This window comes from Halalkalibacter akibai JCM 9157, assembly GCF_000513135.1.
In the GTDB taxonomy this organism is placed as follows: domain Bacteria; phylum Bacillota; class Bacilli; order Bacillales; family Bacillaceae_D; genus Halalkalibacter; species Halalkalibacter akibai.
Window position 1 is genome coordinate 115,343 of the sequence record NZ_BAUV01000005.1, and the last position, 57,671, is coordinate 173,013.

The 57,671-nt window shown below is 35.7% G+C and carries 46 protein-coding genes, 2 tRNA genes, 5 pseudogenes, 2 riboswitches and 1 other annotated feature (1 of these 56 cut by a window edge); of the genes and pseudogenes, 42 read left to right on the plus strand and 11 right to left on the minus strand.

The features are described 5' to 3' along the window. Positions 1-795: the 3' portion of a methyl-accepting chemotaxis protein gene (locus JCM9157_RS04920; RefSeq protein WP_035662763.1), read on the plus strand. 993 nt of this gene lie to the left of the window's left edge; the window shows 795 of its 1,788 coding nt (coding positions 994-1,788); its start codon lies beyond the left edge, outside the window; it ends in the stop codon at positions 793-795. Positions 796-943: 148 nt separating this feature from the next. Continuing rightward, a complete protein-coding gene (gene uvsE / locus JCM9157_RS04925) occupies positions 944-1,897 on the plus strand; it encodes a UV DNA damage repair endonuclease UvsE (protein WP_035662765.1) in 954 nt (317 codons plus the stop codon). Between the two features lie 104 nt (positions 1,898-2,001). On the opposite strand, the gene JCM9157_RS04930 is transcribed toward uvsE, so the two are convergent. Next, positions 2,002-2,073 (minus strand) — tRNA-Gln (locus JCM9157_RS04930). A gap of 167 nt (positions 2,074-2,240) precedes the next feature. Then, positions 2,241-2,355, plus strand: a riboswitch (SAM riboswitch). Between the two features lie 88 nt (positions 2,356-2,443). Here JCM9157_RS04930 and JCM9157_RS04935 point away from each other — a divergent pair. Beyond that, entirely contained in the window at positions 2,444-2,776 is a 333-nt protein-coding gene (locus JCM9157_RS04935; RefSeq protein WP_035662766.1) for a peptide-methionine (S)-S-oxide reductase, read from the plus strand. 99 nt (positions 2,777-2,875) lie between these two features. Here the strand turns inward: JCM9157_RS04935 and JCM9157_RS04940 are convergent, their stop codons facing one another. Further along, positions 2,876-3,493 (minus strand): cell wall hydrolase, encoded by a 618-nt coding sequence (locus JCM9157_RS04940; protein WP_035662768.1) that lies wholly within the window; start codon positions 3,491-3,493, stop codon positions 2,876-2,878. A 457-nt stretch (positions 3,494-3,950) separates the two neighbouring features. Here JCM9157_RS04940 and JCM9157_RS04945 point away from each other — a divergent pair. Beyond that, a pseudogene (locus JCM9157_RS04945) lies at positions 3,951-5,212 on the plus strand (MFS transporter). A 63-nt stretch (positions 5,213-5,275) separates the two neighbouring features. Then, the gene (gene fabG, locus JCM9157_RS04950; RefSeq protein ID WP_035662769.1) at positions 5,276-6,010 is read left to right on the plus strand and encodes a 3-oxoacyl-ACP reductase FabG; all 735 of its coding nucleotides are present in this window, start codon (positions 5,276-5,278) and stop codon (positions 6,008-6,010) included. 313 nt (positions 6,011-6,323) lie between these two features. Here fabG and JCM9157_RS04955 read toward each other — a convergent pair. Then, a pseudogene (locus JCM9157_RS04955) lies at positions 6,324-7,854 on the minus strand (BCCT family transporter). A 318-nt stretch (positions 7,855-8,172) separates the two neighbouring features. On the opposite strand from JCM9157_RS04955, the gene JCM9157_RS23840 reads away from it, so the two are divergent. The 3 genes from JCM9157_RS23840 (at position 8,173) to JCM9157_RS04965 (ending at position 11,250) form a co-directional block, all read left to right on the plus strand. After that, on the plus strand, positions 8,173-8,289 hold the full coding sequence (locus JCM9157_RS23840) for a YjcZ family sporulation protein (RefSeq protein ID WP_081734046.1): 117 nt from the start codon (positions 8,173-8,175) through the stop codon (positions 8,287-8,289). Between the two features lie 287 nt (positions 8,290-8,576). Then, positions 8,577-9,962, plus strand: a complete 1,386-nt coding sequence (locus JCM9157_RS04960; RefSeq protein ID WP_035662771.1) for a YjiH family protein — start codon at positions 8,577-8,579, stop codon at positions 9,960-9,962. Between the two features lie 109 nt (positions 9,963-10,071). Continuing rightward, complete coding sequence (locus tag JCM9157_RS04965) at positions 10,072-11,250, plus strand: aminotransferase-like domain-containing protein (protein WP_035662773.1); 1,179 nt, start codon at positions 10,072-10,074, stop codon at positions 11,248-11,250. Positions 11,251-11,415: 165 nt separating this feature from the next. On the opposite strand, the gene JCM9157_RS04970 is transcribed toward JCM9157_RS04965, so the two are convergent. Next, positions 11,416-11,487 (minus strand) — tRNA-Gln (locus JCM9157_RS04970). A gap of 192 nt (positions 11,488-11,679) precedes the next feature. On the opposite strand from JCM9157_RS04970, the gene JCM9157_RS04975 reads away from it, so the two are divergent. The 6 genes from JCM9157_RS04975 to JCM9157_RS05000 all read left to right on the plus strand — a co-directional run bounded on the left by JCM9157_RS04975 (position 11,680) and on the right by JCM9157_RS05000 (position 18,094). After that, complete coding sequence (locus tag JCM9157_RS04975) at positions 11,680-12,198, plus strand: DUF6773 family protein (RefSeq protein ID WP_035662774.1); 519 nt, start codon at positions 11,680-11,682, stop codon at positions 12,196-12,198. A 1-nt stretch (position 12,199) separates the two neighbouring features. Next, entirely contained in the window at positions 12,200-12,400 is a 201-nt protein-coding gene (locus JCM9157_RS04980; protein WP_035662776.1) for a helix-turn-helix transcriptional regulator, read from the plus strand. A gap of 439 nt (positions 12,401-12,839) precedes the next feature. Further along, a complete protein-coding gene (locus tag JCM9157_RS04985; protein WP_035662777.1) occupies positions 12,840-14,438 on the plus strand; it encodes a xylulokinase in 1,599 nt (532 codons plus the stop codon). A 342-nt stretch (positions 14,439-14,780) separates the two neighbouring features. Continuing rightward, positions 14,781-16,019: a serine/threonine transporter SstT gene (gene sstT, locus JCM9157_RS04990; RefSeq protein WP_035662778.1), complete on the plus strand. Its 1,239-nt coding sequence runs from the start codon at positions 14,781-14,783 to the stop codon at positions 16,017-16,019. A 484-nt stretch (positions 16,020-16,503) separates the two neighbouring features. Continuing rightward, positions 16,504-16,890, plus strand: a complete 387-nt coding sequence (locus JCM9157_RS04995) for a sporulation protein (RefSeq protein ID WP_035662780.1) — start codon at positions 16,504-16,506, stop codon at positions 16,888-16,890. A 247-nt stretch (positions 16,891-17,137) separates the two neighbouring features. Next, the gene (locus JCM9157_RS05000; RefSeq protein WP_035662782.1) at positions 17,138-18,094 is read left to right on the plus strand and encodes a calcium/sodium antiporter; all 957 of its coding nucleotides are present in this window, start codon (positions 17,138-17,140) and stop codon (positions 18,092-18,094) included. A 161-nt stretch (positions 18,095-18,255) separates the two neighbouring features. Here JCM9157_RS05000 and JCM9157_RS05005 read toward each other — a convergent pair whose 3' ends face one another. After that, complete coding sequence (locus tag JCM9157_RS05005) at positions 18,256-18,969, minus strand: serine/threonine protein kinase (protein WP_158318612.1); 714 nt, start codon at positions 18,967-18,969, stop codon at positions 18,256-18,258. A gap of 871 nt (positions 18,970-19,840) precedes the next feature. After that, positions 19,841-21,409: a BCCT family transporter gene (locus tag JCM9157_RS05010; RefSeq protein WP_035662785.1), complete on the minus strand. Its 1,569-nt coding sequence runs from the start codon at positions 21,407-21,409 to the stop codon at positions 19,841-19,843. A gap of 449 nt (positions 21,410-21,858) precedes the next feature. Between JCM9157_RS05010 and JCM9157_RS05015 the strand changes: the two genes are divergently transcribed. The 6 genes and pseudogenes from JCM9157_RS05015 (at position 21,859) to tyrS (ending at position 27,521) form a co-directional block, all read left to right on the plus strand. Further along, on the plus strand, positions 21,859-22,059 hold the full coding sequence (locus JCM9157_RS05015) for a cold-shock protein (RefSeq protein ID WP_035662787.1): 201 nt from the start codon (positions 21,859-21,861) through the stop codon (positions 22,057-22,059). A gap of 394 nt (positions 22,060-22,453) precedes the next feature. Then, entirely contained in the window at positions 22,454-22,822 is a 369-nt protein-coding gene (locus tag JCM9157_RS05020; RefSeq protein ID WP_035662789.1) for a nucleotide excision repair endonuclease, read from the plus strand. A 159-nt stretch (positions 22,823-22,981) separates the two neighbouring features. Beyond that, positions 22,982-23,689, plus strand: a complete 708-nt coding sequence (locus JCM9157_RS05025; protein ID WP_035662790.1) for an HAD family hydrolase — start codon at positions 22,982-22,984, stop codon at positions 23,687-23,689. Between the two features lie 180 nt (positions 23,690-23,869). Beyond that, the gene (locus JCM9157_RS05030; protein WP_035662792.1) at positions 23,870-25,030 is read left to right on the plus strand and encodes a serine hydrolase domain-containing protein; all 1,161 of its coding nucleotides are present in this window, start codon (positions 23,870-23,872) and stop codon (positions 25,028-25,030) included. Between the two features lie 494 nt (positions 25,031-25,524). Continuing rightward, positions 25,525-25,968 (plus strand): MarR family transcriptional regulator, encoded by a 444-nt coding sequence (locus tag JCM9157_RS05035; RefSeq protein WP_081734051.1) that lies wholly within the window; start codon positions 25,525-25,527, stop codon positions 25,966-25,968. A gap of 20 nt (positions 25,969-25,988) precedes the next feature. Continuing rightward, positions 25,989-26,200, plus strand: a binding site (T-box leader). A 35-nt stretch (positions 26,201-26,235) separates the two neighbouring features. After that, a pseudogene (tyrS, locus tag JCM9157_RS05045) lies at positions 26,236-27,521 on the plus strand (tyrosine--tRNA ligase). Between the two features lie 214 nt (positions 27,522-27,735). On the opposite strand, the pseudogene JCM9157_RS05050 reads toward tyrS, so the two are convergent. After that, positions 27,736-28,072, minus strand: a pseudogene (locus JCM9157_RS05050) (DUF6198 family protein); the annotation flags it as partial. Positions 28,073-28,195: 123 nt separating this feature from the next. Here JCM9157_RS05050 and JCM9157_RS05055 point away from each other — a divergent pair. Genes JCM9157_RS05055 through JCM9157_RS05065 form a run of 3 tightly spaced genes read left to right on the plus strand, consistent with a single transcriptional unit; the run spans position 28,196 to position 29,826 of the window. Beyond that, positions 28,196-28,648, plus strand: a complete 453-nt coding sequence (locus tag JCM9157_RS05055) for a MarR family winged helix-turn-helix transcriptional regulator (protein WP_034748300.1) — start codon at positions 28,196-28,198, stop codon at positions 28,646-28,648. Positions 28,649-28,672: 24 nt separating this feature from the next. Then, positions 28,673-29,191 carry a spermidine/spermine N(1)-acetyltransferase gene (gene paiA, locus JCM9157_RS05060; RefSeq protein ID WP_035662797.1) on the plus strand — a complete coding sequence of 173 codons (519 nt, stop codon included), beginning with the start codon at positions 28,673-28,675 and terminating at the stop codon, positions 29,189-29,191. A gap of 23 nt (positions 29,192-29,214) precedes the next feature. Further along, positions 29,215-29,826 (plus strand): FMN-binding negative transcriptional regulator, encoded by a 612-nt coding sequence (locus JCM9157_RS05065; RefSeq protein ID WP_035662799.1) that lies wholly within the window; start codon positions 29,215-29,217, stop codon positions 29,824-29,826. Positions 29,827-30,119: 293 nt separating this feature from the next. Here the strand turns inward: JCM9157_RS05065 and JCM9157_RS26190 are convergent. The 3 genes and pseudogenes from JCM9157_RS26190 to JCM9157_RS05080 all read right to left on the minus strand — a co-directional run bounded on the left by JCM9157_RS26190 (position 30,120) and on the right by JCM9157_RS05080 (position 33,837). Then, positions 30,120-31,057: pseudogene (locus JCM9157_RS26190) on the minus strand (YndJ family transporter). Between the two features lie 171 nt (positions 31,058-31,228). Beyond that, positions 31,229-31,783, minus strand: coding sequence for a hypothetical protein (locus JCM9157_RS05075; RefSeq protein ID WP_035662801.1), 555 nt, complete (start codon positions 31,781-31,783; stop codon positions 31,229-31,231). Positions 31,784-32,238: 455 nt separating this feature from the next. Then, complete coding sequence (locus tag JCM9157_RS05080) at positions 32,239-33,837, minus strand: glutathione ABC transporter substrate-binding protein (protein ID WP_035662803.1); 1,599 nt, start codon at positions 33,835-33,837, stop codon at positions 32,239-32,241. A 338-nt stretch (positions 33,838-34,175) separates the two neighbouring features. Between JCM9157_RS05080 and JCM9157_RS05085 the strand changes: the two genes are divergently transcribed. The 18 genes from JCM9157_RS05085 (at position 34,176) to JCM9157_RS05165 (ending at position 54,811) form a co-directional block, all read left to right on the plus strand. Then, positions 34,176-34,685 (plus strand): hypothetical protein, encoded by a 510-nt coding sequence (locus JCM9157_RS05085; RefSeq protein WP_035662805.1) that lies wholly within the window; start codon positions 34,176-34,178, stop codon positions 34,683-34,685. A 437-nt stretch (positions 34,686-35,122) separates the two neighbouring features. Beyond that, a riboswitch (cyclic di-GMP riboswitch) is annotated at positions 35,123-35,209 on the plus strand. A gap of 122 nt (positions 35,210-35,331) precedes the next feature. Continuing rightward, positions 35,332-36,177, plus strand: a complete 846-nt coding sequence (locus JCM9157_RS05090; protein WP_035662807.1) for a hypothetical protein — start codon at positions 35,332-35,334, stop codon at positions 36,175-36,177. Position 36,178: 1 nt separating this feature from the next. Continuing rightward, positions 36,179-37,684: a hypothetical protein gene (locus tag JCM9157_RS05095; protein WP_035662808.1), complete on the plus strand. Its 1,506-nt coding sequence runs from the start codon at positions 36,179-36,181 to the stop codon at positions 37,682-37,684. A gap of 62 nt (positions 37,685-37,746) precedes the next feature. Continuing rightward, entirely contained in the window at positions 37,747-38,079 is a 333-nt protein-coding gene (locus JCM9157_RS05100) for a hypothetical protein (protein ID WP_035662809.1), read from the plus strand. 287 nt (positions 38,080-38,366) lie between these two features. Beyond that, entirely contained in the window at positions 38,367-39,917 is a 1,551-nt protein-coding gene (locus tag JCM9157_RS05105) for a hypothetical protein (protein ID WP_035662810.1), read from the plus strand. Further along, the gene (locus JCM9157_RS05110; protein ID WP_035662811.1) at positions 39,914-41,215 is read left to right on the plus strand and encodes a hypothetical protein; all 1,302 of its coding nucleotides are present in this window, start codon (positions 39,914-39,916) and stop codon (positions 41,213-41,215) included. The genes JCM9157_RS05105 and JCM9157_RS05110 overlap by 4 nt, the downstream gene beginning before the upstream one ends. 56 nt (positions 41,216-41,271) lie before the next feature. After that, positions 41,272-42,705, plus strand: a complete 1,434-nt coding sequence (locus tag JCM9157_RS05115; RefSeq protein WP_035662812.1) for an NYN domain-containing protein — start codon at positions 41,272-41,274, stop codon at positions 42,703-42,705. Between the two features lie 16 nt (positions 42,706-42,721). Continuing rightward, complete coding sequence (locus JCM9157_RS05120) at positions 42,722-44,620, plus strand: MotA/TolQ/ExbB proton channel family protein (RefSeq protein WP_035662813.1); 1,899 nt, start codon at positions 42,722-42,724, stop codon at positions 44,618-44,620. Beyond that, positions 44,604-45,323: an OmpA family protein gene (locus JCM9157_RS05125; RefSeq protein WP_035662814.1), complete on the plus strand. Its 720-nt coding sequence runs from the start codon at positions 44,604-44,606 to the stop codon at positions 45,321-45,323. Before JCM9157_RS05120 ends, JCM9157_RS05125 begins: the two co-directional genes overlap by 17 nt. A gap of 129 nt (positions 45,324-45,452) precedes the next feature. Beyond that, positions 45,453-47,378 (plus strand): 3'-5' exonuclease, encoded by a 1,926-nt coding sequence (locus JCM9157_RS05130; protein ID WP_035662815.1) that lies wholly within the window; start codon positions 45,453-45,455, stop codon positions 47,376-47,378. A gap of 25 nt (positions 47,379-47,403) precedes the next feature. After that, positions 47,404-47,709, plus strand: a complete 306-nt coding sequence (locus tag JCM9157_RS25200) for a hypothetical protein (protein WP_035662816.1) — start codon at positions 47,404-47,406, stop codon at positions 47,707-47,709. Positions 47,710-47,947: 238 nt separating this feature from the next. After that, positions 47,948-48,106, plus strand: a complete 159-nt coding sequence (locus JCM9157_RS24565) for a hypothetical protein (RefSeq protein ID WP_156321471.1) — start codon at positions 47,948-47,950, stop codon at positions 48,104-48,106. Between the two features lie 57 nt (positions 48,107-48,163). Beyond that, on the plus strand, positions 48,164-49,021 hold the full coding sequence (locus JCM9157_RS05145; protein ID WP_035662818.1) for a hypothetical protein: 858 nt from the start codon (positions 48,164-48,166) through the stop codon (positions 49,019-49,021). Between the two features lie 141 nt (positions 49,022-49,162). Continuing rightward, entirely contained in the window at positions 49,163-49,354 is a 192-nt protein-coding gene (locus JCM9157_RS24335; protein WP_148296809.1) for a hypothetical protein, read from the plus strand. Next, the gene (locus JCM9157_RS23250) at positions 49,294-49,854 is read left to right on the plus strand and encodes a hypothetical protein (RefSeq protein ID WP_148296810.1); all 561 of its coding nucleotides are present in this window, start codon (positions 49,294-49,296) and stop codon (positions 49,852-49,854) included. Before JCM9157_RS24335 ends, JCM9157_RS23250 begins: the two co-directional genes overlap by 61 nt. Positions 49,855-50,205: 351 nt before the next feature. Beyond that, positions 50,206-53,358, plus strand: coding sequence for a DEAD/DEAH box helicase (locus tag JCM9157_RS05155; protein ID WP_035662819.1), 3,153 nt, complete (start codon positions 50,206-50,208; stop codon positions 53,356-53,358). Positions 53,359-53,476: 118 nt separating this feature from the next. Beyond that, positions 53,477-53,800 carry a nucleoside triphosphate pyrophosphohydrolase gene (locus JCM9157_RS05160; protein ID WP_035662820.1) on the plus strand — a complete coding sequence of 108 codons (324 nt, stop codon included), beginning with the start codon at positions 53,477-53,479 and terminating at the stop codon, positions 53,798-53,800. A 24-nt stretch (positions 53,801-53,824) separates the two neighbouring features. After that, a complete protein-coding gene (locus JCM9157_RS05165; protein ID WP_035662821.1) occupies positions 53,825-54,811 on the plus strand; it encodes an HNH endonuclease in 987 nt (328 codons plus the stop codon). Positions 54,812-54,948: 137 nt separating this feature from the next. Here the strand turns inward: JCM9157_RS05165 and JCM9157_RS05170 are convergent, their stop codons facing one another. Then, positions 54,949-56,262 (minus strand): HRDC domain-containing protein, encoded by a 1,314-nt coding sequence (locus JCM9157_RS05170; protein ID WP_035662823.1) that lies wholly within the window; start codon positions 56,260-56,262, stop codon positions 54,949-54,951. A 516-nt stretch (positions 56,263-56,778) separates the two neighbouring features. Here JCM9157_RS05170 and JCM9157_RS23845 point away from each other — a divergent pair. Then, positions 56,779-57,111: a class I SAM-dependent methyltransferase gene (locus tag JCM9157_RS23845; protein ID WP_369384696.1), complete on the plus strand. Its 333-nt coding sequence runs from the start codon at positions 56,779-56,781 to the stop codon at positions 57,109-57,111. The last annotated feature ends 560 nt before the right edge of the window (positions 57,112-57,671 follow it).

Consider the following 57,671-nt stretch of genomic DNA (forward strand, 5'->3'; position numbering starts at 1 on the left):
GGCCTTAATGAGGTAGCGGGTGGTTTAACGAAATTAAATCAAAACTATTCGGTCGCGTTTTCCGCATTAAATGATACTATTAATAAAATTCCAACTGCCACAGTGTCTGAAGAAGACATTCAGCAACTGTATGCAAGTGGAGCGAACCAAGAAACAATTGCTCGTTTAGTTGAAGTGTATGCGGCGGCACAAACGGCCAAAGGAACGTATGACAATGTTAAAGAAGCGTTTATGGCGGTAAGTGCAACGTTAGAAGGAACAAGCGATGCGGTCACAGAGATCAGCGGCCAATTAAGTTCAATGGCTAGTGGAATCTCTACCGCAATGGAAAATATGGACGGATTAGACGCATTAGCAGAGCTAGAAGCGGGAATAGGTCAACTAGCCAAAAACTATGGTCAGTTTCATAGTGGACTCATTTCGTACACAGATGGTGTTGGCCAGCTTGCAAACTCCTACGGTGAAATTGCCTCAGGGTTTGGAGAAGTCGCAAAAGGCACATCTGAGTTACGTAGCGGTGTTGGAGAGCTTAGGGATGGCACAGCCGAATTAGCTGATGCTACAAACGATTTACCAGAAAAAATGCAAGAAGAAATAGATGCCATGATGAACGAATTCGACAAATCCGATTTTGAACCTGTATCCTTTGTTTCCGCAAAAAATACGAATATCTCTTCTGTTCAATTTATTCTCAAAACAGACTCGATTGAAGTCGAAGAAGAGGAAGAACAGGTTTTAGTTGAAGAAGAAGGCGAAATCAGTTTCTGGGAACGTCTCAAGAACTTGTTTCTATAAAAGCTAAATAGAGTTAAACATGCAGTACCTGAATAGTATTTTCAGGTGCTGCTTTTTTGATATATGAAAAGCTAGACACCGCATTTGAATGAAGTGATCTGAAAAGACACAAACTACAGGCATCTATACTCACAGGTTGGAGGACACGATGAAACTCAGGTTTGGATACGTCTCAACAGCACTTTCTTTATGGGAAGCTTCGCCTTCTAGGACGTTAACGTTTACGAATTGGAAGAAACAAGATAAGGATAGTCGAAAGGAAAAGTTATACTACCTTACAGAACAAAATCTACAAAATACCATTCGCATCCTACACTACAATATTGCTCATGGTATTGATGTTTATCGAATGTCTTCATCACTTGTACCACTTGCTACACATCCAGAGGCTAAATGGGATTATGTAACTCCTTTTAAACATCTATTTAAAGAAATTGGAGAGATGGTTCGAAAACACCATTTACGAGTAAGCTTCCACCCAAACCAATATACATTGTTCACAAGTCCGCAGGATCACATAACAGATAATGCGATCATTGATATGACCTATCACTATGACATGTTTAGGGCAATGGATTTACATAAAAATGGATCCATGAATATCCATGTAGGTGGTGCTTACGGAAATAAGGAAGAGGCTATACGTAGGTTTAACCAAAATTTCCCGAAGCTTGATGAGGATATTCGCAGGCAAACGACACTTGAAAATGATGATAAAACTTACACAGCAGAAGAAACATTACGAGTGTGCGAACAGCACAATCTTGCCTTCGTTTTCGATTATCATCACCACTGGGCCAACCCTGGAAATGAAACTGTTGAGGAGCTACTACCTCGAATTTTCGCCACTTGGGAAAGGACTGGGAAGCCACCAAAATTCCACTTGTCCTCTCCTAAATCAGAGAAATTACATCGAGCCCATGCTGATTATGTTGAATTGGAGTTTGCCATGCCGTTTATCAAAACATTAAAAGCATACGGGAAATCAGCAGATATCATGGTCGAAGCGAAAGCGAAAGATAAAGCATCATTGAAATTAGTTGAAGAGCTAAGCAAAGTACGAGGATTTAAACGAATAACTGGTGGGGGGATAGAGTTGTAAGTGGAGTGAATGAGGTTAGGGTAAACAAATGAAAACAAATGAAAATAGAAATCAAAAAAGATCCTTGTCCTAAGCTAAATAGGAAAAGGATCTTTTCATGTAAACTGGGCTAGCTGGATTCGAACCAACGCATGACGGAATCAAAATCCGTTGCCTTACCGCTTGGCGATAGCCCAACAATATTTTTATTATGGTTAACTGTTAGATTAATTATGCATTGAGATTTCTTTAGTTAAAATACACGTGAAAAATGAATATTTTGAAAAAATAGCTTGAAATTAAGTTGTGCACTTGTTACTATAAGAACCAATAAAGAAAAAATAAAAAATGAATAGCGATAAACTTCTTATCCAGAGTGGTAGAGGGACAGGCCCGATGAAACCCGGCAACCATCAAGTCAAACGTTGACTTGAACGGTGCTAATTCCTGCAAAGGTGTTTACCTTTGAAAGATGAGAGCGACGTATGTCATATACAAACCTCTCTTTAAACAAAGAGAGGTTTTTTAAATTGGATAGAAGGCTTATCGCTCAAAGGAGCGATTGAAATGGAAAGAGCAGTGTTTGGGGCAAGTGGATTTTTTAGTCAAGAAGCGTTTATTACCGGATTTCGTGGAATTGATCATGTTCAAGTAAGGCAAGTAAAAAGAACAAATATTGAGATCGTTGAAATTTTGTTTGACCCTTGGAAGGTCTCTTATCAGCAGTTAGTAGATCTGTTTTTCGATCTTCATGATCCAACAACTACAGAAGGCCAGTCTCTTATATTCTTTTCAAATCTTCGTCAATTAACAGTTGCTAAGCAGAAAAAAGTGAATTTGAGGCTTCAGGTAGGTAACGTTATGACTGATATTATCCCAGTGGGTCAGCTATCCTCATAGCTAGAATTTAGTGCAACAAAGACTAGTTCATATAAAAAGAGTGAACTAGTCCTTGTTCTTTTTGTAAATGCCGTCAATTGTTGAAAAAAAATATAATGATTAATTCTTAAACTCATGTTGTCCAATTACCATCACGGTTTCTCTTGTATCCAACCAACGATTAGTAGCTATGTCCGGATTATAAAAAAACAAAGCATCTTCCGTGATATTTCTCATGTCTGACAATGCAGCTTCTACTGCTTTAATAGACTCTTCGTCAGCAGGTTTATTGACTTGTCCATTCGCAACAGGTTCAAATTGTCTCGGTTCATAAATGACTTCTTTTACCGTATCAGGAAATTGAGGGCTTTCTATTCTATTCAAGACAACATCTGCTACAGCGACTTTTCCTTCGAAAGGTTCTGTTTGCGCCTCGGCTCGTACAATTCTAGCCAATAGGTCAATTTCATGATCAGTGAGATTTAGATCACTAGAACTTTTTACAACAGATTTTGGTGCAGGGGATTGATCATTTTTATGTATATGAATTTTCTGACCGACAATTATCAGATCAAGATTTGTAATTTGTGGGTTAGCTCTTGCCAATTCTGCTAATGTTAAGCCATTCGCTTTTGCGATCTTTGTCATTGTGTCTCCTTCTTGAACAGTATGAGCAAAAACAGGTGCTCCAAGAAATAGTGCTACTAGTAATGTTAGAATGAAGATTAGTTTTTTCATTATGTAGTCCTCCTAGTAAAATCGTTTTGATAGCTTTTTTTAACTCTATGAGAAGTTAATAGAGAATATGATTACGGTTAGATTACAAAGAGATTACAAGATTAAATTGAGAGATTATGGAAAAAGACTTTGCTAACTACATAAGGGAGGATAGTTGCTAATAAGAAAACACCTTTTAAAAACAATTGAATGATTACTCATTCATGGTTTATAATGGCAGAAGGTTATACTTTTTAAAGATTCTAACTATTTAAAGTGAGGAATCCTTTAATTGAAAAAATAGAAGGAGGTTACGTATTTATGTAAGCGCATACAAACTAAAGGAGGAACTTGAATGTCATTAGAAATTAAAAAACAAGATGGTTACTTTGGGGGAGCTCAACAGCAGGTAAGACCTGGTCATAACGAGATGTTGTTTTATGGAATGGGCTTTTTCGGTATTATTTTAATATGGACGATGGTAGGGACTTTCTTAACCTTTTATTACACGGATATTGCGGGGATTCCTGCTGCAATTGTTGGGACGCTAATGCTTGTTGCCCGCCTTTTAGACGGTGTGACGGATATTGGGATGGGAGCTATTGTTGATCGGACGAAAACAAAGTACGGAAAAGCTCGTCCGTGGATTCTATGGTTGGCTATTCCTTTCGCTATATCCGGAGTTTTGTTATTTTCTGTTCCTGATCTTTCAATGACTGGTAAAATTGTCTATGCCTATGTTACGTATTTTCTCCTTATCTTGACGTACACGGCTATATCTATACCGTATAAAACTCTCCTTGGGTTAATGACACAAGATCAAAAAGGTCGCACATTAGTAAACATATACACAGGTGTCTTTACGATGTTAAGTACGATTTTGGTCATGACTTTAGCGCAACCAATAGCAAGTAGTATTGGTGGACAATTAGGATGGACAGTTGTTTCTATAGCAATTGCATTAATTATAATCGTTACATGTTTAACTGCTTTCTTGAAAACGAAAGAAAGGGTAGATATTGAAACGATTGCTCAAGCGAAGAAAAAGATTGCCTTTACAACAGAATTCAAAGGACTTCTGACTAATAAATATTGGATCATCATTACAATCTATTGTGTAATCGCTTACACACTTAATGCCCTTTTGTCGGGGGCAGGTATTTTCTATGCTACATATATTTTAGGAAATACAGGTTACTTTTCTTTAATTGCTCTGACTTTATTTTTACCGACCATTATCGGCTTCTTCTTTGTTGGGAAGTTAGTACAGAAGTACGGGAAACGAAACATAGCTTTAGTGGTGTCGCTCGCAGCGATATTAGGTTCTGTTGTTAAACTAATAGACCCAACTAACCTCACTGTCTTTTTAATAGGGAATGTCATTCAAGCTTGGCCTTATTACCTATTGTTACTTTTTTATATGCGATGATTAATGATACGACAGAATATGGAGAGTGGAAATCTGGATTTAGAACTGCAGGGTTAGTGAATAGTGCTGCTAGTTTTGGAATGAAAGTTGGAGCAGGTATTGGGGGAGCTCTTATTGGTTGGTTGTTGGCTTATGGTGGTTATGTCGGGGCGTTGGCTGAACAAACAGCTGCAGCAAATAATATGATCATCGTACTAAACCTTCACCTGCCTCTCATTCTAACAATCTTACAAGTTATTCTTTTATGGTTGTATAAATTAGATAAATTGTATCCAACGATCTTAGCTGAAATTAATCAGAGAAAAGGCTAGCCTAAAGTTACCTTTTTTTGACAAGAAAATAAATTAAATAATAATTACAAAAGGATGAGGCAAATGAGATTAGAAGGTAAAACAGCCATCATTACTGGTGGGGCAAATGGAATTGGTTTAGAAGCGGTTAAATTATTTACTAAAGAAGGAGCAAATGTAGCACTAGTAGACTTTAATGAAGAAGCTGGGAGGTTACGTGAGCAAGAACTTCAATTAGATCAGGTAACATTTTTCCAAGCCGATGTCTCAAACAGAGAAAGTGTCGATGCTATGGTTCAAAGTGTTGTAGCTGAATTTGGTGGGATTGATATTTTAGTCAATAATGCAGGAATTACAAAAGATGCTACACTAAAAAAAATGAGTGTAGAAGACTTTCAGAAGGTAATAGACGTTAACTTAACAGGGGTTTTTCATAGTACACAAGCTGCTTTGCCTTTCATGCTTGAAAAAGGGAAGGGGAAAATCATTAACACATCTTCGGTAGCTGGGGTTGGGGGAAATATTGGACAATCGAACTATTCAGCTGCTAAAGCGGGTGTGATCGGCTTAACCAAAACATGGGCAAAAGAGTTAGGGAAAAAAGGGATTAATGTAAATGCAGTTGCTCCTGGATATATTGAAACCGACATGGTGAATACGATACCTGATATGTTACTCATGCAAATTAAGATGATTACTTCAAGCCCAAGACTTGGAAAACCATCTGATATTGCTAACGCCTATCTATTTCTAGCATCAGATGAATCCGATTTTATTAACGGACACGTATTAAATGTTGATGGGGGAATGATGAAATAAGAGGAAGAATGGGGACGGTTCTCGTGCTTCTTTAACAGCGAATTTTAATAGGTAATTTAGTAACTTGTTTTGTTTTCAATAGTATAAGGATCAAAATACTTCAATGAAAAGGGCTCCTCCCTAGTTCATTAGGAATATAGGGAGGAGTTTTTTGTATATTGAACTGGCTAGCAGGATTCGAACCTGTGCATGATGGAGTCGAAGTTGGTTACCTTGCCGATTAAAGCGAATAAGGAAGCAAAAGAACGATCCCTTTGCAGCCTACCGACATAAAAAACCACCCTTAGCAAAATAAAGGATGGTTTTTTTATGTTTAACCTATCTTATCAACTTGTTCTTTCTTCCAACTTGATTTATTCGGTTTTCCACTACTAATTTCATGTTTGGCAGCTTTATAAAATGAGGCTCCCATTAATAACATGACAATCGAAAATGGTAGGGCAGCAATAATCAACATATTTTGTAGTCCTTGTGTACCACCAAAATAAACAATGATGGCAGCCATAGCTGACATAGCAAGACCCCAAACGACTTTAATAGAATTAGCAGGATTAATCGACCCTCTTGTACTTAACATACCAAGACAAATGTTGCCGATCTGCCGACGTAATGAAAAAGATCGCAATAACCACGATGGTTAAAAGTGATAATAATCCACCTAATGGATAATTCTGCAGGACCCCAAACGTAGTTGTTTCCAAAGAGTAATTAGAAATAACAGCCAAACCGTTTTGTTCTAGATTTAGTGCAGAAACACCAAATACAGTAAAAAAGATAAAGCAGACGAATGCTGGGACAAAAAGGACTCCTAACATAAATTCTTTAATCGTACGCCCCCTAGAAATTCTAGCAATAAAGATCCCTACAAATGGAGCCCAAGAGATCCACCAAGCCCAGTAGAAAATCGTCCAATTATCAATCCAGGTCCGGCCTGTTTCATTTAGTGGCGAAATCCGAAAACTCATATCAAAAAAGTTCGTAATATAACTCCCAAGTGTCGCTACATACATGTTCAAAATGTATAATGTAGGACCAACAATGAAGAGTAAAATCATAAGGGCTATTCCAAGTCCCATATTGATGTTACTAAGATATTTAATGCCCTTTCCAATACCAGACCAAGCTGAGAAGATAAATAGAGCCGTAGCAATTGCTAAAATAAGTAACTGCATGCCAAATGTGTTCGGTGTATCAAAAAGAAAAGATAATCCCCCGTTAATCTGTGCAGATCCAAATCCAAGAGTGGAGGCAACACCTACTACAGTGGCAAAAACAGCAAGTGTGTCAATTAATTTACCGGCCAGTCCTTGCATATGCTTTTTACCAAAAATTGGAATTAGCGTAGCGCTAATTAAGCCAGGTAGACCTTTGCGAAATTTAAAATAAGCTAAAGCTAGCGCTACAAGTCCGTAAACGGCCCAAGCGTGAATTCCCCAATGAAAAAATGAGTACTGCAGTGACTGCCTAATCGCTTCATTGGAACCTGCCTCAGCTGTTGGAGGGTTAATAAATGCATGAGAAATTGGCTCAGCAGTCGTCCAAAAAACCAATCCCATCCCCATTCCCGCACTAAACAACATAGCAAACCACGAAGGCAAACTAAATTCGGGATGGTCACTTTCTTTACCTAATTTAATTTTTCCAAAGCGGGAAAAAATAAGGTAGATACAGAAAGACAAAAACAACATAATAATCAATAAGTAGTACCAACCAAATGCTTCAGAAATATACGATGTTACATTTGAAGATACGGCCTGTAAGTGACCAGGAGCAATGGCACCCCAAAAGACAAATACGGCACAGATAGAAAGTGAATACCAAAAAACGGCACTTTCATTCTTCACACTCTCACCTCAATTCATGAATTTAAGAACTAGGTTATTATCTCTTAACTTATGAAATTAATCAAATAGACTGGTTGTAAGTGGGCGTTTTCGTTAACTTGACGGGGGATGCAAAGGGACGGTTATAGTGCTTTCTCTAACAGTTAGAAGAAACGAGAGACTGCAGCTAGTAGAAGCACTCTTCGATACAAGTACAAGCCTGAATACTCTAATCTTTTGCTGAATTTATAAAAATACCCGAACAAATTAATTCTCTACACATACGATGTCTTGTGGAGTGAAGTTAAGACTTCAACAATAAATAAAGGAGTTGTTACAATGACTGGAGTTGCAGGAGCAGGATATGGTGGAGGATTTGCATTATTAGTTGTGCTATTTATCCTACTTGTTATTATTGGTGCAAGTTGGGGTGGAGCAGGATACGGCGCTTACTAAATAAGAAAAGAGCGCAATGGGTTGGTTCGTTCAGCCGAACGTTAGCGTAAAAGAAGGCACAATTAGCGGATTTTATCTGCTTGTTGTGCCTTCAATTGGTTCTATACATCAAACATCCTTGCATCTTTTTTTGCCGAGGGAAATGAATTTACAATTCTTTGAACCTGGTAACATATTTTGTTAAAAATAATTGATTGCATAATTATACATAAAAATGATATATTGTTTCTTGTTCAAAAAAAGCATTAAATATTATTGTGAAATAGAAGAATTGGGAGAGAGACATCATGGAAGTTGAAAAACTACAAACATTAGATATTAAAAAAGATAAAGAATACACAGCAAAACAATATATGAAGTTTTGGTTACCGTCATTAATAGGAGTTTTGCTATTTCTAGTGCCAATATCAATAAATGACAAGGTAACGATTGGTCTCGGGGTGTTAGCAGATGCGCTGCAAGGGGCGATTGCGGATTATATTCCTTTCATTATGACAGTTATTCTATGTTTATCTGCCATTGGTAGTATAGTAGTTACACTAACTAAACCTGAAGCTGTCAAACAGAGTCCATTTTTAAATAGTTTATTTAACATTACGCCATTTTGGTTGGTGCTTAGAATCATTGGTGCGGTTTTTGCTATTTTAATTCTTAACGAGGTAGGTCCTGAATTCATCTGGTCAGCTTATACGGGTGGGGTTGTGCTCTATGATTTAATTCCAGTATTAATGGTTTGGTTCTTATTTGCTTGTTTATTTATGCCACTATTGCTTCAGTTTGGGTTAATGGATTTTATCGGCACATTGGTACGTAAAATTATGTATCCTTTATTTAAACTTCCTGGACGTTCGTCTGTTGATGCATTGGCATCTTGGATGGGAAGTGGAACAGTTGGTGTATTATTAACGACGCAGCAATATGAATCTGGTTATTATACAAAACGAGAAGCTGCTGTTGTGGCAACGAATTTTTCCATTGCGTCCATTGCGTTTAGTCTTGTGATTGCAAAGTTTCTAAACATTGATCATATGTTTATACAATTTTATTTTACGGTAATTGTAACAGGGATTATTGCCGCAATTATTTGCCCGAGAATTCCGCCGCTTTCATTAAAAAAGGATGCATATTATGAGCCTGTAGGTAAACAAATTGATGAAGTGGTTCCAGAAGGAGTATCAAGTTTCCGTTGGGGAGTTGAACAAGCTGTAGAAAGAGCGAGTCAAGTGAAGAGTTACCGTAATGTAATAAAAAGTGGAATTCAAAATGTCATTGATATTTGGTTTGCCTTAATTCCATTAGTGATGGCGCTAGGAACGATTGCTCTAATCATAGCCGAATTCACACCAATTTTTACTTACTTATCTTATCCTTTTGTCCCGTTCCTACAGTTACTACAAATTCCTGAGGCACAAGCTGCCGCTCCGGCCATGATTGTTGGGTTTGCTGACATGTTTTTACCTGCGGTTATTGGGAGTGGAATTGAGTCAGAACTTACACGTTTCGTGATTGGAGTTATGTCTTTAACACAGTTGGTTTACATGTCTGAAATTGGGATTTTGTTGTTAAAGTCGAAAATTCCTATTTCATTTGTTCAATTGTTTATTATCTTTTTACAAAGAACGATCATTACGTTGCCAGTAGCTGCTGCAATGGCACACTTTTTATTCTTCTAAAAATAAGATAAAGTAAGTAATGGCGATTATTATGAAAAAAGCATTGGTGTCTACCAATGCTTTCTATTTGTTTATATACAAGAATGAAATTTGAAAGGTGAATGATAACGTGAATGTTGAATCATTTTTTTCTAAATCAACTAAAGAAGCACTTCAGAATGACCCACCAGGTGAGTGGATGCCAGCTCTTCCAGACGAATGCATACGTCTAAGTTCCGGCTACCCAGCACCACATTTAATGCCTGATAAAGAGATAAAAGCAGCGGTAGCCCGTTTGCTTGAAGAAGAGAAGGATCAGCCACTGCATTATTTAGGTAGTCCGAAAATGGAAAAATTAAAAGAGCAAATATTAGATAGGTTAAGCATACGAGGTATGAATGTCTCAACAGATGAGTTGTTAATTACCGCTGGTGCCTGTCAGGCGATTGATCTTATTGCTCGTGTTCTCATTGATGATGAAACACTTGTAGTAATCGAAGCACCTACCTATATGGAAGCGTTAGAAATTTTTAAGAATTACACGAACCACTTTATTAGTATTCCAGTTGATGAGTATGGATTACAAACCGATCTTTTAGAAGAAGTACTTGTAGAAAGAAAAGAGAAAGGTCTCAGCCTTCCACGTTTTTTATATACGATACCGACGTTTCAAAATCCAACAGGTACGACGATGACAGAAGAACGAAGGAAGCATGTGTTGGAGCTCTCAGCTAAATACAATTTCCTTATTTTAGAGGATGATGCATATGGAGAATTACACTTTGATAAGCATTCCACTCCATTAAAAGCAATGGATACAGACGGCCGTGTTCTTCATGTTGGATCTTTATCTAAAGTAGTAGCCCCCGGAATGAGAATTGGCTGGATTGCGGCAACATCTGAATTTATTACGGCCTTGGCGTGGTTTAAAAAGGATTTGGATCATCCATTTGCTCAAGCCACAATGGCTGTATATTTAGAGAGTATTGATATGCAAGAGAGGGTAGAAACATTAAGAGCCACGTACCAAGCTAATTGTTCCGTCTTACTTTCTGCTCTCGAACAATATTTACCAAAATCCGCTTCCTGGTATGTTCCGAATGGAGGATATTTTGTATGGGTTAAAGTTACAGGTGATACGTCAGAATTATTAGCTCCGGCGTTGGAAGAAGGGGTATCCTTCGTTCCGGGAAAATACTTTTTCTTAGATCAACAAGATGGAACGAAATATCTACGTCTGTCATTTAGTTATGCCGATGAAAAGAGGATTGTTGAAGGGGTTAAAAGACTTGGTAGTGTGCTGAAATAGGAAGCGAGGGAAGAAGCGTGGGGACGGTTCTCGTGCTTCTTTAAAATTTGTAGGTTATTTATTAACATTTATAGAAGAAAAAACCTTGTAATAATATTAAAATACTCTAATAAACAGGCTCCTCCTAAAGTTCATTAAGAACCTAGAGAGGAGCCTTTTGTTTAACTGGGCTAGCAGGATTTGAACCTACGCATGACGGAGTCAAAGTCCGTTGCCTTACCGCTTGGCTATAGCCCAACGCTATTTTTAGTATGGATGGAATTAGATTTAATTATACAAACGAAACGAAAGAAGTAAGGATGAGAACTATCCCTTGCAACTGCGCCTATTTTTGCAATGTATATTTTTCTTTGTGTAACATATATATTGCATTATGAGTACTATATATTGTATGATCTGTTTATACAACAATTTACGGAGGTGTAAAAAATGAGATTTTGGAAAAAGAAACATGTTGATGAACGGGTGCAAAATATTCAAAACAAAATTTATAAAGAAATTTATTTCGGTATAATGTTACTAGCTTCACTCTCGATTGTGATTAAATTTATTACTATCGGGATGTCTTTTCAAGTCGTACTAACGGAATGGCTGATTATTTTATTTTCATCTATTTATTACACGACAAGATCTGTTTATCTTGGTATTTATTCCGATGAGGTAGAGTTACATGATAGTAGGAGTAAAGTGAAGCTAGGTACCAAAAATCTTATTGTTGGTATTGGTTTAGGTTTAGTGCTTGCAATCTCTTTTGCAACGAACAGTGCGATTAATTATGCAGATAATACACAAGAGGCCGTAAACTTCTTTTTTCTTGTTTTTGGTGTCTCACTATTCATTTACGTTCCCATTTTTGCAGGGGTGACCGGACTTTCGTACTTAGTTGCGAAAAAGAAAAGTGAGCAAATAAATCAAAATCAATTAGATGATCATGAAGGCAAGTGGTAGTATGAAAAATAAACGTTTGAAAATGGCTCGAATGGCATATGATTTATCTCAAGAAGACTTAGCAAAAAAAGTAGGAGTCACTAGGCAAACCATTGGTCTAATTGAATTAGGCAAATATAACCCAACTTTAAATTTATGTATTGCCATCTGCAAAGCTTTAGATAAAACGCTGGATGAGTTGTTTTGGGATGAAGAAAAGTGAATATAAACAAATGTGATTGTCAAAGGATAATCTTAAAAAAGAGATACTACTTAATGTATTTAGAGAAAAGTAGTATCCTTTTTTTATAAAAATGAGTTACGATTATATAGAAGAGAAGCTGATGAGTTACGAGTATTTGCGGTTTGATCAAGGCCTATAAGGTAGATTAACTCTTCAGGAAAGAACCAGGACGAGCAGTGCCTATTATATGTATGAAGATAAGGAGTTAGAAATAAGTTGTGATTAAATATATTAATCAATTAACTTATTTATTAATGAGATAGTTTTATATATATGATATAATAAGCTATGAAAGCGATTTAGTAAATCCTTGAAGAATACATTATATCTTCATTAAGTAGTAGAAACGTAGTAGCGTACAATTTTTTTTTTATCAGTTACATAGATCCTATTATTTATATATTGGAGGAAAAATAACATGACTCTTGATGTGAAAAAATCCATTCAAAGTGGCAAAACAGTACTTGGTATCGAACTTGGTTCAACACGGATTAAAGCAGTGTTAATTGGAGAAGATCATCTACCGATTGCGTCTGGTAGTCACGATTGGGAAAATAAGTATGAAAACAACATTTGGACTTATAGTGTAGACGACATTTGGAAAGGCATACAAAACAGCTATCAACAGATGATTGCAGATGTAAAGCAACAATATGATGTGACTTTACAAACAGTAGGAGCTATTGGTTTTAGTGCAATGATGCATGGTTATATGGCTTTTGATAAAGACGGAGAGCTTCTAGTTCCTTTTCGGACATGGCGAAACAATATGACTGAACAAGCTTCGAATTCGTTGACGGAGCTATTTAACTATCAAATTCCTCAAAGATGGAGTATTGCTCATCTTTATCAAGCAATTTTGAACCAAGAAGAACATATTTCAGACATTCGTTTCCAAACTACTTTAGCTGGGTATGTACATTGGAAATTAACAGGTCAAAAAGTTCTAGGAGTTGGAGAAGCATCTGGTGTATTTCCAATTGATCTGGAGACGAAGAAATACAATCAGAAAATGATCGATCAATTCAATGAATTGACTGCACCTAATAACTTACCGTGGAAACTTGAAGAGATTTTACCTGAGGTTTTAGTGGCAGGTGAGAGTGCTGGAGTTTTGACAGAAGAGGGAGCAAGACTATTGGATGTTAGCGGAGAGCTTAAAGCCGGAATTCCTCTTTGTCCGCCTGAAGGTGATGCTGGAACGGGTATGGTTGCGACTAATAGTGTGGCGGTGCGAACAGGTAATGTTTCGGCTGGAACTTCTGTTTTTGCAATGGTGGTGCTTGAAAAAGAATTATCCAAAGTTTATTCAGAGATCGACCTTGTTACAACACCTACTGGTAACCTAGTAGCTATGGCACATTCCAACAACTGTTCTTCTGATTTAAATGCATGGGTTGGATTGTTTGATGAATTTACAAAAGTACTAGGCTTGGAAATCGACCCTAATCAATTATATGGAACTTTATATAATAAAGCACTTGAAGGAGATCCGGATGCTGGTGGCTTACTCGCTTATGGCTACCTTTCGGGTGAACACATTACTCATTTTGAAGAAGGGCGGCCGTTGTTTGTTCGTTCTTCAGATAGCCATTTCAACCTGGCTAATTTCATGAGAGTCCATTTATTTTCAGCACTGGGTGCCCTTAAGATTGGAATGGATATTCTTCTTAAACAAGAGGAAGTAAAACTAGATGAGATGTTAGGTCATGGTGGATTGTTCAAGACAAAAGACGTTGGACAAAGTATTATGGCTGCAGCACTCAATGTTCCTGTATCTGTAATGGAAACGGCTGGAGAAGGAGGAGCATGGGGGATTGCTCAGCTTGCTTCGTATATGATTAACAAAGCGGAAAACGAGACGTTAGAGGAATATTTGAATGAGAAGGTATTTTCAGGTCAAACAGGAATTACGATTTCACCAGATCCTAAGGATGTAGAAGGATTCGAGCAATTTATGAAACGTTATAAAAGCGGCCTTGCCATTGAAAGAGCTGCGGTAGAGTACCTTAAATAAAATACTAATATGCTAACGCACTGGGAGGTCTTTCTCTAGTGCGTTTTTATGTGCTCGTACAATGTAATAGTGCAGTCGTTTTCCAATTCTTGTTTTTTAGTATCGTGTCATTAAAATTATTCCAAAAAAACAATATAAGGCTCAGGGTAATCTAGGATTATAGTAATTTTAATTCATTATTAGATTATTCAAACAATTATGATTTTAAAAAAATATTGCAATATATAGTTAGTGGCATTATAATACTTTTATCAAAGAGACATTTGTCTTCCTGGAGTGGATTATTATAGTCTAAGACTTTCTTAGGTAGATATTCAAATGTCAAATAGAGGAGAATTATAAATGAAAAATGTTATTGGAAAATGGAACCAGTTAAGTCTGGTAAAGCAAATCATGATCGGTTTGCTCATAGGAATAATCCTTGCTTTAACAATTCCTGAAATAGCAAGTCCTATTGTTATTTTTGGTTCATTGTTTGTTGGTGCGTTGAAAGCAATTGCACCTGTATTAGTTCTATTCTTGGTGATGTCTGCGATCACTCAGCATAAAAAAGGTCATCAGACTAATATGAAATCTATTATTTCTTTTTATCTACTAGGAACTTTTTTAGCTAGTTTATTAGCAGTTATCGTAAGTTTTCTTTTTCCAGTAAGCTTGACACTTGTTGAGGGTGCTGAGGGATTATCGGCTCCAGGAGGAGTTGTTGAGGTTCTACAAACATTGCTTTTAAACATTGTTGCTAACCCTGTTCATGCAGTTATGAATGCTAATTACATTGGCATCTTAGCTTGGGCTATCCTGTTAGGCTTAGCTTTAAGAAATGCGGCTGATACAACAAAAACAGTGGTTTCAAATGTATCTGAAGCTATTTCGAAAATTGTTGGATGGGTGATTCGTTTTGCTCCGTTGGGTATTATGGGATTAGTCTTCGAATCTATCAGTACAAATGGTCTAGAATCGCTACTAAGCTACGGGAAACTTCTAGCTGTACTAATTGGTTGTATGGTTTTTGTTGCTTTAGTCGTTAATCCAATTATTGTGTTTAGTGCATTGAGACAAAATCCGTATCCACTTGTTTTCAAGTGTGTAAGAGAAAGTGGGATGACGGCTTTCTTCACTCGTAGTTCAGCTGCCAATATTCCTGTAAATATGAGATTGTGTGAAGAGTTAGGGTTAAATAAGGATCGTTACTCAGTATCGATTCCTTTAGGGGCAACAATTAATATGGCTGGAGCTGCTGTAACCATTTCAGTGTTAACTCTAGCAGCAGTTCATACACTAGGAATTCAAGTCGACTTGCCAACAGCCATTATTCTTAGTGTCTTAGCGGCTGTGAGTGCATGCGGTGCTTCGGGTGTTGCAGGAGGTTCTTTGTTATTGATTCCTCTAGCTTGTAACTTGTTTGGAATTCCAGCTGATATAGCCATGCAAGTAGTTGGGGTAGGTTTTATCATTGGAGTCTTGCAAGATTCTTTCGAAACGGCCCTTAACTCATCAACAGATGTTCTTTTCACAGCAACTGCCGAATTTAAAGAGTGGAAGCAAGAGGGGAAAGAAGTCACTCTTAATAAGGTGGGCTAAGAGGAAGCGTTTGGACGGAAGCGTGGGGACGGTTCTCTTGCTTCCTTCTTTTGTTCCATTTCACTTTTCTATTTTTCAATTTCAATCCAAGAGCCCTGCTTTATAACAGAAAGTAGGGCTTTTGGATAATTTGTCGGTAAAGTGTTTCCGAAATTAACTATTATTCGTCTAGCAATTCTAATGTAGTAAAAAGTAAAGATTGACAAAAAAAGTGCCAGACCTTATGATCAAAATAATTAAATAATATTCCTAAAGGGGAGTAGCTTTTACAACACAGTCGTCATTACAGAGTTTCATACTCTCGGCTATGTTGGCAACTAACATTGTTAGCAAGACCTTTACTGTTATGGTAAAGGTCCTTATATTTTAAAACCTTTGCCGTTTTCGGTGAAGGTTTTTTTTAGTTTTCTAATAAATTAAACTGCGGCGTTACTTAGCATTAATGCTAAAAAGACTGTGATGATTCGAACAAGGAGGATTACAATTGATATTAAGAAAATACACATCACTTTTAGGGATAGGTTCAGCGCAAGTTGATTTAATATTGCCTAAGGAAACATTTAATCGCGAGGAAGAAATTGTTGGTTATTTTTTGATAAAAGGTGGGATCATTGAACAACAAATTAAGCAAATTGATTGTGACTTAATTCGCATTGAGCACACAGATAATTCGGAAACCATTCTTCATTCTACGAGTATGACTGTGGAAAAACAAATTAATCAAGATATGATAGAGAAATTATCATTTACCTTTATACTAGCTCCGGATATTCCTGTTTCAACCTCTAAAAACTCTTATTGTTTTAGAACGAAGCTTACTTTCGATGCAGGAGTTGTCAGCACCGACTTGGATTATATAAAAATTATATAAGGCATGGAGTTTAAGAACTTTTGGTGAAACTATTAGCGAATAGATTCAAAAAAGAGCGAAAGACTAAAGGGTGAACTGAATGAGACAAAAGAACAATTGATGAAAAAATTGGACAGTGTTTACAGTTGGGAAACAGAATAAAAAAATCTCCTTTCGGACCACAGATTCTAGGGTTGAATGAGATCATGATGACATAGTAATTATTAGTATTTTAGCAGATATAGATTTTTGAAAAGAGGAGCTTACCATGACTTATTTATTATTACTTATCGGCTTTGTTCTATTAATTAAAGGGGCTGACTACTTTGTGAAAGGTGCTTCAAGCATTGCGACTGCTTTGCGAATTTCGCCTTTACTCATTGGTTTAACTATCGTAGCGTTTGGAACAAGTTCACCTGAAGCAACTGTTAGTATGGTAGCTGCGTTTGAAGGGAATGCTGGTGTGGCAATTGGGAATGTGATTGGAAGTAATATTTTTAATATTACCTTTGTTGTTGGTTTGACTGCTTTCTTGTATCCACTAAGAGTCGAGAATGAAACGATAAGAAAGGAAATACCATTCACGTTATTAGCAGGTGTTGCCTTACTAATTGTAATAAGTGATGTATTTCTCCAATCCATAAGCGGGAACTTTATTACAAGAAGTGACGGGTTTATTCTATTACTATTCTTTGCAGTCTTTTTATACTATATATTCGAAGTGGCTAGACGAGACAGGAAAAAAAATACGAGTGACACTTCCAAACCAGAAGCTTCCTCATGGGGGAAGAATTTAGCATTTACGGTCGGAGGCCTTGCGGCGATAATCTTTGGTGGAGATCTTGTAGTAGATGGTGCAACTAAGATCGCTATTTCACTTGGAATGAGTGAAACCTTAGTTGGTTTAACAATCGTAGCAATTGGTACGTCTTTACCCGAATTAATTACATCGGTTACAGCTGCTATTAAAAGAGAAAGTGAAATTGCACTAGGAAATATAGTTGGAAGTAACATTTTCAATATTTTCTTTGTACTTGGAGGAGCTTCTGTCATTTCTCCTCTAGCGGTTGATAGTAAAATATTTGTGGATATCTTTTTCATGCTTTTACTAACAGTAGTATTACTTGTATTCTCGAGAACCAATTTCAAAATTGGTAAGTTTGAGGGAATCATTCTTGCCGCCTCGTATATTCTATACATGGTGTACATCATTATCAGAAACTAATATGTTTTCTAGAGGGATTAGAAGTGAGATGATAGAAACACTAGGATTGCATTTCGTTTCAAATTTGGGTGTTCGTTAAAAATTTAATGACCAATAAAATAGGAAAAAGCTTAAGGAATATTGAATTTCTTAAGCTTTTTAGTAAGTCATGGCAATAAGTTTCAAAGCTTTTCGATTAAAGCTTCAACGTCATGAAGAACTTCATCAATGGAATGATATTGTCCTTTTATCCTCAACAATTTTCTAATGATATTCTTCGTTTCGGTCGTAATTGTTAGTTCCTCTTCCCAACTTTGCTCTTTTTGAGAAGTGGGTTGAAAGCGAGAATACAGTAAGAAAAGAAGGAAGTGTCCTAATGCGTAGAAATCACTCTTAAATGATTGCTCCCTGAACAATGTCTTTTCGGGATTTATGTTAGCTGTTTGCGATAAATCATCGATTTCACCAAAAACAGCAAGTCCAAAATCAATTACAAACAATTGACCTTCCTTGTTAATAATGTTTGGCAGTCGTAAGTCACGATGAATCAGCTGGTTTTCGTGTAAATACTTAACCACAATTAAGACTTTTACTAAGATTTGTAGACTTTCCTTTTCTCCGTATGTTTGACTGCCATTTAAAATTAAATCCTCAAAATTACTGCCGTCAATATAATCCATTACTAAAAACCATTTTTGATTTTCTTGAAATAAATCAATATATTTAGGAATAGAAGGGTGGTTAAGCTTTGAAAGAGTAATGGCTTCCTTTTTAAGCATTTCTTTGCTCTTTTTATCCTTTCTTTCTCGATGTTGTTTAACTACAACTGTTTGTTTTTTATCTTGGTCAAAAGCAAGATACACTTGCCCATAACTACCTTTACCGATATAACGCAAAATTTGAAAACGGCCCCTTAGAAAAGTACCAATCTTAAGGGGCCTTTCAAAAAGGTGTTCAAAACATCTAAGCATGGCGATTAGCTACTACTATATGATCTGAAAAAGCCACTTGATCTATGTTTTTTCTTATAATACTTGTGTCCATAATTAGAAGGACGGTGACTGTAATGTTTTCTTTTATAGTCACTACTTGAGTAATGCTTGTACTTTGACTTGTTGTTAAGCAAACTTTTTAAGATTTTTTTTAACATGATTGTATCCCCATTTCCTTTAATATATAAAAAAACACTCTACCATATATTGGTAAAGTGTTTGCGTTCAGAAAGGCCTTTACCAATATTGGCAAAGGTCTCGCTAACAACGTATGTTGCCAAATTAAGCCGAGGAAGAACTCCCGTAATGACGACTTAATCGTAAAAGCTACTCCCCTTTGGAGTATTAATTTATATATTTATTTTATCAGTTCACGGCCGTTTAATCAATTGAATTAAAAGTGGGATTCCTTAATGCAGTCTAGCGCCAACGATTCCTTGAATCAAGAGGCTGGAAGATTGATCGAATTTGGAGTCGGAATTGGTGGAAGAATGCAGTAATTGAGATAGAAAGAATTGATCGGCGGATTAAAGAGTTGTTGAAGGACGAGGAGATAAAAGAAAAAATTTAGGTGATATTACAAGGGATAAGTAAAAGCCATCATTTTATTTGATGGCTTTTACTAATCTTCAAAGGAGAAAATTTATGATGGATGTCTATAAGTATTTTTACCCTCTAAATCTTCCTTGTACCTTGTTCTAGTTAGTTTGCAGGGTACAGTTTATTTTTCTTAAATTTATAATGTTATTCTAGTACATGTTCGTCAAAAAATTTATTACTTTGCTACTTTTACCTTCGCTTCTTTGGTAGATTCAATAGAAGGTACTAAATTTTGTTCTATAGCCATCTGCTTTACAATTTTGGGTGCACTCCATAGTGGTGGAAGTAGTAATATAGATACAGGTACTGCTGTGACAACAATAAAGTTTTGTAATGCCTGTATACTTCCTTCACCAATTGATAGTAGTACTACGGATAATAGTCCGAATAAAACGACCCAAAAGACTCTCATCCATTTTTGTGGATGATCTGTACCTTGTAAAGTGACTGCTACTGTATATGAAATGGAGTCAACTGTTGTTGATACAAACACAATACTAACAAGTAAGAACCCAATAGCCAACCATAATCCCATTGGTAATTGGTCCATGACGGCCATTACGGTCGCGGGCATCCCACCATCACCTAATGGACCTGAAATGGAGCCAGGATTATTTAGCTCATGAGATAATCCAGTGCCACCAACAACTGTAAACCAGAAATTACTAACTAACGGAGCAATAATAGAGACGGCTATAATAAGCTCTCTGATTGTGCGACCTCGCGATATCTTACTAATAAAAATAGCCACCATTGGTGCATAACCTAGGAACCAGCCCCAGAAAAATACAGTCCAATACCCAAGCCAAGCATGGTCTGCACGATATAAATTCATTTCGAAAAAATGCTGTAATTGAAAAGCTTGAGCGCCAATAAAAGAATCTATTAAAAACATAGTTGGGCCAATAATGAGAATGATTGCTGCTAATAATACAACAAATACCACATTTAAACGACTTAAGAATTGAATTCCTTTGTCGACCCCACTTGCTACAGATATAGCAGCAATGAGAATTAACGCTCCAACAATGATCATATTCGTAGCTATCGTATTTGGAATATCAAATAAAAAATGAAGACCATATCCAATTTGCAAACCTAAAAATCCAATTGGTCCCATTGTGCCTGCAGCAACGGCAATAATGGAAACGATATCGGCCGTGGAACCAATGATACTCTTATTAAATATCCTTTCACCGAAAATAGGATATAAAATGGCACGTGGTTTAAGGGGATAGCCTTTATGATAATGGGCATACATGAGGACAATGGTTGTTAAAGTACCTAAACACGCCCAAGCTAGAAAGCCCCAGTGAACAAAGCTTTGAGTTAAAGCCGGTATGATAGCCTCTTGCGGTGTCATCCCATCATTTGCAAACAACGGTGGAGTTGTTACAAAATGATAGATCGGCTCTGATGCAGCCCAAAATACACCACCACTAGCTAGAAGAATACATAGAATCATGGAAATCCAACGAAAATAACCATTCTCAGGTTTCTCCATTTTTCCTAACTTCAAATTTCCATATTTTGAAAAAGCTAATATGATTCCAATCACAAAATTTCCTAGTAATAATAATTGCCAATAAGCACCAAAAAATGTGACTGACCAATTGAAGGAATCTGTTACCCAACCTTCAACCATATTAATATCAATTAGTGAAAAAATAACAAAGAGGAGTAAAAAACCTCCACTCACAGCAAATGTAGTCCAATCCGTTTTCAAATTCTTTATTGTATCCATTCTTTCCTCCCATAATTATAACGAAGCGAGAACGTTATTTTAATCAACCGGTGATTTATCTTGAGGGAAAGTTTACGGAACGGAAGGCCCACTTGCTTTTTTTCTAAACTGTATACACCTATAATAGTCGTCTAAGATAATTTCACCTACCTTTCTATTTGTTTGTTGATTAACTTCTAAAAAGCCTCATAGTCGAAAGCAACAGTGTACTATTATAGTAATAAAACATTCCTCAGTCAAACCATGTTATCTTCTAAGGGTATTTATGAGCTTTCGTATCATTTTAAATGGAACACAATTTGCCTTTTGGAAACTTATCTGTTACTCTTAAGAAGAATTATTTTTGTTCGATCTTTAGGAATGAATAAGTGGTTAAACTTTTCGCCTTTGATAACTGAACATCTATAGTAATAAATGGTGGACGAAATCCACCGCAGGAGGAAACAAACATGCAAGAAGGTACAGTAAAATGGTTTAACGCAGAAAAAGGATTCGGTTTCATCGAAGTTGAAGGTGGAGATGATGTATTCGTACATTTCTCAGCTATCCAAGGCGAAGGATTTAAATCTTTAGATGAAGGCCAAAAAGTTACATTTGAAACTGAGCAAGGTCAACGTGGACCTCAAGCTGTTAATGTAAACAAGGCATAATGGAAAAAGGACTCTAGATTAGAGTCCTTTTTTTATGCAAACAAAACATACAAAAAAAGGCTGACTATGAAATGCCTCCCCGTTAACAAGTCCGATATATACACCATAAGGTAAAATTATATCTCGAGTTAACGGATGTTGGCATTTTACTTTTAGTCAGCCTCGGGGCAAACATGATACAAGTGGTAAAATGGTTAGATGAAGCATAACACACAAAGCCTAGAATACCTAATTATAATTCATTTAGAAAGCTGACAACCTGTTTTAAGGCTGATTTTAACTTTTTTGTTAAGGTTGTTATGTTGTTGAATGGGCATAGTGAAATAATAAGATACTAAGACATATCGCTTTATGTATTGGTTATGGCAATTATTTAAGAAGGAAGTGAACTTTCGTGATAAACATAACGATTCCAACACCGAATGTTACGATTACCAAACAGGATAATCCAGAGCTAAGTAATATCTATGGTTTTACTGATTTTCATCTGATCCCTAGAGATAAGGGTGGTATTTTCATGTTTTACAATGACAAGAAAGAGTTATTGTTCGTTGGTAAAGCAAGGAAGTTAAGACAAAGAATTAAAAAACATTTTGAGGATACTGTATCGCCAATCAAAATGCATAGAAATGAAGTTACTAAAATTGATGTTTGTGTGGTCGAAGGTCCTGTACATAGAGAAATTTATGAGACGTTTATTATTAATGAACTCAAGGCGAAGTACAATGTTGACAAAGTGTTTTTTAAGATGAAATCTGAATAAAGAAAAGCAATAGGTATAGCCTAGTAGGCTATACCTATTGCTTTTTTCTGAGTACAAATATAAATTAGTTTGCTTAGAAGGAGTGAGTATTGAGTTAACTCTCAGTTTTCTCTAATTTATAAATAGTGATATCATCAAAGTATAAGGAGGGCTATGAGAATGGATACGATAATTTTTGATGTTGATGATACACTATATGATCAAGCGCAATCTTTTCACAAAACGGTAAGGAAGCTTTTTCAAAAGCCATTTTCAGACGAAGAAATCGACCAATTATATAAAGCTAGTCGTAAGTATAGCGAGATTTTATTTGATCAAAGTGAAGCAGGTGAAATATCCCAATTCGAATGGCAAACCGGACGCATTATGGCTGCCTGTAGGGATTTCAACATCCCTATCGATACGGAAAAAGCGACTATTTTTCATGAAACGTATGTGATCGAACAAAAAAACATCACCTTGTTTCCAGAAGTGGAAGAACTACTAAATGTACTATACAAAGAAAGGAAACAGCTTGGAATTCTGACAAATGGGGAAGAAAAACATCAAGCAATGAAAATAAAGCAGCTCAGTCTTAGTAGATGGATTCCGGCAGAAATGACGTTTATTTCTGGTACGATTGGTCATGCAAAACCGAAAAGAGAAGTGTTTGATTTTATTGAACAGAAAATGGACCTTGATCAAACTAAAACCGTGTATATCGGGGATAATTTTGAAAAAGATATAATCGGAGCAAAACAAGCAGGCTGGCAAGCGATCTGGATGAATCATCGTAAGAAAGATTTACCTACTAATGCTACCTATAAACCTGATAAAGAAGTACATAGTGCCAAAGAGTTATTGGAATTATTTGTGAAAAAAGCTTAGGTCATTATGGTAGGAACCAGCGATTGTTATCCTGGTTCCTATTTAGTTTTCATTGACAACTTCTCATGTTTCTGAACCTATTTTACGCATGGATGGCTAACTTTTATAAAGTAGGAAAGGATTTTCACAAGTAAATAGAGAATCTTACTAGTGTATTGAAGATTCAAGGAGTGAGGGAAAATGAATCATTTACAAGGAAAGCTACAGCCTCTTTTAAGAAGCTTTGTCGAAAAAGGTCCTGCTGGATGTGCATTAGCAGTTCATCGTGAAGGAGAAAGGCTGTTTGAGGATTATGTCGGATATGCAGATCTTGAAACGAAAAGGGAAATAACGTCCGATACGATTTACCGTATTTATTCGATGACAAAGGTTGTTACCTGTACAGCAGCACTTATTTTATATGAGAAAGGATTATTTTTACTCAATGATCCATTAGAAGAATATTTGCCTGAATTCAAAAATCCACTTGTGTATCGGGAAACGGAGTCAGGGGAAATTTACACGACTAAAGCATTAAGGTCAATAACAGTCAAAGATTTATTTACAATGACTTCAGGATTAACGTATCCTGGGGAAGGGAACGAAACCGAACGTCATGTGGCAAGAGTTCTAAAGGAAATAGACCAAAGAGGGGAAAAAAGGACAACTCGTGAATTCTCTCAGGCTTTAGCTAGTATCCCTTTAGCTTTTGATCCAGGAACGAGATGGCATTATGGATTAAGTCATGATGTGCTAGGAGCGTTAATTGAGGTGCTAACCGGTAAAAGCTTTGGGGAATTTTTACAGAAAGAGATTTTTGATCCTTTGAAGATGGAGGATACCTTTTTCCGCATTCCAGAATCAAAAAAGGATCGTCTTTGCTCCTACTATAATCCTGATGATCAAGGAAATTTTATAAAGAACACAACAATGGATAGTAATATTCAAGCCGATGCGAAATTTGAGAGTGGCGGTGGTGGGTTACTGTCTACCCTCCATGATTACAGTCGCTTTGCTCAAATGCTGGCTAATGGCGGGACACTTGATGGTGAGCGAATCATAGGAAGGAAGACAATCAAATTAATGGCAACGGATCATCTTCGTCCAGAAAACCGTGAAAACTATAATTGGGATTATCTCTCGGGATACGGGTATGGCTTAGGTGTGAGGGTCATGGTTGATCAGGCATTAGGCGGGGCGAATAGTACACTTGGAGAATTTGGTTGGTCAGGTTTGTTAGGTACATGGGTGTCGATTGACCCAAAAGAAAAAGTGTCAGCTGTCTATATGCAGCAAATGTTCCCTAACCTAGAAGGCTATCACCAACCGAGATTGCGATCTGTTATCTATGGTGCACTTTAATATTTTTTTAATGAAACTAATTAGCGTTTTTGGGGACAACATTGACTTCATATTGTAGATAATACCTCTTTTGGTCGGAGATAGAGACACCCCCTGGAAAACTGTTAACAAAGTGATACATGATGGGGGCACCTTTTCCTTTGGAAAGTTGTTTTAGATTCTTTTTATAAATAATAGTATCAAATTACGAGAGACGACCACGTTTTAAAGTAGTGGTGGTCTCTTTGTCGTATTTGACGGATACTGTGCAGCAATTATCTTCAATTTGTGGTTACTTTATAAAAGAAAATTAAGATGAGTTAGCGGAAAAAGAAAACTATAATAGAGTTTAGCATTATTTACCTAGTTGCATCTATTTATCTTTTTTGGTAATATCGTTTCATAGCTAACGATTATGAAAATTGTTTTAAAAGGCGGTGGTTAGTGTTTATTCCTTTAATAAAGATGGAGAACTTCTCCAAGAAGAGAAAGATACGATTAATCAATTGTCAAAAATGCCGTTGGATTCACTTAATTTAGATGCAGTTTCTGTTGTTACGAACATCTATCGAGTCGCACAAGGATTGAGAAACAAAATGGAAAGAGAAGTTCTATCGAAACATGGGCTTTCGTGGACTTCATTTTCAATCTTATATGATTTATGGATTTGGAAATCAGTCGAAACGAAGAAGTTAGCAGAGTTGACTGCTGTTTCAAAAGCTACAATAAGTAATATTACAAAGACGTTAGAAAAGAAAGACTTTGTGTTTAGAAGAACAGATACAAGGGACAGAAGAATCACTTATGTAACATTGACGGATAATGGAAAAAAGGTAATGGAAGAGCTATATCCGCAATTTCACAAAGGAGAAGTAGAGATTGTCTCTAGCTTATCGGTTAATGAACAAAAAGACGTTTCTGAATTATTAAGGCGAGTAATAAAAGAAAATCAATTTTAGTAAGAAAATGATAAATAGCAAAAAAAGTGATGATAGGAAAACCAGTAGGAATTACCTCCCTGTTCAAGAGAGTCGATGGTTGCTGTGAATCGATACAAAGGTAATCTGAATTACATTCCTAGAGCTTCCTTGTATTTATTTATTAATACAAAGACGGACGAGCCGTTATTCGTTGAGTGGAAGACCATATTCTTCAAAAAGGGTGGAACCGCGTGGAAATCACGTCCCTTTAGAAAAGAATATGGTTTTACTTATTATTAGGAGGTTATGAAGGTGAAAAACGTGAAAAACGTGAAAAACGTGAAAAACGTGAAAAACGTGTTGGAACAACTGAATGCAGAACAATTAGCCGAAGTCAAAAGACAAATGACAATATACACACAAGGTGTACAAGAAATTATCCCTACTGAGGAATTAAAGTTAAAGGTTGCAAAGTCTATTCTGGAAAACAGACCACTTAAAATTAAATTGGGATTAGACCCATCTGCTCCAGATGTTCATCTTGGGCATACAGTCGTATTAAAGAAAATGAGACAGTTTCAAGAGAACGGACATATAATTCAATTGCTTATAGGGGATTTCACAGGTAAGATTGGCGACCCAACAGGTAAGTCGGTAGCGAGAAAACCTTTAACAGATGAGGAAGTAAAGCATAATGCAAGAACTTACTTCGAGCAATTTGGAAAAGTGATGGATATGGAAAAAATTGAACTTCATTACAATTCGAAGTGGCTATCACAATTAAACTTTGAAGATGTCATTCAATTAGCAGGAAAAATAACGGTAGCAAGGTTAATGGAAAGAGACGATTTTGAAGAAAGAATAGCTCTTGGAAAGCCTATATCACTCCATGAATTTTTCTACCCATTAATGCAAGGTTACGATTCAGTTGTATTAGATTGTGATATTGAACTGGGGGAACCGATCAACACTTTAATATTTTAATGGGAAGACATTTCCAAGAGAAGTTTGGAAAAGAAAAGCAAGTAGCAATGCTGATGCCGTTGTTGGAGGGACTTGATGGCGTTGAAAAAATGTCAAAATCAAAGAAAAACTACATCGGCATTGATGAGAGTCCGCAAGAAATGTACGGGAAAGCGATGTCGATTCCGGATGAATTAATGAATAAATACTTCGAATTAATTACAGACTTCTCGCCTGAACAAGTAGCAAAACTAAAAGCTGATCTAGATTCAGGCGAGCTACATCCTAGAGATGCAAAAATGCTTTTAGGGAAAACAATCGTTAGAATGTACCATGGAACAGAAGCAGCAGAAAAAGCAGAGCAACAATTTATTTCAGTTTTTCAAAAAGGGACAATGCCTGATGAGATACCAGTAGTTGAATGGAAAGGGAATCTGGAAGTACCAATTCTAGATTTTCTAGTAGATCTAAAGTTATTGGGTTCGAAAAGTGAAGCGCGCAGAATGATTGAGAACAATGGAGTAAAAATAAACGGAGAAAAGGTTGAAGATACAAGGCTACGAGTTCCTATTACCGAAGGGTTAGTTGTACAAGTTGGGAAACGGAAGTTTGTAAAGATAAAAATGTAATATATTCTTAAAAGGTGTAACTTTGAGTTGCACCTTTTAATTTTTCCATTCAACCAAACAACTTTAAAACAAGAGCTGTCATTTATTACATGATTTTTACTCCGCAGTACAAAACTACTTGTATTTAAATGATCTTGCAAGGTGATCACTACTTTTAGGGTGGTCTTTTTTCGTATTAGACTAGAAACTGTGCAGCAGCTATCCTATATTGAATGGTTTCAACTAAGCCGACTCCAAAAAACACAAATTTGCTATATAAGAGTTCAGGTGCATTCCAATATTGTAATACAAAAAGCCAAAAATCAATACCTATACCCATTATAAATGAGTTATCAGCCCCAAAACTTCTGGTCTTTTCCGACTTATAAGTGAATTGCAACATATTAAAATGATAGCAATTATGATTTCCCAGCTTCCTACAGTTAGCCCCACATTTTTCGACAGTCCTACCAATAGTGCAACGAAAGGTGAATTCCAAGGTCTGCTAGTATCGTTAAAGAAATACCAAGGGTTAATATTAAGATTCCTAATATATAAAAAACATATCTCATTTTCACTGTACTCGCCCTCTTTTTTTATAGTTTTTTTGTTGCGAATACAACAAAGTTACGTTAAATTAAATATATGTTACTTTTATTGCAATTACAACAAAACTTACACTGGGGAGGGTCATAATGACTGAAATACTTCGTGAAATAGGAATGATAGCTAGGGCATTGGACTCTATAAGTAATATCGAATTTAAAGAATATGACCTGACAAAAGGACAGTATTTGTACCTTGTGCGAATATGTGAAAACGCAGGAATCATTCAAGAAAAGTTAGCAGAAATGATTAAAGTAGACCGAACAACAGCAGCTCGTGCGATAAAGAAACTTGAAATTCATGGCTTTATTGAAAAAAGAGATGATCCCCATAACCAAAAAATAAGAAAACTCTATCCTACTGATAAGGGGAAAACGATTTATCCTTTTATAAAAAGAGAGAATGATTATTCAAATAGTGTCGCATTAGAGGGATTTTCCGAAAGAGAAGCAGATAGCCTTTTCTATCTTCTTCAAAAGGTAAGAAAAAATGTAGAAAAGGACTGGGAATATGTAAAAAGGGGAAACAAGCGAAATTATTAATTGATTAAGGAGCGTGAGTAGTACATGACTGTAAAAATAAAAAAGTGCAACCGTGAAGATTTAAAAATTCTCCAAAAAATAAGTATTGAAACATTCAATGACACATTTAAAGACCAGAATTCACCTGAAAATATGAAAGCCTATTTGGAAAAAGCATTTAACTTAATCCAATTGGATAAGGAATTGTCCAATATCTCATCAGAATTCTTCTTTGTTTATGTTCGTAATGAAGTAGCTGGATATTTAAAGGTCAATATCAATGATGCTCAGTCTGAAGAGATGGGTGATGAAACTCTAGAAATTGAGAGGATTTATATAAAAAACCAATTTCAAAAACATGGCCTTGGTAAATATATGCTAAATCATGCTATGGAAATAGCGAGGGAACGAAATAAAAAGAAAATCTGGCTAGGTGTATGGGAAAAAAATGAAAATGCTATTGCTTTTTATAAGAAAATGGGGTTTGTGCAAACTGCAGCTCATGCCTTTTATATGGGTGATGAAAAACAAACGGATTTTATCATGATGAAAACACTCCTTTAACTATTATTGAAAGGTGGATGATTATGTATATACCAAAACAATTCAAAAATACAGATGAAGCAATGCATTACGAAATTATGAAAGAACACAGTTTTGCGATTCTTTTTTCTGGGCATAATAAAGCGCCATTTGCCACTCATTTGCCGTTAATTTTAAACAAGGAAAATACATATTTATATGGACACTTTGCTCGTCCTAATCCTCAGTGGAAAGATATCGAAAACCAAACTGTTCTAGCTGTTTTCCATGGACCTCACTGTTATATCTCCCCATCTTGGTATGAGACGAATCAAGCAGTACCAACATGGAATTACGTGACTGTTCATGTTTATGGAGAAGTCGAGTTGTTAAAGGATGAAATTGAATTAAAGGAATCCTTACATGAAATGGTATTGAAATATGAAGATCCTGACAGTTCATATAGATTACAAGATGTAGATGCTGGGTTTCTCTCTGGAATGAAAAAAGGGATACAAGGTTTTAAAATTAAAATCAACAAGATAGAAGGAAAAGCTAAGTTGAGTCAAAATCATTCATTACAGCGACAAGAGCTAGTTATTAATCAACTAGAACAATTTTCAAACACGGATGAGCAACAGATTTCTTCATTAATGAAGGCAAATCTAAAAAAGTGATTGTTTAATGTGAACGGTGAGATTATATTGAAGAAGAACAACTAACAATACAAAGCTATTTGCTGCACAGTACAACCATACTATTCAATAGAGAAGATATTCTACAACCAGGCGCTATTGTTAGAAAAACTCCGAAAAGCAGACCTCAGAAAATGGAGGTCCCTTTTTTTTGAACACATATACGGTCCATATGGAGTTTTGCTTATAGTCTATAATTTATAAGGCAAGCAGAAAAGGGGGAGTGATGATAAATGGAAGTACTAATTGTCCTGTTAATTAATAGATATACTCATTCAATTAACTCCTTTATTGAGATAGTTAGTCATTAAGATCCATCCTATCAATCCAAATAAGACAAAACCAAACGCATGCAGTGATCCATAAATAGGAACCATATCCATAATGGTTACGGAAAAGTATCTTTTCGCTACCGGATAGTAAATTGAAAGAACAATAATACTGTAAAAAGCAAGCGACGAAAGGATTAAGAATGAATTTCCACTGTTTTTCTTAGTGCTGTTTTTAATTTTCAAAAGGAGATAGGTACTATAAATGACAATATTACAGGCGAAGATACTTACACCAATTATCTCCAGTGGTTTAGAAAGAACAATTCCAACGGCAATCAAAATCGGGCCAATGATGTCAATAACAACTAACCAGCTATACCAGCTTTTTTTGACCATGATTCGTCCTAGCATTCCAATGAAAATAGGAACAATAGCAGATGAAAAGTGAAAATGAACGGAGCTTAAAGCACTTACTGAAGGATCAACTTGTAGAAAGGTGACTTGAAATTGATAAAAGGTATACCAAATCCCCCCAATAAAAAAATAAATCAACCTGCCCCTATTGCAATTTCCTCTATCTTTCTTTTTTTCTCTAATATTAGAACCAATCCGTATAAAGCAAGTAAGAACGTAAAAAGAAGCCACGCAAGAGATAAAGCGCCTGAAATAGCACTATTTCCTACTTCCCACGTTTTACTGGTCATAAGGGAAGCTAAAGAAAGAAGTGCTGCAGGGAAATGCAGAACTCTTATGATGGAGTAAACCTTCTTTTGAGACTTAGTTTGATCCTTGTCGTCAATCAGCAAAATAACAAGTGATAAGATCACAAAAAACGCAAACATCAAAAACTTCTCTATCAGACTGAATTGGAAATAATCAAATGTAAAGATGATAAAACTAATGATTCCGCCAATAATAGTCGGAAAAAATGGATGTTTCATATTAGTAGATTCCTTTCAGTTTCATGAACTTGTTAATTAGTAGACTCTTAATAGTTATTGATAGTATAAAATAACTATTCAGTTCTATTATAGCAAATTCGGAACGTCAGGAAAGAACGGTAATACAAACCTGGTAATGAACGTTAGTGATCGAGTAGGAACTGTTTCATACTACAAATTTTCTACAGGTATAATATCTGAAATGAGCGGAGAATTTATTGAAAAAAGACAATACAAGTCAGTAACACCATGTTGCAGTTTGTAATTTTGTATAATAAAGCCTTCATACCCATGCTGAATAAGGCTTGTACGAAATTTTTCATTGGCTTCCTCCATATTTAAAAGGGTAGCATTATCTTTCCAGGTGAAATCTCTTTTTCTTGCATGAATATATTCGCAATATTTGTCACGATCATTCATAAACAAATCATAAGAATCGTTGGTATTAGAATCATAAACTTTAAGGTTTGGTTCATCTATAAATATTTTGTAAATAAAGCCAGTTACCGGCTTATCAACTTGGATCACTTTAGGTTTTCCATCTTCCCAAAATTCCGTTTCTGACTTTTGATAAACTGTCTCCGTTCCGATCGCATAAGGCTTAGCCGAATGAATATCAGATGTAAGCCAATATCCAATTGTACCTATAACGTTATCGACGTTTTGGGTCTTTACTTCACTAGTGAAATCTTCCACTTTATTCATAGTACCAAAATAAGCAATCATTTTTTCATACCTCCTAATTCTAAATTGCCCAATTCTGAGGCTTATCATTTATCTATATAATTTAAAAATGTCAAAAAGGGTCTCAACGCACGGCATCGCTGATCACAACCTAATCAATGCGTTTTGCATTTCGCGGAGAGCACGTAGCGTTCGTGGAACAAACTGTTTTAGGAGCTGTTCTCCTTGAGCCTGAACGGATCAAAAATTGAAATTTACAGGTAAAAACATATGATTTTAAAAAAAGGGATAAACTGAAGAAAGAATGAAGAAAGGAGATGTGAAAGATGACCAAAAAATATAATAAAGGCGGCAGCCGTAATCAAAACGCACCAGAATTACACGGCAAAGAGCCTGTTAGCGGTGATAACAATAAAGGGAATAAAAAGAGATAAAGGCTTTTAGTACTTTCTAAAACAGAAACCTGTAGCTTAGAAGAAAGCTACAGGTTTCCTGATCTATTTATTCATACGAACATCACGTACATAGAAGTAACCACTAGGATATTGCCAGAAGTCTTCTACTTCTGAACGGACACTAGAGAGGTTATCTGGGAAGTAAAGGTATGCATAAGGAGATTCATCTGCTAATTTATTTTGTACTTCTTCGTATAAATTAACACGAGTTTTATAGTCACTTTCTTGACGCGCAGCTTCAAGAAGTTCATCTAACTCAGCGTTGACAATACGAGAGCGATTTCCTGGTGCTCCAACATTGTCAGAGTGAAAGACCGGATACAAACCATAGTCAGCGTCAAGTGTAACAGTTCCCCAGCTTCCAAGGAATATCTCAGATTGACCTAAACCAGCTCGTTCAAGGTAAGTTCCATACTCATATGTATCTATACTTACAGTAATTCCTAGTTCACTTAATTGAGCTTGCAAAGCAACAGCTAAATCTTGACGTTCACGGTTATCATCCGTTAATAAAGTGACATCAAAACCATCAGCATAACCAGCTTCGGCAAGGAGTGATTTGGCTTCTTCAAGATCATATTCAATGGAATTAATGTTGTCGCTATAACCGTTAATGCGTGGAGAAATTGGACCATGAGCTGGAATTCCAGCACCATCAATTATTCCTTGTACAAGAGCATCTTTATCAATCGCCATGTGGATAGCTCGGCGAACATTCACATCATCAAACGGCTCAACTTCTGTATTAAAACCAAGATAAGCAAGTCGTGCACTATTAATTTGTTGAACCTTTGTTTCAGTATTGCTTTCAAGTCGAGTGATGTCGCTCGGGAACACCGTTAAGTTAATGTCAATGCCTCCGGTCTCAAGTTCGGCAATTCGAGTTGCACTCTCAGGTATGACTCTAAATGTTAGCTTATCTACGTTAGCTGCATCTTCACCCCAATACTCTTCATTGTTAGAAAGAGAAACAGAGTTTCCTGGGTCTTGGCTTTCAAATTTGAAAGAACCAGTTCCGGATGGGTGTTCGTTAACTGCCGCAAAAGGATTGCCGCCATTAGCTAAGTCTTCATAAGATTGTTCAATCAAAGTCGGACTAATAATACTTCCTGCGGTGTGAGCTAAATGAGAAGGAAGAGGTGCAAATGGAAATTCTGTCTCGATATGCACAGTATATTCATCTACTACGCGTACCTCTGTAACCATTCCAAATAAAAAGGCAACAGGAGAAGCAACTTCAGGATCACGCACTCGATCAAGGCTTAATTTAACAGCCTCTGCATTTAATTCAGACCCGTCATGAAAGTAAACACCTTCACGAATTTTAGCTTCCCAAACAGTATCTTCAATTTGTTCCAAATTTTCAGCTAATCTTAGTTGAATGTTAGAATTTGAATCAAGATACACAAGTCCATCATAAATTGCGGCATTAATGGTATTAGCAACTGCTTCGTTTGCTCCATGTGGATCAAGAGAGACTGGATCAGAAGCGACACCGATCTGAACATCTTCAGCTGTCGTTTGAGAAGTTGGTTCTTCTGTTATCAATTCTGGAGTAGAGTCATTGCTACAAGCTGCTATTACTAGACTCATTGCGACTAATAAAATAACAGCCAAATACTTTGATGATAGGTGTTTCATGTAAATCCTCCTAAGCTTTCTTTTAAATTAGTAAAAACAGATAGGGATTATAGTATATAATTCGAAACTGGTTGTCAATTTATTTGAATTGACATTGGAAGAGTAGGAGCGGTCTTTTGCTTCCTTTGTACATTAAAGTGTAAGGTTCAACACATAATTTCACATTTGAGATCCAAAAGCCCTACTTCCGAGCCTGACAGGAAGTAGGGCTTTTTATTAATTTATCGACAAAATTTAACAATAATTAGTATAATAGTAATAAAGGTATAAAAATAACAGATGCTAGTAAGTTAGGATAGTACTAAATTAAATATGAACTATTAGGAGTGAACAAAAACATGAACAGTTCTTTACATTCTATCATTCTTCCTTCCACAATTAGAGGAAGAGGTATACATACGAATATAATTCCTACAGTATGCAATCTAAAAAATATGCTTAGCAAACTTACTTCAGTGAACGGTGATTATACTCAACTTAAACAATGGGAAAAGAGAAGTTACCAGGCCTACCAGGTAGATAAAATTAAAGGTCTGCTCTTAGAATCAACCGAGTCAGAACAAATTCAAATCATAAGACGCCATATATTAAACGGTCATCCAGCAGAGTTCGGAGCTAGTTGTTTAGATATATACTTAGTCGCATTTGTGGCGGAGAATATTGGTGTGGGTAAGGAAGTCTTCTTTGATTACATCATAAAAGAGGGGATCTCTGAAAAAACAAATAGTGCTCAGGCTATTTGGCAGGTTGGTAAAGGAGATGGAGTGTTTTTAGGTATCCTCAATGAAGATGGATCAGTGAAAGATTGGAATTATATTGCCGCATGGGTGAAAGGAACGACTCTTTAACCTTGTAATAATATGACATATTTAAGTGGATTGGAAAGTTAATTACAAAGTAATTACTAGGTAAAAAGTTATAAAAGTTAGGGATAAAGCAAGTAAATAAACATACAGATGCTATTGAGTATCTGAATCAAGTATTTGAGTATGAAACGCAGTTTAACCTCGCTTTGAATGACTTAATAGAAAGCATTCCACAAAGTGCAACTAAGAAAAATGAGTATCTGTTTAAAGTTTCTCTTTCCGAAAGAGAATTAATTAATTCACTGTCACTGAACCTTCCTGTTGCTTCCTTCCCATAATAAGAGACAGAAGCCCTGTTACTCTTTGACAAGTAACAGGATTTTTTTTAGAAATTAAAATAATACGACAAAAAACGACAACTCCTCTATCGTTCATATGGTATAAAAGTATTGTGAACCAAAGACCTAATTTAATATGACGATTGAAAATAGCAAATTTATCGAAAGGTAAAGACGCAAAGCTACGAGTCTAAAGTCCTGTAGGACAACGATAGTCGGGTTGCCAATTTGTAGTTTTTATTTGGCTATCCTTAACACGTTAGGGATGGTCTTTTTTATAGGGAATAAGTACACAGCTTACAAGAAAAGGGGGATGACTAAGTAATTATAATTACTTACTCAACTATTAAATGTTAAATTCAAAATTAAAGAAAAACTCTCTTGAAACGTTAAAAAAATTAAATAACCAGTATTCAGAACTGGGAGAGATTGTTCAAACAAATTCAATTGAATTACTAGACATACGAAATGATTCTTCCAATTCCATTAAAGAGATTGAAAACTATGTTAATACTTTGGCTAATAAACCAAAAGAATTTGATATCACGTTCGCTGAAGTGAAGATCTATATGGAAAAATTCCAAGCCATATTAGATATTGAGTATGACGAGAAAAAAGCCAATCAAATTAGTGGTGGTATTGCAGGAGCTGGAGTAGCGATGGGTGCAGGTGTTGCTGCATTTGGACCAACGGCTGCTTTAGCAGTAGCAACGACTTTTGGAACAGCCTCAACAGGTACGGCAATTTCTGCTCTATCAGGAGCTGCGGCAACAAAAGCAGCCCTTGCTTGGCTAGGGGGAGGAGCTCTGGCTGCAGGTGGCGGTGGAATGGTCGCTGGAAAAGCGCTTCTAGCTTTGGCAGGCCCAGTTGGTTGGGCGATAGGGGGAAGTGCTTTAGTAGGGGGAGCATTATTTGCAAACAAGAAAAATAAAGATCTTGCAGTTCAAGCTCAAAATGAATCGATAGAAGTTCAGAAACAAATAGCGATTTTGGATGCTGCTAACATTGAAATTCACGAATTAATTGAACTGAATACCTTACATTTAGCTAATATTGAACAACAATTGGCTTTACTTACCGAAACGGGGCCAAGTGATTACGGTGATTTCACTGTAGAACAAAAACAAGAAATAGGAAGTTTGGTTAACAATACGTTGTCCTTATCTAAACTGATCAATAAGAAGGTAGGAAAATAAGGTGACTTCTCATTTTCAATACGCAAAAGATCAGGTGATCGGTTCAACTGTTGACTTATTGAATCAAACGAGAATACAACAGTTAGAAAAGGAACTAACAAGGATTCTAAATGATGAAAGTGTAAAACTTAGTCATCAAGACCAAAGTCTATTGGAAGCTTTAGCTCAATTAGATAAGGTTAAAGACTTCTTAGGGAAGCCAGAAAATATTTTAGGCAGTGATCTAACTAAACATGGTGAGATTGCTGAACAAATAGAAGTTCATATCCGTAATGCAAAAAATCTTATAAACGGGAAAGCTGCTTCTGCTACATTTGATCAGGTAGGCAGAACGGCTCCTGAAGATTACATAATAGATGGTGTGAACGTTCAATCAAAATTTATTAATGGAATTAATAATAACTTAGACCATGTTTTAAAACATATGGACAAGTACGCTGAATTTGGAAGAGATGGTTCGTATTATCAAATTCCTAAAGATACACATCGGGTTATTCAGCAAATTTTAGATGGAAACCCACCGGCAGACCTAAATGAAAGAACAATTAATAAGATACTTGAAAAAGTACAAGAGATTGAAAAGCAATCTGGTAAATCATTCTTAGAAGTTGTCAAACCTTCTATCTCAGATTATGGAGACGTACAACAAGGGAAAGCTCAGGATACGGTTAATAATCATGAAGATGATATTAATAAGATGAATAACGAAAATAAAGAAGAGATTAGTAAAAAGGCAGATAAAGAAAGAGAGCAGGCACAACAAGATGGTAAACCTAGTATGTCAGAAGGATTGAAGGCAGGATTAATCGGGGCTGCAATTGGTGGTAGCTTAAACATCGCCATGTTTATCTATAAAAATCATAAAGCAGGCAAAAGCATCTCTCAGTACAGTGAACAAGATTGGAAAGATTTAGGGATCAACTTCGCAAAAGGAAGTGCGAAGGGTGGGGTAACCGGTTTTTCCATTTATGGTTTAACAAATTTCACGAGCATGGGAGCCCCGATGGCAAGTGCTTTTGTTTCTGCCAGTTTCGGAGTTTCTCAATTAGCCCTCGACTATAAAGCTGGAAAAATAGATTTAAACGAATTCGTTGCACAAGGACAAATTGTCTGCTTAGAGTCAGGAATGGTTGCTTTAGGTGCTGCTGTTGGCCAAGCATTAATCCCAATTCCAATCGCAGGTACGTTAATTGGTAGCTTTGCAACAAGTGCATTAATGAATCTAACGAAAGAGCATTTATCGGAAAGCGAAAAAGAAGTCACCGCTAAACTACAAGAAATATATGACGAAGCCTTAAATAAAATATCCTACGAACACCAAAAGATTGTAAAAGCCATTCTAGAAGAGTACGAAAGACTAGGAACCATTACAGAAATGGCCTTTAATTTTGAATGTAACGCAATGTTTAGGTTTGATTATAGTAAGAAGCTTGCCATTGAATATGGGGTTGCAGACGATAAAATTTTACAATCTCTAGAAGATGTAGATGATCTCTTTCTGAATTAAGGATAACTGGAACAGTGCTGGCTACCAAAAGTAAAATAGGAGAAAAAAGGAGATTGAAAAATATGGGAACTAGATTAGAAAATAATGATAGGAAGAATATTGATAAGACATTAAATGACCTACAATTGATCCTTCAATCACTAGATCAGACTCTACAAAATATTCAATCTCCTAACTTAAGAAGGAAGTTAAGCAATATAAAAAAGCAATTATCAAGTTTTAAATCAGAAGTTGTAGAGGCTGAACTTGACTATCGTCACTCTTTGGATAGAGAAGTCAAAAGGAGAATGAGGCTTGATGATGAAAGATTCCGAACAAATTATAACCATAATACAGATGGACGAATGAAAGGTGTTTATTATTCTGGTCATGGTGATATGGGGAGAAAACGGTGAGAAATCATAATATATCTACCAATAAAAATGATTTAGGTTGGTTTTAACATAATATAAGTTTTTCAGTATATATAGCTACTAGAAAATTATTTACTGTTTAATATGATCTTTACTACATGAAGCAGGAAGGTTATATAAGCTTCTCTGCTTCTATTTATTTAGGCTAATGTAGATCTTTTCCTAATTAAGCAATTAGTGGTGCTATAATTCTCAAATAATTAATTATATATCTAACAATTAAACTCTCTCTAACAAATGACCCAATTAATAAAGGAGAAAGACCTAGCATGAACGGGAAAACATTAATAGATGCAATAATGACAGCTGATTCACAAAGCTTACGGTATTGCTATGTAGCTTTAACAAAGACGTCAATGTTGAAGATGATGTCTTCCAATTTACTACAGACATCGGAAAAATGGTTAAAAAAAGAAGAAACTGACCGATACGACCTTTACCTGAAAGGGGAAGTAGACAAGGTTACTATGCCAGATGACAAATTAAGAATGGAAATTTTACTTGTACTAGCCGAGAAACTTAAGATCAACATGAATTATTGGAACACAACTAAAGGGCTAACTGAGTTTGGTGAGCAAGTGTTGAAGCGGACTTTAGTGGAATACAAAAAAATTGATAAGAAATTTGAAGGCACTTCTTTTGATGAGTTAATACAATACCAGCTTGCTAGAATGTTCGAAGTGGTTGATAAAAAACTTGAAAAAGCATCAGAAGAGCAAAAGGAGAAATTTCTAGAAAATGTTCAATCTTTTATAGACCAATTACCTAAAGATCAGCAAGATAAAATCCGAGAAGAGCTAGGCATCGAAGATTTCTCTAAGAAAGTGATGAATAAAGTTCTAGCGACAGGTGGAGCGAGTGTTCTTTTTTCTTCAATTGTTAATACAATGGGCTTTTCTTTCTATATGGGGGCGTCTTCTTTACTAGCAAGCAGCGCTGGCTTATTTGGTATTACGTTACCCTTTGCTGCTTACACAACGATGTCTTCTGTTATTGCTGTCCTTGCTGCACCACTATTTGTCGCTGGAATGATCGTAGCATCTGGTTTTTATTTGAAATCTCAAAAAAACAAACTAGATAAAATGATGGTCCCCCTTTCTCTTATGCAATTACTATTAGGGCATTTGTCGAAAGGCGACCAAATAAAACCGTCATATGACCCAATTCAACGAGCTTGGACAGAAACTTACCAGACTTATATTAGTTATACACATCTCAATCATCAGTTTACAACAGAACTGACCAATGTACAGATAAATCTCACAGTGCAAAAAGAGGAACGGAGAAAACTGATAACGGAGATAGCTTTGTTACAGCAGGAAGTGAATCGGTCAGTTACTGAGATAGCTGAATATCTCAAATACAATGAGATTCAAACTACGAGTACTGATCCTGAATTAATTCGTGCTTTAACAGAATTACGAAAACTAAAAGTCGAAATAAACCAATTATCGAGAAAGGAAGTAGGCGCCACGGGTTTCCTTGCAAAAATGAAAGAAAGTTGGGTGAATACTAGCCAACAGATCAGTCTCCAAGATAGGTTTAAAAAACGTAACAATCAAAGTGAAATAGTGGCAGAGAGAATCATAGCAAGGAAGCTACCTGTTTTTGAGGAAGAACAGGTCAAGATTAACAGGAATAAAGAAAAGATAGAAAAGTTGGAAAGTAAAGTAAAAGAAATTACCGAAGCTATTAATAAACTAGACAAACAAAGCAAACAGATAAAAGAGAAACAGCAAATGAATCAAAACAAAATGATTCAGATAGAGAAAAAGTATTTTGGGATTGAAAAATTACCTTTGAGGGATGTGATCGAATGAGGTATATAAAAAACAACCGCTTCTACCAGTTATGGGAGGAAAAAAAGTATAAAGAAGCATTAGAACAATCAATTGAAGGCACATCAACAAAAAAAGAGCGAATCTCAGCTTTTTTATTTGGATCAGATAAAGAGCGTAACACAACACTAGTAGTTGGGGGGATTAGTGTTGGAGATTTTTTATATGATTACATTCGAATTGATCCACATGTCGTTGAGGCAATCGATTTTGCACGGAGCGATCAGATTGACTCGATCTTTGCTTTTTCAGAGTTTTCAAAAGGGATTGACCCAAATTCAGTTGGAGATATCTCACAAATGCAAGGATATGTGGCGGAGAAAATGTTGGCAATGGAGTTAACTGCAAAAGGGCACGAGGTTAGTTTTCCGACCGCATCAAACGAACCAGGATGGGACATTCTCGTAGATGGTGAACGATTTCAAGTCAAAAATCTAAGTGATCCGAGCGGGATCTATGACCATTTATCCAAGTACCCGGATATTCCTGTGTATATAAACGCTGATTTAGCTCATCATTTTGAAGGGAATTCAAGTGTCTACATTGCAGAAAATATCCATCATCAGGAAATTGTTCAATTGACAAAAGAACATATGATTCTAGGACAAGAACTACAGGACTTCGAGATCCCACTTATTACGGCACTTGTAAGTACAGTTGTGAATGTAAAAGGTCTTGTTAAAAAAGAGAGTGATATTAAGCATACCATTTCAAATATCGTAACAGATACGGTAACACGATCAGTCGGAGGCTATGTAGGACAATACTCTGGTGCGATTGCGGGTGGTTTATTATTTGGACCAGCAGGCGTAATTGTCATGAGTGGAGCTGGTGCTTTTGTTGGTGTAGCTCAAGGCGGTAAGGTCGCAGGACTAATCAAAAATATGGCAGCAAAGGAAGAAGTCATCCGATTCAGGAAAGATCTAAATCAACTAATTGACGAAGTAATCACAGAAATTCCTGCAAAACTGGAGAGAAGAAATCAGCAATGGTTAACAACTAAACAGCAACTTCTCCTAACAAATGCACCAGGAGAACTAGTTGGTAACTTTGAAGCAATATATCAAGATGAACAAGCGTACCTGAAAAATAAGCGAAGCGAGTTATCCACATTAAAAGCAGGTATCGAAAACATGGCGCATCAAGAAGCTTACTGTGAAACACTTGCGCAAATTTCGAATACAGGAATTCATCCTTCCAAATACCAGAAAGCTTTGAGAAAGGTGAATGAGTCTTTAGAGGCTCTTGTTAAGAAGTTGAAGAAGATGGGGTTGGGGTGAACCGGTAAATATCATTCCAAGCTGTGGTAGTTGAAATAAAAAGAAGAAGGTGAATTATGAACTTAACAACATTTGACAGACCTATCATCATCCTCCCGTCTTTAAATGAAAAGAAGGATAGATCATCGTCTATTTCCAACCAACTTTTTTACTCTTACCAATCACATTGCTCTGTTTTTAAAAAATGTGGAGGAGACACGGATATAGTTTTAGAGCCGAATTATAAGTTTGAATCTCTTAATGACATAGTCGAACAATATGAACGTGAGGGGCATGTTATTCCAGAAACAAGTATTATCCATTTATCTGATTTTCATAATATACATTTCTCTGATCTAAGTCATGTATCTCAATCCATAAAAAAGAACCTTGATCATTTACAAAGTATTAACGCCAGCAGTCCATTTGAACTTTCCTACTATCAAGATCAAACTCTTACCAATCATGTGGATTCACTAGATCAAAAGCTAAAAAACGTGAGCAGACATCAATATAGTGAAATCCCTATCTTTGAGTATTGGAACAAGGATATTTCTTTAAACAATGAGCATATTGAGCAAATGATGAAAAATCCTAAATGGATCATTCAATTAGTTGTTTTCTTTTCTTCTCTCACAAAAAATAAGATGACGGTTTCCATAGAAGATCTAAATTTTGATTCTTTTCTTTACAATCAGAATGGAACAATAGCCGCTTTTATCAGTTATGATCTAGTAAATATTCGGCCTAATTTTTCTCTCACCAAGATCACAGAAACAAATTTACGTGCTTTTTCGAAGTTGTTATGGACTTTCTATGATTACAGTTCGAATGTCGAAACAGATAACTCTCTTTTTACGAATCATAATAGTTTGCTAAACAAACTACTTCTACGCATTAAATCTGAGACTGAGATTGAATTTTATGATTTTCAAGAGATTGCAAGTTTTCTAAAAGGTGAAGAGGTAAGTGGGAAACCCGCAAGATTTGGGGTTTTTCTTGATGTCGCGAATATATATACAGGGTTGCAAACAATGAAGATTGATTTTCATTCACTATTTCTTTCTGTGTTTGGACTAGAGGCAAAAGGCAGAATAAAAGAGGAGAATAAGCACGCAGTTTTGTTTTTACCTGTTTATGAGGATGAAAGAAAAACAATCAAAGTTCAAGGGCAGCAACAGGAGCTGAGAGAAACACTGGAGTTGGAATTTTCTTTTAAAGTACATGAAACAATCAATGGAACACCGAAAGCAAAGAGTATTATCAATGGAGAAGAAATAGATGTAGATGACAAAATGTTAATTAAAAAAATGGAGGAACGTCTTGATTATTTAGATCACATCCTGCTTTTGTCCGGAGATGCGCATTTTGTTGATGTTCTAAAGAAATACGAGCAAGAAGGTAAAAAAGTTTCAGTTATTTCAATCCATGAAGATGACACCTCAAACAAAATACAGACAGAATTTAATCATAAATTTATCCATGAATATGCAGAGTGTATTAGCATTTAAGGAAGGACGTTAAAAAGTGGACTTTATTCAATCAATCATTCTTAACCCAGTTATACTAATAACCATTCTTTTATTGTGTACCATTGGAAGTGTGGCTGTGATTCAAAACATAAAAATCTATGAATTTATTAAAAAGCAAAACAAGGATATGACACTAGACCCAAGTAGTAATGAGCTTGTAAGAGAAATTGAAAGCAAGTATCTCATGAAAAGCAAACAAACGGATAACAAAATTAATATTCAATCATTTATCGAAGAATTTATGGCTGAATATAAAATACCTAAGACGAAGATAAATGTTGTTCAAAAGTTGAAATTAATTCAAATGACCATCTCGCTTTCCATTTTAGTTGGGGTATTAGGAACATTCATTGGCTTAGTTATTGCGTTAAGCGGAATTAACTCAGAGCAAATGGGAGAATCAATCACGAATGTATTGGATGGTGTGCATACAGCGTTTTATACGAGTATTGCTGGTATTCTCGGATCAATCGTGATTAATATTTGGACAAAAACGAAGAATTCAGAGCAACAATTGATTCAACTTATGTTAAAAATTGAAAATGATCTAAGCTTAAAAGAGAGTCGTACCCTTGATCACAAGTTAGTTGATGCAATGGGAGAGGTTAAAGTAGCTATTCAAGAAATGAATCAATCATTTGTGGATATTCAAGATTTCTCAGAGAGTTTTGAAAAGGCAACAAAGAATATGAATGAGTTTAATGTTGTATTTTCTGAAAATACGCAAAGACTGGAAAAAGTCTTTGTGAATATGGATCAATTCACAGAGAGTTACAACAACCATATGGAACAGTTAAATACAAATTTTTCACAAGTGTTAACATTCTTTAAAAAACAAGATGAAATTCAGACATACTCTGTTGACCTGATGCAGCAAACGTCTAAACAAATGGCTCAATATATGCATGATCAAACAGCCATTCAAGTAGAAAGTCAGCTAGCCATTGTTAGTGCGAGTCAGTCAATCACGCATGTTGGTAAAGACATTGAAGAATACTTTACCGTGCATTCGGAGAAACAACTGGATGCCTTTGAAGAAATGTCTAGCTTTTTTATTGATAGTTTAAAGCATCAAGAAAACTTACTAAACTCACAAAGAATGCTAGAAGAGAAAAACACAAGTTTAATCACAAATGTTGAACAGGCTACGGTTACGATGAAGGAAATTCTTGAAAATAGTTCGTTTGAACATTTAGGGACACTAACGGAAACATTCACAGAAAATGTACAAAACATGCATCACCAAATAAAAGATATGGTCCACTACTTCCAAAGTGTAGATACATTACAGAAACAGTATCAAGATTTTTATCTTCAAATCGTCCAGCACATTGAAGGACAAACAACAGCCCAGAAACAACAGCATGGTGAATTTAGTGAATACCTCTCTCAAATGCTTATGCAAAATCAAGAAGTGCAAGGATCATTTACAGAGACGGTCGATTTGTTTAAATCATTTGACCGGAACAATACGGATGTCGTACATGAAGTGAAGAAATTAATAGAGCACACAGAGAACATTGTCACGGACGGAACAGAATTATTTAAAAAACAATCGGAAGAATTACAGCAATCATTAAAACAATTCTCTGATTTATCTAATAAGGAATTAAAACGCCTTCTTGAAAAACTTGATGATAATCTAGGAGAAGGTGTAAAAGACAGTATTAAACAATTTAAGACTTATGTAGATGTTACGAATCGAATTATTAAAGAACAGATGTCAACCATGATTAATCTATATGATTCCCATCTAGGGGCAAATGATATCTCCATTAGGTCATTAGATAAAACGATCTTAGAGTTAGACGGGAGTATCAAAAAGCTAAATACTCAATTGAGCAGCAAAGTTGAAAAAACAGTACAGGATGAGATGTATGAATCAAAAGTATAGACGCCTTTTAAATAACGGTTCAGATGATAATGACTTTTGGCCTTCCTTTACAGACGTTCTCTCAACAATTTTACTCGTAGTGTTGCTGTTTCTTATTGCGATAATTTTAAATCGAGAGGATGTACTTGCCGAAAAGGAAAAAACAATTGATGCACAAGAAGAAGTGATTAATTACTTTATTGGAATTCACGCTGATATTATTGAAGACCTCGAGAAAGAATTTGCTGAAACAGATTTAAAGATTGAAATTGACAAAGAAACGGGAGCGATTAAGTTCCAAAATGACTTGTTATTTGAAACAGGAAAAGATCGGATCCGCCAAGTGTTTAAGGATGATCTAGAAGTATTTATTCCAGCATATTTTTCAGTCTTGTACGGGCAATATGGTGAGCATATTGCTGAGATCGTTGTAGAAGGCCATACAGATGATGTTGGTTCTTTTATGAATAATTTAGAGCTATCTCAACGACGAGCTTTTAGCGTTGTACAATATATTCTAAGTGATGAATTCGGTGATTATCCACATAAAGACCTCGTTAAAAACAATATTACCGCAAATGGACGGTCAAAAAGTCAGTTGAGGTATTTGGAAGATGGAAAAACAGTTGATAGGGAAAACTCAAGAAGGGTCGAGTTTAAATTCCGCTTGAAAAACGCTGAGAATATTGAAGAGGTTATAAGAGATTTAAAAGAAACAAATTGATGTTGCAGGAGTAAGAAAGAAAGAAGCCATGGGGCAGTTCAGACAGTCCCATGGCTTCTGATTATTTTCTGCAAAAATTAACATTTTTTAGTATAATAGTCATAAAGTAGTGATGAAACAGGTGATCATATGGCTACAACTGTACCAGAGTCAATTCGGACTAGTGCTACAGCAGGAGAGCGTATTTTATTTCGAACATTAAAAAACTATTTACCAGATGACTACATCGTTTACTATGAACCTGAAATACAAGGGTTTCGACCAGATTTTGTTGTGATCGGACCAGATTTAGGTTTGATTGTGTTAGAGGTTAAAGATTATACAAGAAATACCTTATATCAATTAAATAAGGACGAATGGACTATTAGAGATACCTCTGGTGATCAACATACAGTGAAAAGTCCTCTGAAACAAGCTAGAGATTATGCATTTAAAATAGCTGATGTATTGAAAAAAGATAAGAGTCTAATACAAACCGAGGGAAAATATCAATTCCAATTAAAATTTCCTTATGGGTATGGCGTTGTATTCACTAGATTGCATCAAAGGCAAGTCATTGAAGATGGTCTTTATACGGTCATTGAACCAGAGTCGATGTTAACAAGAGAACAAATGGACCCTGATCATGAAGACTTTTCAGAAGAAATTTTTGTTGAAAAACTAATAAACATGTTCAAAGTCCCTTTCAGACTTAGAGAATCTCTTACTTATGAAGATATCAATACCATTCGCTATTACTTATTCCCTGAAGTGAGGATAGGTGCCGAGTTTAAAGAGACCGTTCCTTACCAAGATCAATTGCTTTTATCGCTTCATGATATTAAAACAATGGACTTACATCAAGAGAATTTAGCAAAACAAATTGGTGATAAGAACCGATTGATTAGAGGCGTTGCTGGAAGCGGGAAGACGTTAATTCTAGCAAGCCGTGCAAAAATGCTGGCAAAGGACCACCCTGATTGGAAGATCTTAATACTTTGTTACAACATTTCTCTTTCTCAAAACATTGCTCAAATTGTCCAAGCGATGTCGTCAGAACCTGAGAATCTATTCGATTTCCATTTTGGAGAAAACGGTTTAGAAACAGATGTGTCTGTACCTGAAAACATTATCGTACGCAACTTTCATCAATGGTTGAAACTAGATTTAAAAACAAGTGAAAAACGGATGGATCAATTTATTGAACTGCTAGAAAAAGGACAAGCGATCGCCCCTAAATATGATGCTATTTTGATTGATGAGGGCCAAGACTTTGAACCAAACTGGCTACAGCTTGTCAGTCATTGTTTAAATCCAGAGACACGATCTTTGCTTTTAGTTGAGGACCGAGCTCAATCGATTTATTCAAAAAAGAGAAGCTATGTACAGAATACAGGTCTTGATTTTCGTGGGCGTTCAAAAATTCTAAATATCAATTACCGTAATACATCACAAATAGTATCCTTTGCCTGGGAGTTCTTTCAAAAGCATTCGGCCTTGCAAAATAAAGTCGTCCAAGGTGAAACGGAAGGCGTCGAAATCATCTCACCGAAAAGTACAAAACGAAAGGGTCCGAATGCAGCGATTCTTAAGGTCGATCAATTCGCAAAAGAAATGCGCATCATATCAAAACAAATTCAGCAACTACATGAACGGAAAAATGTCCCTTACTCCGAAATATTGATTCTATACCGCGTAAAAAGAACTCATAAAGAAGACATCATCGGAACGATTCAAAGAGCTCTTGATAAAGAATCGATTCCATTTAACTGGATTACAGAAAACGAAGCAAGCAAAAGAAACTTCAATAGCGAAAAAGAAACAGTCAAAATAAGCACAATCGACAGTAGCAAAGGACTCGACTTTCAAGCCGTATTCATCGTCAAAGCGGATATGATGCCTTTTCCATTAGAGCAGGACAAGGAACGAGAAGTGTCTCTCATGTATATTGCGATGACGAGAGCAAAGGAATACTTATGTGTTTCATATTCTGGTAAATCAGAGTTTACCGAGTACTTTGACAAGTGGAAAGAGGAAGAAAACAAGGTGAAGGAAGTTAAGAAGTTAGAGGGCTAACTAGTAGTCATAGAGGTGAGATCTAATGAAAATAGACATAAGCTACCTTCCGAAAAGGGATCAGGACGTATATCAGCAATTAACGGAATTACCTTTAAACGAAAAAAAACTCTTATGGATGTTGATTAAAAATTCAAATAAAGATCATACCTCTATGTACCATATGTTGAATAAGGAGATTCGCTCTTTGATAGAGAAAGAGATGATTACAAAAAACGATTTATATGTAGACAAGAAAAGGAATCGTTATAGTTTCTTTGTCCTTCAAAGTGCTCCTTATTTGATGAGGTATTTGCGGAATTATATGCTTAGGGAAAGTGACAAAAACTAGTATCCCGAAAAGTGGTTGCCTATGCCTCAGCTTCACTCAAACTAAAAGAACGAGAGGTGGAAAGGTGATTTCGAAAGAACTGTTGGTAATATTGATTCTTGTGGTAATGCTCCTTTTCATAACGATAAAGAGGAAAAGAAAGGCGAAATTGACTATCGTTAGAAGCTCAAATTCGCAGAACAAGAAACGAAACCTTTCAAACACATTAGCAAAAAAACGGGTGAATCACCTAAATAAAATGGCAATTGATCAGGAGCATTATCTATTTTTAAAAGGCTTAATAGATGGGCAAATCAGCGAAGAACAATACGACAAGTGGGCACATTCGCGAAAGCACGAAGGTCCAGAAGTGTTTAGACAATTACTAAAGAGACCTTATAAGACACGTAAGCTATAAAAAGCGAAATGGTTGTGAAAACAGTTTGGGAATATGTACTAAAAAGAGGTAAGCATTATGAAAATGTTCATAGAAGCATGGAGTGCTAAATTCCAATCAGAAAAATATCCAATAGAGTTTTATATACATAATATAAAAGGGTTACAGATTGCAAGTAGCCCTGAAAAAGCAGGAGAACACATTATTAATCTTCTTCATTGGAAGGATGGAAAAGTAAGGATAGATTCTAATGGTGATGTATTAGTTGGTAATGAGAATTACACTTTGTTGGCGACAAAACCCAATACATATAATGAAACGAGACATAAAGAGATCTTATCTTCTATAGACTTTTATCATTGGGTGCAAGAGGTAAAGAAACAAAATTCATTTGAGGCGAATAAGGTAAATGACCTTGCGAATAAATTTGATCTTTACGGGAGAGATTCTCTTGTTATTCCAGCTTTTATCCTTCACATCATTTCACCATTAATTTATCCTCTTTATGATCAGCATGTTGAGAGAGCGAAAAGGGCACTACTGGCCGAGAATATTAGCTTTAAAAATCGTGATATTCATATTGTAGCTTATAAAGAGTATCAGAGTTTCCTCCAAGATATTAGCGGAAACAATCCTACCATCTCGTTAGAAGAAGTCAAAAAAACAGATAATGCACTATGGAGTTTTGGTAAATGGTTAAAAGGTCAACACAAAATCAAAGCTCATAATGGAAAGACGAAAAAATTGAATGAAAACCATTTCACACCAAACAATGACTTTAAAAAAGAAGTACTAGATAGGATAAGTCGCGGTAATACTTCGCAAAAAGAAGTCATGAAAAGTGTTGCGGTAAAGTTCGGTGTAACGTTACCAGATAGTTATTATAAATATCCAGGTTCTCACATAAATCGTTGGAGAAAGCAGAGTATATACTAATTTTATGGAGTGGTGGATGAGGGGAATAATCAAAGCTGCTGTGGTTTCTAGATTAAGAGGCTGGCTACTACTTGTTTAACAACGGTCAATGGAATTTTGTAGATTTTAGACCTTCAATATTAGAATAAGGAGTTGTTAATCATGATCTGGATTAACATTGATAAACCAACTAAAACGTATACAGTACATAAGAGAAGTTGCTATTACATTCCTGAGAGAGATACGAATTTTAAAGGTATTGAACGAGAGCTAGGGGATGGTGGATGGTTCAATTGGAAAAGAAAATTAAATGTCTTGAAAATTATGAAGCTTGGAGTCGTCCTACAAAAATAGATTTTGAATCTAAAGTTGGAAGAGACATATGGGAAGAACATTGGGAAAATTGCGAAAGGCTCCATAAAATGATGGTGAGAAGTCAGAGACTATCTGACAAGATTAAGCAAAGCATTACGAATGAAATGGACACAACTAGAATGGTTAACGTTCCTAAATTAGAACAACGGAAAGTAATAACTGTTAAAAGTAACAAAAAAATAGGTGTACTTGTTCAAACGACATTAAAAGAGATACTTGAGAGTAATACAATATCTCCAACTGTCATTGATTTATTACAAACAGAAAAATATTCAAAAGAGACGTTTAATATTAATTTTCCTGTATTAAAAGAAGTGGATCGTTCGAGAAATATGGATGAGCAAAAGAAAGATAGTAGGGGTTACATTCGATATTATAAATCAACGGTTAAAATCCAAGGGAAAACCTATTTTCTAAGCTCGCAATGGTATGATTTTAGTAGAACACATTTAGAAAGATGGATTGCTAAGAATAGTTAGTTTCAAAAGGATAAAAAGACGATGGCTTTGAAGTTAGATGGGGTGGTTACAGGCTGAAAAAAACATCCTAAAATACTAGAAGTGCATCGTTGTAAAGGACTATTGTAACTGAAAAGTGAAAAATAGACTACGATTTCAACTAAACCTTACTATTAAGAACTAATTATGATGGTGAAGAAAAGAATTAATTTAAGAAGCTAAGAGTATCCCATTAAAGGGTTGTCCTTAGCCTTTTTTGTGACTAAATCCTCGATTAAATTACAAAAAATAGCAAAAGCAGTTACGACTAATGTATTATTAAGACAGTAGTATCGTTCATTAAATTTCAACGTTATACGAAGAGGTGGGTTTATGCTTAAACAAGGAATCTATGAAGAAATCATCACCAAGAAACTCAATTCTGAGCTAACGGAATTAAATAGTCATACATATGAGCTAGGAAAAGAAAAGTTAGATGTCGAGGAAGCCAAGAAGCTTCTCTCCAATTATATCTCTCATATAACAAGAAGGGCTCTGGCATTTATAAGAGATAATGAAAAGAATGATGCTAACGCATTATTGGACCAGATTAGAGTGTGCAATGAGATCGTTTCACTGTTAAGTCTGAAACTAGATGATGAGGAGTTTAGGAGTTTACAAATTGAGGAAGAAGGTCAAGTGTTAACATCTATTTATTCCCGTCTAAATTCAGTGAAAAGTTTGAGGAAAGACGAAATTATCAGGCCTGTTACTCCTATTTCGCAAAGTTCTCTTTTTACCGGATCAAATTATGAACCTAACATGCTAAGTGAGATGAAAAAAGAAATTTTAACTTCTGATCATATAGATATGCTTGTTTCATTTATTAAGTGGAGTGGTTTGCGTTGTATTATTGAAGAACTTAAATCCTTTACAGAAAAGGGCGGAAAGCTTAGAGTCATCACAACATCTTATATGGAGGCTACTGATTTTAAAGCAATTGATGAGTTAAGTCAGTTAACTAACACAGAAATCAAAGTTTCCTATGATGTAGAAAGGACCAGGTTACATGCGAAAGCCTATCTTTTCCAAAGAGAAACGGGCTTTAGTACGGCTTATATTGGTTCATCTAATCTCTCTAATCCAGCTTTAACGTCAGGGCTAGAGTGGAATCTTAAAGTAACTGAGAAGGATTCGTTTGATATTGTTAGAAAGTTTGAAGCGACATTTGAAAGCTATTGGAATGACAAAGAATTTAAAACATTTCATTTTGAAAATCCGGAGCATCAAGAGTTATTAAAAAGTGCATTGTCTAAAAACAAGAGGGAAGAATCAAATGAGTTTCATTTCGCTTTTGATATTAGACCTTTTCATTATCAAAAAGAAATTCTGGAAAAGTTACAAGTAGAGCGTAATGTGTTTGGGAGGTATAAAAATTTAGTTGTTGCTGCTACAGGTGTGGGTAAAACGGTAATTTCTGCTTTTGATTATAAGCAGTTCTATCAGTCAAATAGAAAAAAAGCACGTCTACTGTTCGTTGCTCATAGGGAAGAGATCCTTAAGCAGAGTAGGGATACTTTTCGAGCTATATTAAAGGATGCCAACTTTGGGGATTTATTTGTGGGAACTTATCAACCTGCATCAATTGACCATTTATTTGTGAGCATTCAGAGTTTTAATAGTAAGAAGTTATATGAGACAACATCAAGAGATTTTTACGATTTTATCATTGTCGATGAATTCCATCATGCTGCTTCTGAATCCTATCAACGCCTCATTAACCATTATAAGCCTAAAATACTCCTTGGGTTAACAGCGACACCTGAGCGGATGGATGGTAAAGATATTCTTACTTATTTTGATGACACAATAGCTGCTGAAATGAGATTGACAGAGGCTGTTAATCAAAAATTACTTTCTCCTTTTCAATACTTCTGTGTAAGTGATTTAGTTGATCTCTCGATGTTGAAATGGAGTCGTAAAGGCTACGATATCAGAGAATTAGAGAATGTGTATACTTCTAGTGACTTGAGAAGTAATCAAATCATAAAGAGTATACATAAATATGTAACCGCTATAGAGGAAGTAAAAGGTCTCGGTTTCTGTGTATCAATTGAACATGCCAAATACATGGCGAATTATTTTAATAAGAGTGGAATTTCGGCGGTTTGTTTGTACGGAGATGTAAATAAGTCGGAGCGTTATGAAGCGCAGGATAAGTTGGTAAAAGGTGAGGTTAAGTTTATCTTTGTCGTTGATTTATATAACGAAGGTATCGATATCCCGGAAGTAAATACGGTCTTATTTTTACGACCAACTGAGAGCTTAACGGTTTTCTTGCAACAGTTAGGAAGAGGATTACGTCTTTCTGAAGGCAAGGATTGTTTAACGGTATTAGATTTCGTTGGACAAGCGCACAGGAATTATAATTTCGAAGAGAAGTTTAAGGCTTTAGTAGGGAAGACGAAGCATTCTGTGCAGCACTATGTAGAAAATGGCTTCTTTAATCTACCAAAGGGTTGTTTTATTCAATTGGAAAAACAAGCGAAAGAATATATCTTAAGGAATATAAAAGACGGTGCTAATACTAAGGGTAATCTGATTGCCAAAATGAGACATTTCCAAGAAGACACAGGAAAAGAGTTAACGTTAACGAATTTCCTCAATCATTATCATTTGTCAGTGCATGACTTCTATGGTAAGAGCAAGGATCGGAGTTTTGCACGCTTTAAAGTATTGGCGGAAGCGCATGAAGGTTTCCATTGTGAAAATGAAAATCTTATAACCAGTCGCTTACCAAATTTATTTCATATTAACTCTAAGCATCTGCTTAGTTTTTGGATTCGTTATATACAGGAGAACCTAGTTGAAACAGAAGAAGAGAAGCTTATGTTGGCTATGTTCTATTATTCCTTTTATCAACACCATCCGTCAAAAGAGGGGTTCTCTTCACTCGAAGAAGGAATCCAACAAATTATAAGTGTAGAAGAAATCAGGCTAGAATTACTAGAAATTCTCTACAGCAAATATAATTCTATTGAGACAATGGAAATGGAAAATGAATTTGGTTTTCCTTGTCCATTAAGAGTTCATAGCAACTATTCTAGAAATCAAGTGTTGGCTGCTTTAGGTTATTATAATGAAGAAACTAGTCCAACTTTTAGGGAAGGGGTGAAACATTTCCAAGAAAAAGAACTAGATGTGTTTTTTACTACTCTAAATAAATCAGAAAAGGATTTTTCTCCTTCTACTTTGTATGATGATTACGCGATCAATGACAGCTTATTCCATTGGCAATCGCAATCAACTGTAGCAGAAGGTAGCAATACAGCTAAACGTTATATTACACATAAACAGAAAGGCCATAAGCTTGCATTGTTTGTAAGAGAGTACAAACAGGAATATGGGTTAACAGCATCTTTTGTCTTTCTAGGCCTAGTCGATTATGTGAAGCATTCGGGAAGTAAGCCGGTGAGCTTTGTGTGGAAGTTACATGAGGAGATGCCTTCTTATCTAGTGCCGAGGGCGAATAAGGTGATTTTATAGATAGAGGGTTAGAGTATAGATTCTACTATTTTGGTTATGCTCCACATTAATATATAGATTATCTTGAGGGATTTCGGAGTTATTCTGTCCAAAATTCATGATGAAGGGAAACTTAAATATGCCAACATATAATAAACTCGTTCGGGATAAAATCCCTGATATCATTAAAAAGACGGGGAAAAATTTTCAGGTTACTGTACTAGATCCTCTTACATTTGAAAAAGAATTAAAAGTAAAATTAAAGGAAGAAATGGACGAGGTGCTACAAGCTGGAAAGACGGAAGATTTAGTCGAAGAATTGGCAGATTTATTAGAGGTGGTTTATGCGCTCTGTCGTCATCATGGGATTGATCCAAGTGAACTTGAGCTTGTCAGAGAGTGTAAGAAACACGAACGAGGTGGATTTAATGAAAAAATCTATTTACTTGACGTCGAGGATTAGTCGTATTGGGTAAGGAGGATAGAAATGAGTCATAAGCTGAAGGTTGGTGAATTAAGAGAAGCATACTTACTGGAAGAAGATATTTGGAGGGTCTTTACCGTTGTGTTATCTAGTAAATCGGCGAAATCTTCTACATATAAGTATGCGTTAATGAAATCACTAATTGAAAACCTTTACCAGGTCAATGAGCGACACGAGCTATCTTATGATCAACTGGCCTACTCGTTTACAAAGATTTACTGGAACTTAATTGTTCATCATCAACTGATCAATCAAAATAGAGGGAAAATTGCTAGGGTTGTAACAATCATTAAAGAAGTCCAGGATGCTAATTCAATTCCACCTGAATTTGTCTTTGATAAGATTGATGATGCACTTCAACTCAAACTTGTTAGTAAAGTAAAAGCGACGATGAAAGAAAATGTTTATGGAGCACTTTATGGCGATACACGGGGTTCCTTTTATGCATTTGATCATAAAAAAGAAACCTTAACATTAAATCCTAAGGTGCACCAGTTTATGTTAAACTACCAACGGCTAATAGTGAATTTAACTAACTATCATATGGCTGCGATGATCGAACAATTAAATGAAGTGCCAAGTATTAATTACTTGCTTGGAAAGGTAGAGAGTATAGCGAAGCGTTCTTCTTTATCAGCATTTGAGAGAGTCCTTTTAACTTATTCTAAGGCGGATTGTTTTTATTGTCAGAAAACATTAACGGGAGTGAAGAGAGAAACACATGTGGATCATTTTATTCCGTGGTCGTTTGTTCAGTCGGATCATATTTGGAATTTAGTGTTGTCCTGCAACAGGTGTAATACTTCCAAAAGTGATAAGCTGCCTGAGCGTGCTTTTCTTGAGTACATCATAAAGCGAAATCATTCACTGATTGAGAAAAAAGAGGATGAAACTATTACAAATTTAATGAAGAATTATAAGCAAAAGAAAATTGTTATGCTATACGATTATTCAATAAAAAATGGTTTTGATACAATTTGGAGTCCTTAATCTAGCTAATAAAAATTCTTTTGCAATAAATATGATTAATGAACTGTATAGTACTTCAAAATGAAACTTTTCGCTTAATGTTCTTGCAAGAAGGGAGAAAATAAAGCCGGCATAGCTTGTATGCTGGCTTTTTTAAACTAACTTCTCTTAATAATATTAATTATTTCCTCGCCGAAATCTTCAACTTTCTTTGGTCCGAAACCGTCAATCTTTAAAAGTTGCTCAACAGTCACAGGCCTTTTTTCGAGCAACAATTCTAAAGTTGAATTTTTAAATACATAATAGGGTTTCACATTCATGTTCTTTGCGTAGCTTAATCGAAAGGCTGTAAGACGTTCTTTCAAGTTATCTTCTATTTGAACTTGTCTATTTTGAGCATCTATCACTATTAAGTTATTTCGACCTTCTTTTTTTACAGGCCCTGAGTTCTGGAATATTGATACAATCTCCTTACCGTAATCATTCACTCTCTTTATTCCAAACCCCTCAATTTCTAATAGCTGATTAAGTGTTATGGGATGGAGGATGACTAGATCATCCAGCATTTTGTTTGAGAAAATATGATAGGGTTTCACATTCAATGAACTAGATTTGTTAGATCGAAACTTTTTTAATTTTTTTGATAGTTCATTAGTTTCTGGGCTAACTGATTTATCCACAGTTTGCTCTTTTTGAACTTCTTCAGGTGATTTCTCCGACACAGTTGTTAGATAGGGTTCAGGGTTAAATGGTTTTTCCTTGCTGAGTTGCACAAGTGATTCAGCAATTTGGTAGACGTATTTATCTAACATAAAGACGGGAGAACTTTGATTTAATTTTGTTTTCAAGAATGGGACAATCTGGTCATGGCGTACGACATTTTGTTTAATATTATCAGGAGCTTTATCTGAAATGGTGATGATAGTCTTTGGGTTAGCGAAGGTCACGCCGTATCGAATAGGGCAATGAGTAATAACGCCTTTACTCTTTAAGTAGTTTTCTAAAATACCTACATGCCGTTCAACTTGAGTGATGGGGCTATACATTCCTTCTTTATTTATAACTCTGTTATTCTTCATGATAACTCTTTGGAAATCTCCTTTCTCAGTTATATGGATATTTCCATATAACTTTTTAACTTCTAAGATAAGAATAAATTTGTGGGATACTATAATAAAGTCAAATTGAGCTTCGTAATTTTCAGACTTTAGAAATACGTCATGTAAGATTACAATGGGGAGCATGGAGTTCTGTAGTTCAAATAAAACACTTTTTTCTCCTGCGTGTCCGATAGAAAATAACTTGTGGTGATCCTCGACTTTTTTTCTATTCACATTTGGTTGAGAGATATCTAATAAATTTTTGAGATTGTGAAGGATACTTGCTTTATCGTTAAACTTTTTATAAACGACAGGACTTTTAATCTCTCTTTTGTCACTTAATTTTTCCATTATGTTTTTAAGGAAGGACATGCTAAACCTCATTTCTTTATCTATTAGTTCTTTGTATTGTAATATTATGTAATTATACCAAATAAGTAGGTCTTTAGGATGTATTGTTGAAAATATAGTGATGAGAATAATTAAAGGATTATAGCAAAAAATTGCTTATTTAAGAAGAAACTAATCAGGTTAAGTATGATTGTCAAATCTCAACATGTGAAGCGAAGGGATTGTTGCGGTAGTTCCTAAAAATTGGTGGAAAAACTATTAAGTTTAGTAAATGTTACAAAGGGTGTCTGACGTAGGGAGTAACAAGTCACCAGTCACCAGTCACCATAGCAAAGTTGAGATTGTCGCTTAAAGGATCTTAAATACTAGTAGGGTGAGGAAAAATAAGAGTGATAAGTTTGTTAACATATATAGGGAGGCTTCCTTATTTCAGTTGTCTAAATAATCAACAATCATATTCTGAATACTATTGACCAACTCACCTTTTCTTGTGACAATTCAGTTAAACGTTGACCTTGTTGCATACTCGTTTCTGTATTGTTTTTAAAACTATTAGATATTGGTTGTGGAGAAGGAAAGGACTCCGTATTTTTTGCGAGAAATGGATATGATGTTACAGCTTTTGGTATTTCTGATGCTGGGATTGAAGAAACGAAGAGACTATCTGCCGAGGTTGTAGTGGATGTGAAAGTTTTTAGGACGGATCTATCTGATTTTAAATTTACTGAGCAGCTTGACTGTCTTTTTTTAGTGATGTACTGCACTATATTAAACCTGAGTATCGTCGAGAAATCTGTGATAACTATAAGGAATACACGAACAAAAATGGGATGCATTTCTTTAATGTGTTCGTACAAAAGCCTTTTATAGCGCCTCCGCCAGAAATTGAAATGCTCATGGTTGGAAGTCTGGGGAGTTGTTAGCTCATTACCATGATTGGTTCATCGAGAGTAGTTCCGAAGTTATATTTAATTGTGATTCGTCAGGAATTCCACATCAGCATGCAATGAGTTAGGTTATTATGGCAAGAAGAGTTTAACTTTCTTCTATAATAAAGAGCGTTGGCTTTAGTCAATGCTCTTTCTGTTTTTGAGAGTATGGATATAACTGTAAGGTAGTGATTTGTTTTTTAAGAAAAAGTAGGTTTGTTTTCTTCTTAAAAGGGGTATTTTTAACTTAGACGTATTAATTGTCTATTTTTGTTGAAAGTGTTATTGATGTATGGTAAATTAATAAATCTAGTCGTAAAAATTAATTTCAAATTAACCATTGCGCAGAATTATAAAACGTGATATATTATTACTTGTCGCCGTTGACGGCATCTTATTCATAATGATTGTGCGAATAACTTTCCTATAAAAAAGTTGTTGCGCAGAATGAATCGTTATGTTATGATAGTAAATGTCGCTAACGAAGTGACACAAGAGTTC

Excerpts from the sequence above, each read along its gene's own strand:
- JCM9157_RS05085 (WP_035662805.1), top strand. The coding sequence starts at position 34,176 with ATGAACAGTTCTTTACATTCTATCATTCTTCCTTCCACAATTAGAGGA.
- uvsE (WP_035662765.1), top strand. The coding sequence starts at position 944 with ATGAAACTCAGGTTTGGATACGTCTCAACAGCACTTTCTTTATGGGAA.
- JCM9157_RS05145 (WP_035662818.1), top strand. The coding sequence starts at position 48,164 with ATGAAAATGTTCATAGAAGCATGGAGTGCTAAATTCCAATCAGAAAAA.
- JCM9157_RS04985 (WP_035662777.1), top strand. The coding sequence starts at position 12,840 with ATGACTCTTGATGTGAAAAAATCCATTCAAAGTGGCAAAACAGTACTT.
- JCM9157_RS05025 (WP_035662790.1), top strand. The coding sequence starts at position 22,982 with ATGGATACGATAATTTTTGATGTTGATGATACACTATATGATCAAGCG.
- JCM9157_RS05030 (WP_035662792.1), top strand. The coding sequence starts at position 23,870 with ATGAATCATTTACAAGGAAAGCTACAGCCTCTTTTAAGAAGCTTTGTC.
- JCM9157_RS05125 (WP_035662814.1), top strand. The coding sequence starts at position 44,604 with ATGAATCAAAAGTATAGACGCCTTTTAAATAACGGTTCAGATGATAAT.
- JCM9157_RS05165 (WP_035662821.1), top strand. The coding sequence starts at position 53,825 with ATGAGTCATAAGCTGAAGGTTGGTGAATTAAGAGAAGCATACTTACTG.
- JCM9157_RS05035 (WP_081734051.1), top strand. The coding sequence starts at position 25,525 with ATGCCGTTGGATTCACTTAATTTAGATGCAGTTTCTGTTGTTACGAAC.
- JCM9157_RS05105 (WP_035662810.1), top strand. The coding sequence starts at position 38,367 with ATGAACGGGAAAACATTAATAGATGCAATAATGACAGCTGATTCACAA.
- JCM9157_RS05010 (WP_035662785.1), bottom strand. The coding sequence starts at position 21,409 with ATGGATACAATAAAGAATTTGAAAACGGATTGGACTACATTTGCTGTG.
- JCM9157_RS04960 (WP_035662771.1), top strand. The coding sequence starts at position 8,577 with ATGGAAGTTGAAAAACTACAAACATTAGATATTAAAAAAGATAAAGAA.
- JCM9157_RS23840 (WP_081734046.1), top strand. The coding sequence starts at position 8,173 with ATGACTGGAGTTGCAGGAGCAGGATATGGTGGAGGATTTGCATTATTA.
- JCM9157_RS24565 (WP_156321471.1), top strand. The coding sequence starts at position 47,948 with ATGGCAATTGATCAGGAGCATTATCTATTTTTAAAAGGCTTAATAGAT.
- JCM9157_RS05115 (WP_035662812.1), top strand. The coding sequence starts at position 41,272 with ATGAACTTAACAACATTTGACAGACCTATCATCATCCTCCCGTCTTTA.
- JCM9157_RS04940 (WP_035662768.1), bottom strand. The coding sequence starts at position 3,493 with ATGAAAAAACTAATCTTCATTCTAACATTACTAGTAGCACTATTTCTT.
- JCM9157_RS05155 (WP_035662819.1), top strand. The coding sequence starts at position 50,206 with ATGCTTAAACAAGGAATCTATGAAGAAATCATCACCAAGAAACTCAAT.
- sstT (WP_035662778.1), top strand. The coding sequence starts at position 14,781 with ATGAAAAATGTTATTGGAAAATGGAACCAGTTAAGTCTGGTAAAGCAA.
- JCM9157_RS05055 (WP_034748300.1), top strand. The coding sequence starts at position 28,196 with ATGACTGAAATACTTCGTGAAATAGGAATGATAGCTAGGGCATTGGAC.
- JCM9157_RS04975 (WP_035662774.1), top strand. The coding sequence starts at position 11,680 with ATGAGATTTTGGAAAAAGAAACATGTTGATGAACGGGTGCAAAATATT.
- JCM9157_RS25200 (WP_035662816.1), top strand. The coding sequence starts at position 47,404 with ATGAAAATAGACATAAGCTACCTTCCGAAAAGGGATCAGGACGTATAT.
- JCM9157_RS05170 (WP_035662823.1), bottom strand. The coding sequence starts at position 56,262 with ATGTCCTTCCTTAAAAACATAATGGAAAAATTAAGTGACAAAAGAGAG.
- JCM9157_RS05015 (WP_035662787.1), top strand. The coding sequence starts at position 21,859 with ATGCAAGAAGGTACAGTAAAATGGTTTAACGCAGAAAAAGGATTCGGT.
- JCM9157_RS05065 (WP_035662799.1), top strand. The coding sequence starts at position 29,215 with ATGTATATACCAAAACAATTCAAAAATACAGATGAAGCAATGCATTAC.
- fabG (WP_035662769.1), top strand. The coding sequence starts at position 5,276 with ATGAGATTAGAAGGTAAAACAGCCATCATTACTGGTGGGGCAAATGGA.
- JCM9157_RS05075 (WP_035662801.1), bottom strand. The coding sequence starts at position 31,783 with ATGATTGCTTATTTTGGTACTATGAATAAAGTGGAAGATTTCACTAGT.
- JCM9157_RS24335 (WP_148296809.1), top strand. The coding sequence starts at position 49,163 with ATGATCTGGATTAACATTGATAAACCAACTAAAACGTATACAGTACAT.
- JCM9157_RS05090 (WP_035662807.1), top strand. The coding sequence starts at position 35,332 with ATGTTAAATTCAAAATTAAAGAAAAACTCTCTTGAAACGTTAAAAAAA.
- JCM9157_RS05110 (WP_035662811.1), top strand. The coding sequence starts at position 39,914 with ATGAGGTATATAAAAAACAACCGCTTCTACCAGTTATGGGAGGAAAAA.
- JCM9157_RS05000 (WP_035662782.1), top strand. The coding sequence starts at position 17,138 with ATGACTTATTTATTATTACTTATCGGCTTTGTTCTATTAATTAAAGGG.
- JCM9157_RS05130 (WP_035662815.1), top strand. The coding sequence starts at position 45,453 with ATGGCTACAACTGTACCAGAGTCAATTCGGACTAGTGCTACAGCAGGA.
- JCM9157_RS05100 (WP_035662809.1), top strand. The coding sequence starts at position 37,747 with ATGGGAACTAGATTAGAAAATAATGATAGGAAGAATATTGATAAGACA.
- JCM9157_RS05160 (WP_035662820.1), top strand. The coding sequence starts at position 53,477 with ATGCCAACATATAATAAACTCGTTCGGGATAAAATCCCTGATATCATT.
- JCM9157_RS04935 (WP_035662766.1), top strand. The coding sequence starts at position 2,444 with ATGGAAAGAGCAGTGTTTGGGGCAAGTGGATTTTTTAGTCAAGAAGCG.
- JCM9157_RS05080 (WP_035662803.1), bottom strand. The coding sequence starts at position 33,837 with ATGAAACACCTATCATCAAAGTATTTGGCTGTTATTTTATTAGTCGCA.
- paiA (WP_035662797.1), top strand. The coding sequence starts at position 28,673 with ATGACTGTAAAAATAAAAAAGTGCAACCGTGAAGATTTAAAAATTCTC.
- JCM9157_RS04980 (WP_035662776.1), top strand. The coding sequence starts at position 12,200 with ATGAAAAATAAACGTTTGAAAATGGCTCGAATGGCATATGATTTATCT.